This is a genomic window from Megasphaera cerevisiae DSM 20462 (assembly GCF_001045675.1).
GTDB lineage: Bacteria > Bacillota > Negativicutes > Veillonellales > Megasphaeraceae > Megasphaera > Megasphaera cerevisiae.
Genome location: NZ_LEKT01000019.1, coordinates 1 through 54,331, shown reverse-complemented (window position 1 = coordinate 54,331; position 54,331 = coordinate 1). Strand labels below are relative to the sequence as shown.

At 49.0% G+C, this 54,331-nt stretch carries 50 protein-coding genes, 7 tRNA genes and 1 riboswitch; of the genes, 12 read left to right on the top strand and 45 right to left on the bottom strand.

Translation table 11 applies throughout. The annotated features are described in order from the left end of the window. Positions 1-59 precede the first annotated feature (59 nt). From AB840_RS07370 to AB840_RS07355, 4 genes are all read right to left on the bottom strand, one after another. Positions 60-467, bottom strand: a complete 408-nt coding sequence (locus tag AB840_RS07370; RefSeq protein WP_048514189.1) for a MarR family winged helix-turn-helix transcriptional regulator — start codon at positions 465-467, stop codon at positions 60-62. Between the two features lie 233 nt (positions 468-700). Then, positions 701-898 (bottom strand): type II toxin-antitoxin system RelB/DinJ family antitoxin, encoded by a 198-nt coding sequence (locus AB840_RS07365; protein ID WP_048514188.1) that lies wholly within the window; start codon positions 896-898, stop codon positions 701-703. 19 nt (positions 899-917) lie between these two features. Next, the gene (locus tag AB840_RS07360) at positions 918-1,949 is read right to left on the bottom strand and encodes a nicotinate-nucleotide--dimethylbenzimidazole phosphoribosyltransferase (RefSeq protein ID WP_048514187.1); all 1,032 of its coding nucleotides are present in this window, start codon (positions 1,947-1,949) and stop codon (positions 918-920) included. Further along, entirely contained in the window at positions 1,946-2,386 is a 441-nt protein-coding gene (locus AB840_RS07355; RefSeq protein ID WP_048514186.1) for an acyl-CoA thioesterase, read from the bottom strand. The genes AB840_RS07360 and AB840_RS07355 overlap by 4 nt, the downstream gene beginning before the upstream one ends. 131 nt (positions 2,387-2,517) lie before the next feature. Here AB840_RS07355 and AB840_RS07350 point away from each other — a divergent pair, with 131 nt between their 5' ends. Continuing rightward, positions 2,518-3,534, top strand: a complete 1,017-nt coding sequence (locus AB840_RS07350; protein ID WP_048514185.1) for a LacI family DNA-binding transcriptional regulator — start codon at positions 2,518-2,520, stop codon at positions 3,532-3,534. A 78-nt stretch (positions 3,535-3,612) separates the two neighbouring features. Then, a tRNA-Sec gene (locus AB840_RS16715) sits at positions 3,613-3,709 on the top strand. Between the two features lie 62 nt (positions 3,710-3,771). Here the strand turns inward: AB840_RS16715 and selA are convergent. The 16 genes from selA to AB840_RS07260 all read right to left on the bottom strand — a co-directional run bounded on the left by selA (position 3,772) and on the right by AB840_RS07260 (position 21,168). Next, positions 3,772-5,169 (bottom strand): L-seryl-tRNA(Sec) selenium transferase, encoded by a 1,398-nt coding sequence (gene selA, locus AB840_RS07345; protein WP_048514184.1) that lies wholly within the window; start codon positions 5,167-5,169, stop codon positions 3,772-3,774. A 1-nt stretch (position 5,170) separates the two neighbouring features. Further along, positions 5,171-7,102 carry a selenocysteine-specific translation elongation factor gene (selB, locus tag AB840_RS07340; protein ID WP_048514183.1) on the bottom strand — a complete coding sequence of 644 codons (1,932 nt, stop codon included), beginning with the start codon at positions 7,100-7,102 and terminating at the stop codon, positions 5,171-5,173. 4 nt (positions 7,103-7,106) lie between these two features. Further along, positions 7,107-7,373 (bottom strand): DUF3343 domain-containing protein, encoded by a 267-nt coding sequence (locus AB840_RS07335; protein ID WP_048514182.1) that lies wholly within the window; start codon positions 7,371-7,373, stop codon positions 7,107-7,109. Positions 7,374-7,383: 10 nt separating this feature from the next. After that, positions 7,384-7,980, bottom strand: coding sequence for a sulfurtransferase-like selenium metabolism protein YedF (gene yedF / locus AB840_RS07330; protein WP_048514181.1), 597 nt, complete (start codon positions 7,978-7,980; stop codon positions 7,384-7,386). Between the two features lie 15 nt (positions 7,981-7,995). Then, a complete protein-coding gene (selD, locus tag AB840_RS07325; protein WP_048514180.1) occupies positions 7,996-9,009 on the bottom strand; it encodes a selenide, water dikinase SelD in 1,014 nt (337 codons plus the stop codon). 157 nt (positions 9,010-9,166) lie between these two features. Further along, positions 9,167-10,315 (bottom strand): glycine/sarcosine/betaine reductase complex component C subunit alpha, encoded by a 1,149-nt coding sequence (gene grdD, locus AB840_RS07320; protein WP_048514179.1) that lies wholly within the window; start codon positions 10,313-10,315, stop codon positions 9,167-9,169. An 11-nt stretch (positions 10,316-10,326) separates the two neighbouring features. Further along, positions 10,327-11,868, bottom strand: a complete 1,542-nt coding sequence (gene grdC, locus AB840_RS07315) for a glycine/sarcosine/betaine reductase complex component C subunit beta (RefSeq protein ID WP_048514178.1) — start codon at positions 11,866-11,868, stop codon at positions 10,327-10,329. A 155-nt stretch (positions 11,869-12,023) separates the two neighbouring features. After that, positions 12,024-12,497 (bottom strand): glycine/sarcosine/betaine reductase complex selenoprotein A, encoded by a 474-nt coding sequence (gene grdA / locus AB840_RS07310; protein ID WP_078791703.1) that lies wholly within the window; start codon positions 12,495-12,497, stop codon positions 12,024-12,026. Between the two features lie 58 nt (positions 12,498-12,555). Next, complete coding sequence (gene trxA / locus AB840_RS07300) at positions 12,556-12,876, bottom strand: thioredoxin TrxA (RefSeq protein ID WP_048514175.1); 321 nt, start codon at positions 12,874-12,876, stop codon at positions 12,556-12,558. A gap of 14 nt (positions 12,877-12,890) precedes the next feature. After that, positions 12,891-13,850: a thioredoxin-disulfide reductase gene (trxB, locus tag AB840_RS07295; RefSeq protein WP_048514174.1), complete on the bottom strand. Its 960-nt coding sequence runs from the start codon at positions 13,848-13,850 to the stop codon at positions 12,891-12,893. A gap of 17 nt (positions 13,851-13,867) precedes the next feature. Further along, a complete protein-coding gene (gene grdB / locus AB840_RS07285) occupies positions 13,868-15,181 on the bottom strand; it encodes a glycine reductase complex selenoprotein B (protein WP_078791702.1) in 1,314 nt (437 codons plus the stop codon). 19 nt (positions 15,182-15,200) lie between these two features. After that, positions 15,201-16,481, bottom strand: coding sequence for a glycine/sarcosine/betaine reductase component B subunit (locus AB840_RS07280; RefSeq protein WP_200809917.1), 1,281 nt, complete (start codon positions 16,479-16,481; stop codon positions 15,201-15,203). A gap of 68 nt (positions 16,482-16,549) precedes the next feature. After that, entirely contained in the window at positions 16,550-16,933 is a 384-nt protein-coding gene (locus AB840_RS07275) for a GrdX family protein (protein WP_048514171.1), read from the bottom strand. A gap of 163 nt (positions 16,934-17,096) precedes the next feature. Further along, positions 17,097-17,198, bottom strand: a riboswitch (glycine riboswitch). A gap of 92 nt (positions 17,199-17,290) precedes the next feature. Continuing rightward, entirely contained in the window at positions 17,291-18,250 is a 960-nt protein-coding gene (gene trxB, locus AB840_RS07270) for a thioredoxin-disulfide reductase (RefSeq protein WP_048514170.1), read from the bottom strand. 354 nt (positions 18,251-18,604) lie between these two features. Further along, on the bottom strand, positions 18,605-20,914 hold the full coding sequence (locus AB840_RS15780) for an S-layer homology domain-containing protein (protein WP_072061792.1): 2,310 nt from the start codon (positions 20,912-20,914) through the stop codon (positions 18,605-18,607). A 20-nt stretch (positions 20,915-20,934) separates the two neighbouring features. Continuing rightward, positions 20,935-21,168, bottom strand: a complete 234-nt coding sequence (locus AB840_RS07260) for a hypothetical protein (protein WP_048514169.1) — start codon at positions 21,166-21,168, stop codon at positions 20,935-20,937. Between AB840_RS07260 and AB840_RS07255 the strand changes: the two genes are divergently transcribed. After that, positions 21,136-21,648, top strand: coding sequence for a M20 family metallopeptidase (locus AB840_RS07255; protein ID WP_048514168.1), 513 nt, complete (start codon positions 21,136-21,138; stop codon positions 21,646-21,648). The two genes, AB840_RS07260 and AB840_RS07255, sit on opposite strands and share 33 nt — an antisense overlap. A gap of 14 nt (positions 21,649-21,662) precedes the next feature. Here the strand turns inward: AB840_RS07255 and AB840_RS07250 are convergent, their stop codons facing one another. The 6 genes from AB840_RS07250 to yedE form a co-directional block, all read right to left on the bottom strand. Beyond that, positions 21,663-22,814 carry an aminotransferase class V-fold PLP-dependent enzyme gene (locus AB840_RS07250; RefSeq protein ID WP_048514167.1) on the bottom strand — a complete coding sequence of 384 codons (1,152 nt, stop codon included), beginning with the start codon at positions 22,812-22,814 and terminating at the stop codon, positions 21,663-21,665. Positions 22,815-22,894: 80 nt separating this feature from the next. Next, positions 22,895-24,187: an adenylosuccinate lyase gene (gene purB, locus AB840_RS07245; protein WP_048514166.1), complete on the bottom strand. Its 1,293-nt coding sequence runs from the start codon at positions 24,185-24,187 to the stop codon at positions 22,895-22,897. 218 nt (positions 24,188-24,405) lie between these two features. Continuing rightward, entirely contained in the window at positions 24,406-25,440 is a 1,035-nt protein-coding gene (gene selD / locus AB840_RS07240) for a selenide, water dikinase SelD (RefSeq protein ID WP_253184867.1), read from the bottom strand. Positions 25,441-25,469: 29 nt separating this feature from the next. Continuing rightward, entirely contained in the window at positions 25,470-25,715 is a 246-nt protein-coding gene (locus tag AB840_RS07235; RefSeq protein WP_048514164.1) for a DUF3343 domain-containing protein, read from the bottom strand. Between the two features lie 7 nt (positions 25,716-25,722). Beyond that, on the bottom strand, positions 25,723-25,929 hold the full coding sequence (locus AB840_RS07230; protein ID WP_234984867.1) for a sulfurtransferase TusA family protein: 207 nt from the start codon (positions 25,927-25,929) through the stop codon (positions 25,723-25,725). Positions 25,930-25,946: 17 nt separating this feature from the next. Then, the gene (gene yedE, locus AB840_RS07225; protein ID WP_048514163.1) at positions 25,947-27,017 is read right to left on the bottom strand and encodes a YedE family putative selenium transporter; all 1,071 of its coding nucleotides are present in this window, start codon (positions 27,015-27,017) and stop codon (positions 25,947-25,949) included. A 279-nt stretch (positions 27,018-27,296) separates the two neighbouring features. Between yedE and AB840_RS07220 the strand changes: the two genes are divergently transcribed. The 4 genes from AB840_RS07220 (at position 27,297) to AB840_RS07205 (ending at position 30,966) form a co-directional block, all read left to right on the top strand. Beyond that, positions 27,297-28,160, top strand: a complete 864-nt coding sequence (locus AB840_RS07220) for a substrate-binding domain-containing protein (RefSeq protein ID WP_048514162.1) — start codon at positions 27,297-27,299, stop codon at positions 28,158-28,160. Next, entirely contained in the window at positions 28,153-28,923 is a 771-nt protein-coding gene (locus tag AB840_RS07215; protein WP_048514161.1) for a 4Fe-4S binding protein, read from the top strand. Before AB840_RS07220 ends, AB840_RS07215 begins: the two co-directional genes overlap by 8 nt. Further along, positions 28,916-29,752, top strand: a complete 837-nt coding sequence (locus AB840_RS07210) for a radical SAM protein (RefSeq protein WP_048514160.1) — start codon at positions 28,916-28,918, stop codon at positions 29,750-29,752. The genes AB840_RS07215 and AB840_RS07210 overlap by 8 nt, the downstream gene beginning before the upstream one ends. Before the next feature lie 65 nt (positions 29,753-29,817). Then, a complete protein-coding gene (locus AB840_RS07205; protein WP_048514159.1) occupies positions 29,818-30,966 on the top strand; it encodes an aminotransferase class V-fold PLP-dependent enzyme in 1,149 nt (382 codons plus the stop codon). An 81-nt stretch (positions 30,967-31,047) separates the two neighbouring features. On the opposite strand, the gene AB840_RS07200 is transcribed toward AB840_RS07205, so the two are convergent. After that, entirely contained in the window at positions 31,048-32,436 is a 1,389-nt protein-coding gene (locus AB840_RS07200; RefSeq protein ID WP_048514158.1) for an NAD(P)/FAD-dependent oxidoreductase, read from the bottom strand. A 211-nt stretch (positions 32,437-32,647) separates the two neighbouring features. Between AB840_RS07200 and AB840_RS07195 the strand changes: the two genes are divergently transcribed. Next, the gene (locus tag AB840_RS07195) at positions 32,648-33,085 is read left to right on the top strand and encodes a hypothetical protein (RefSeq protein WP_048514157.1); all 438 of its coding nucleotides are present in this window, start codon (positions 32,648-32,650) and stop codon (positions 33,083-33,085) included. Between the two features lie 85 nt (positions 33,086-33,170). Here AB840_RS07195 and pta read toward each other — a convergent pair whose 3' ends face one another. From pta to AB840_RS07130, 13 genes are all read right to left on the bottom strand, one after another. Then, positions 33,171-34,205: a phosphate acetyltransferase gene (gene pta / locus AB840_RS07190; protein ID WP_048514156.1), complete on the bottom strand. Its 1,035-nt coding sequence runs from the start codon at positions 34,203-34,205 to the stop codon at positions 33,171-33,173. Positions 34,206-34,439: 234 nt separating this feature from the next. Further along, positions 34,440-34,515 (bottom strand) — tRNA-Val (locus AB840_RS07185). Between the two features lie 3 nt (positions 34,516-34,518). Beyond that, positions 34,519-34,593 (bottom strand) — tRNA-Glu (locus tag AB840_RS07180). A gap of 16 nt (positions 34,594-34,609) precedes the next feature. Then, positions 34,610-34,685 (bottom strand) — tRNA-Lys (locus AB840_RS07175). Positions 34,686-34,692: 7 nt separating this feature from the next. Continuing rightward, a tRNA-Gln gene (locus AB840_RS07170) sits at positions 34,693-34,766 on the bottom strand. Positions 34,767-34,769: 3 nt separating this feature from the next. After that, positions 34,770-34,845: transfer RNA gene (locus tag AB840_RS07165), tRNA-Asn, on the bottom strand. 25 nt (positions 34,846-34,870) lie between these two features. Next, positions 34,871-34,945 (bottom strand) — tRNA-Gly (locus AB840_RS07160). Between the two features lie 240 nt (positions 34,946-35,185). Beyond that, the gene (locus AB840_RS07155) at positions 35,186-36,154 is read right to left on the bottom strand and encodes a bile acid:sodium symporter family protein (RefSeq protein WP_048514155.1); all 969 of its coding nucleotides are present in this window, start codon (positions 36,152-36,154) and stop codon (positions 35,186-35,188) included. Positions 36,155-36,177: 23 nt separating this feature from the next. Next, positions 36,178-37,830, bottom strand: a complete 1,653-nt coding sequence (gene ilvD, locus AB840_RS07150) for a dihydroxy-acid dehydratase (protein ID WP_048514154.1) — start codon at positions 37,828-37,830, stop codon at positions 36,178-36,180. Positions 37,831-38,014: 184 nt separating this feature from the next. After that, a complete protein-coding gene (locus tag AB840_RS07145; RefSeq protein WP_048514153.1) occupies positions 38,015-38,698 on the bottom strand; it encodes a FadR/GntR family transcriptional regulator in 684 nt (227 codons plus the stop codon). Between the two features lie 44 nt (positions 38,699-38,742). After that, positions 38,743-39,567, bottom strand: a complete 825-nt coding sequence (larC, locus tag AB840_RS07140) for a nickel pincer cofactor biosynthesis protein LarC (protein ID WP_048514152.1) — start codon at positions 39,565-39,567, stop codon at positions 38,743-38,745. Between the two features lie 14 nt (positions 39,568-39,581). Continuing rightward, the gene (locus tag AB840_RS07135; protein WP_048514151.1) at positions 39,582-40,583 is read right to left on the bottom strand and encodes a nicotinate-nucleotide--dimethylbenzimidazole phosphoribosyltransferase; all 1,002 of its coding nucleotides are present in this window, start codon (positions 40,581-40,583) and stop codon (positions 39,582-39,584) included. Positions 40,584-40,751: 168 nt separating this feature from the next. Further along, positions 40,752-41,852, bottom strand: coding sequence for an iron-containing alcohol dehydrogenase family protein (locus AB840_RS07130; RefSeq protein WP_048514150.1), 1,101 nt, complete (start codon positions 41,850-41,852; stop codon positions 40,752-40,754). Between the two features lie 458 nt (positions 41,853-42,310). Here AB840_RS07130 and AB840_RS07125 point away from each other — a divergent pair, with 458 nt between their 5' ends. Together AB840_RS07125 and AB840_RS07120 are read left to right on the top strand one after the other, a co-directional pair. Then, entirely contained in the window at positions 42,311-44,188 is a 1,878-nt protein-coding gene (locus AB840_RS07125) for a carbon starvation CstA family protein (protein WP_048514149.1), read from the top strand. A 427-nt stretch (positions 44,189-44,615) separates the two neighbouring features. Then, positions 44,616-46,493, top strand: a complete 1,878-nt coding sequence (locus AB840_RS07120; RefSeq protein ID WP_048514148.1) for a carbon starvation CstA family protein — start codon at positions 44,616-44,618, stop codon at positions 46,491-46,493. 155 nt (positions 46,494-46,648) lie between these two features. Here AB840_RS07120 and AB840_RS07115 read toward each other — a convergent pair whose 3' ends face one another. Continuing rightward, the gene (locus AB840_RS07115; protein WP_048514147.1) at positions 46,649-46,909 is read right to left on the bottom strand and encodes a hypothetical protein; all 261 of its coding nucleotides are present in this window, start codon (positions 46,907-46,909) and stop codon (positions 46,649-46,651) included. A gap of 197 nt (positions 46,910-47,106) precedes the next feature. Between AB840_RS07115 and AB840_RS07110 the strand changes: the two genes are divergently transcribed. Then, positions 47,107-48,027 (top strand): Fe-S protein, encoded by a 921-nt coding sequence (locus AB840_RS07110; RefSeq protein ID WP_048514146.1) that lies wholly within the window; start codon positions 47,107-47,109, stop codon positions 48,025-48,027. Positions 48,028-48,092: 65 nt separating this feature from the next. Here AB840_RS07110 and AB840_RS07105 read toward each other — a convergent pair whose 3' ends face one another. Genes AB840_RS07105 through AB840_RS16445 form a run of 4 tightly spaced genes read right to left on the bottom strand, consistent with a single transcriptional unit; the run spans position 48,093 to position 52,573 of the window. Continuing rightward, a complete protein-coding gene (locus AB840_RS07105; protein ID WP_048514145.1) occupies positions 48,093-49,502 on the bottom strand; it encodes an FAD-binding oxidoreductase in 1,410 nt (469 codons plus the stop codon). 19 nt (positions 49,503-49,521) lie between these two features. Further along, positions 49,522-49,719 carry a 6-carboxyhexanoate--CoA ligase gene (locus AB840_RS16030; RefSeq protein WP_078791700.1) on the bottom strand — a complete coding sequence of 66 codons (198 nt, stop codon included), beginning with the start codon at positions 49,717-49,719 and terminating at the stop codon, positions 49,522-49,524. Next, positions 49,635-52,382 (bottom strand): beta strand repeat-containing protein, encoded by a 2,748-nt coding sequence (locus AB840_RS07100; RefSeq protein WP_048514144.1) that lies wholly within the window; start codon positions 52,380-52,382, stop codon positions 49,635-49,637. Before AB840_RS07100 ends, AB840_RS16030 begins: the two co-directional genes overlap by 85 nt. Positions 52,383-52,402: 20 nt before the next feature. Beyond that, positions 52,403-52,573 (bottom strand): ESPR domain-containing protein, encoded by a 171-nt coding sequence (locus AB840_RS16445; protein WP_078791699.1) that lies wholly within the window; start codon positions 52,571-52,573, stop codon positions 52,403-52,405. 349 nt (positions 52,574-52,922) lie between these two features. On the opposite strand from AB840_RS16445, the gene AB840_RS07095 reads away from it, so the two are divergent. Further along, positions 52,923-54,206, top strand: coding sequence for an IS110 family RNA-guided transposase (locus AB840_RS07095; protein ID WP_048514143.1), 1,284 nt, complete (start codon positions 52,923-52,925; stop codon positions 54,204-54,206). Positions 54,207-54,331: the final 125 nt, after the last annotated feature.

Below are 54,331 nucleotides of genomic sequence, written 5' to 3'. Positions count from 1 at the left end.
CCCCCATATAGTGTATATACACTATATGGGGCAAAACAAAGTTATTTTCACCTTGCCTGTCACTTCAGTAAACAAGCCAATAATTCATTCCACTGACAAAGTCTCTCTGGTCCTAATGTATCTGCAAATTGTTTCTGTGCCTTAGCCCATTCAACATCGGCCAGCTTCAGCATTTCCTTTCCCGATTCAGTAAGGGTAAGTTGTTTCCCACGACCTTTCGCAATAGTATGTGTCACAAGTCGCAAGTCTTCAAGAATTTTGACATTCCGAGATAAGGTAGTTCGGTCCAGTTGAAGTTTTACAGCCAAATCAGTTACTGTGATGGGAGACGTACGGATAATACTCCGCAGTATGGAATACTGCTGAATTGTAATCCCAACCGGCTTTAAATATGTATCATAAATTGCGATAGTACGACTGGTAAGCCATCTTACATTAAGGCAGTGACATTCCGCCAACGATCCCATTTTTTACGCTCATCTCTTTTCATTTATTGCGCGCATTATATTGCAACTCTATCATGTTTGTCAATTTTTTATTTATCACTTTTATATTTATCAGACACTCTTTACAACATATTCCCTGCGCAAAATTTATATTTATATCATATTTCCCAAAATAGATCAAACACTATATCCCCCAGTCAGAAAAACAAACAGACTATCCTCCGCATAATGGTTCAATAGATCTCCCGCAGTTGTCAAAATGCATCCCACTCAGCAAACCGTTCATTCATCCGTTTCTTTTTTCGTTTCGCTTTTCCCTGTTCTTCTGAGGCGCTAAACGGCATACGGCCTGCTGCAACCGTTCGTTTATAAAATAATGTAACCGCTTCTTCTTCCGTCAAACCCATGCTTTCAAAAATAGCCGCCGCTTGTTTTCGCAGTATTTCATCCATATAGATTCCTCCCAACCAATCATGTTCTTTCGCGATTGTGTTCTGCCGCTTCTGTATTGATGCCGTCCAGCGTCGCCATATGCCATACGGCATACATCATGGAACGCAGGAGGACGACGGCCAGAACCGCCCCGGTTCCTTCTCCTAGCGATAACTCCGCATGCAAAGGGACCTCATATTCATCTATACCACATAAACGCAATGCCGCCGTCATGCCCGGTTCCCGCGACATATGCGACGGCAGCGCATAGTATCGCACCTGGGGTTTCAACTGTACGGCACAAGCCAAGGCCACCGCGGTAATAAATCCGTCAATGTAAAAGGGTATCTGCGCATCACAGCAAGCCATCATAGCGCCGCAAAGAGCCGTTAGATCAAAGCCGCCGACATAGCGCAAGGCGTCTCCCGCATTATGGATCGCTGCACCGTACCGCTGCAGCGCATCTTTGATAACTTCACGCTTATGAAGCAGTAATTTATAATTTCTTTGTGCCGATCCATAGCCGACAAGAAACGCTCGATCCGGCACTGCTATGGCCGACAGCACTGCTGCAGAGGTCGTCGTATTGCCAATACCCATTTCTCCGAAGGATAATAGATTGATGCCCCGTTTCTTTGCCGCCGCAACACGTTCTGCGCCGATAGAAAGAGCTTTTTCATATTGTACCTGTGTCATAGCTGGTTCTATAGAAAAATCTTCTGTCCCTCTGGCAATTTTTCGATTGATACCGACCGCATCCTCGCTGTCAATCCCGACATCAACAACTTCATAAGGAATGCCGTTGCAGCGGCAAAAGCAGGTCACAGCAGACGTGCCGGCCACCATATGCTGACTCTGCATGTACGTAATATCTGACAGCTGTGCCACAACACCAGCCCGCACAATGCCATTATCGGCCGCAAAAATAATGTGACAGGGCTGCAGTTCTTTATGAAACTGCTCCCACGCCAGCAAAATCTGACGGGCCTGGCGTTCCAGCAGGCCCAGACTCCCCGGCGGCTTAGCCAGATTATGGATAAGCCGGTCCACTGCATTCTGATACGCCGTCATCGTGTCATTCCTTTATATGTCATATACATGTCCTGCAGTTTTTTTTCATTGCCGCTCAAAGATGTCAATATCATCCCGTGAGGCCGCGACTGCCCTGTTTGCTCATCAATGCAGACAAAAGAAACAAAACCTTCTGCCGCCTGTCTGCCGCCGCCGGCAATCAGCAGCTGGACATACACACCCACACTGGCCGTCCCTGCATACACAATCAAGCTATCAAGCTGAATCGTATTTTCTTTATGGACGGGCCGGAGAAAGCGTAATCCATCCACACCCAGGCAGACAATATGCGAACTGTGCAAAAAAGATTGTACTGCTAAAAATCCACATTCAATCATATAAGATACCGCCTGACCTGCAAAGAGCGTACCATGAGGATTAAGGTCTTTCCCCAAAACCATATGAGCTGCTGCAATATGCCTGTCTACGCCAATCATATTGATTCCTCCCCTATGCTGCATTTTATTTATTGTAACACACCGCTGGTCTCTTTAGCTATTATATTAGGCAATATAGCTTGAAAATATAAGATATTTATGTCAAAATATAGTGAAGCGGAGGTGACTGTATGTCTACAATTAAAGATATCGCAAAAGAAGCTGGGGTTTCGATTGCGACTGTATCAATTGTTTTAAACAGAAAGGGGCGGGAGCGTAAAATATCGCTGGAAACACAGGCGCGAATTCATCAAATCGCCCAACAGCTGAATTACGTACCCAACCAATCAGCAAAAAAACTGCGCTCAGCGCCAAAAGACAGTTACGCCATCGCTTTTTATTGGGCAACAGACTTTCGTATCAATTATCTGGCCCGTATTACGTTGGGTATTCAAAAAGAAATTATGCAGCAAAATAAACTGGTTCATTTAACGGTAGTCCCCTATGAGGTCGACCAGCTGCAAAAACAGATGGAGACAACACAGAGTGAGTTTTTCAACGGTATTATTATTGCCAATATGTCGGATAAGGATATGGAATATTTGAATTCTTGTTCCATCCCCTGCCCAGTCGTCTTATTTAACAGAGAATCTGATAAATACAGCAGCGTGACAATGGACAACTATGAAATAGGCTGCAATGTTGCCCGCCATTTTCTCAAAAAAGGAATTCATACTGCCGGGGTTCTGACGCATGATACAACGTTTCCTATTATGCGCATGTGGATGAAAGGCTTTCTTGACACCTTCGCCGTAGCCGGCTATCCTATACCGTCCGAAAGCATTCTGCTTTGCAACACGTCTTCATCAAGCGCAATTGACGTTACCAAAAAGCTATATGCTGCCAAACGGCTTCCCCGTGCCATGTTCTGTGAATCTGACGTATTAGCCCATGGCATGCTGTATGCCTGCCATCAATTAGGAATTGCTATTCCAGAAGATGTTGAAATTTTTACGATTGGTATCAATATGGCAGAGTTTAATGATTATGCCATTCCATCTTTATCGCGCATTGATATTCCCATGGGAAAAATCGGTGAGCAATGTCTTCATTTATTGGTATCTTTGATCGAAAACAAAAAAAAGAATCCTGCCGTCGTATATCTGCCAGGGACAAAAATCATCGGGCAGTCTTCACCGGAAGAATAGATTTCTCTTACATAGGATAACAATGCGCTGGACTCACCTTGCTTTTTGCTTATTATCATGATACACTATGTATATCATGGGGGAGTATGGGTTCTGGTGTGCCCTCTGGTCTTCAAAACCAGTATGAGGAGTTAACAGCTTCTTAGGTAGGTTCGATTCCTACACTTTCCCGCCATAAAAAAACAACGAGATTGCCGCAAGTTTGCGGTAGTCTCGTTGTTTTTTTTACAACGTTTACTATAAAAGAGCCTGCACAATCATCCGGCTCAAAAGGGGGATTTCCTGCTCTGCAACGGTCCGTACAGAAAGGCAGACTTTATCTTTTTGTATGCGGGAGATGACGGGAACCTCCGCCCGGCGCAGCTTCCTTTCCAATGCATCGGCTGTTATATTTTCTCTGCTAAGGACAAGAGCATATCCCGGCAAGGTATATTCTGGATAGGCACCGCCGCCGACCATGTCCTGACAGGTTTCGACAGCAGCCTGCAGATCTGGGCAGCCTTCCTGCAACAGCTGCTGGAGGGCTTTCGCTTTTGCCATGCATTCACAACTGGTCTGCGCTAACATTTGCAGTACGGGTATGTTTTTTACGGCCATATTTTCATCAAGATACAACTTCAGAGTCGCTTCCAGCGCAGCCATGATCATTTTATCAACCCGCAGGGCACGCAGAAGCGGGTTCTTCTTCATTTGTTCTATATATTGTTTTTTTCCGGCAATAATCCCTGCCTGCGGACCACCGAGCAGCTTATCGCCACTGAACAACACTATATCTCCGCCTTGCTGCAGCGCTTCCCGTACAGTCGGTTCATAGGGTAATCCGAAACGGCACATATCAACTAATAAGCCGCTACCCAAATCATTGATCAGGGGCAATCCATATCCGTGTGCCAGACTTGCTATATCGTCAGCCCGTACGCTTTCGATAAAGCCAATCATGCGATAGTTGCTGGTATGTACCTTCATAATCGCACCGGTCTGTTCACACACAGCCCGGCGGTAATCTTCCAAATGGGTTTTATTGGTCGTTCCGACCTCACGAATCACGCTGCCACTCAGTTCGATAACATCGGGAATTCGAAAATGTCCGCCGATTTCCACCAGTTCACCGCGGGAAATGACAACCTCCCGGCCTTTGCAGAGTGTCGTCAGTGTCAGCAGGACAGCAGCCGCATTATTATTAACAATAAGTACATCCTCTGCTCCTGTCAATTGACCTACCAAGGATTGCAGATGATTATACCGCGAGCCACGCATCCCCTGCGCAAGATCATATTCCAGATTAGAATAATGACCTGCTATATCAGCAATATGACTGCCGATAGGCGCGCTTAAAACAGCCCTGCCCAGGTTCGTATGCAAAATTGTCCCTGTGGCATTGATAACCTGCCTCAAATGAAAGCGTCTGCTGCTTTTAAAATGATCAATGACCGCAGCCTCCAGATACGCAGTATCAGGCGGTATATGGCACTGACCTGATACTATATCACGACGTACTTGTTCCAGTACGTCCTGCACAGACTGTTTGATAAGGTACCGTGAAAATTCCTTTTCCCATTGTTGCAATGCCGGCCGTTTCAGCAGCAGATCTACTTTAGGCAAACTGGTCAGCAGTTGTCTCTGTTCAGCATTCATTTTATACCTCCTTCTCTATGTCGCTGCCTTGATATATACCAGCTCTGCTATCTAAAGTACGATAGTTTCCGACGCGCTTTGTAATATGCTGTGCATCCATATAATCCAACAGCAGGAGAGAAGCTTTCCGTCCGGCCTGAATTGAGTCCCGGAATCCGGCTAATTCGATAGTACCGCGCTCCTGTACATAACGGCACACCAATCGGACAGCCCGCTCATACCAAATTCTGGAAATAATGTATTCTGATGTCAAAAACAAAACCGTATCATCCTTGATCGCATCTATCACGGCGGCGGCTTGGGCATCCAGCGACAGCAACTCACTGATTTTGACCGGTGTATATCCTGATCGGTCCAGCGTTTCCTCTACTTTCTGACGAGCCTGCTTTTGTGACGGCGTAAAAAAAATATGGAAATGACTGGCCGCAATGGCATGATTTTCCATGCGGCAGATACCATCATCGGCCAGTATACAAAGCAGCCCGGTCAATTCCTTTTCGGGCATCTCCCTACTCAGACGGGCACGAAATTCACCAACCGGCATCCCTTTGCGCAAGGGATATTTTTTATGGTATTCCAGCAGCAGCTGCAGCGACCGGGCCCGCCAATTTCCATATACCCTTTCGTGCATATATCCCAGTGCCGTTTTCCTGATTATACCGCCAGTCACAAGCTGTTCCAAGGCGGCATCAATATCTTGCTCCAGCAGGCGTGTGTATGACGATAATGTCTCTTTAGTCGTAAAAAGAGGTGCCGTGTGACGCAGGAAATCGGCTACCAGTTCGTCTGTATTACCATCCTCCTGAGCCTTCAGGCGTTCCAACACATCGGCCCGGAAGCGCCGGTGCTTTCCGGGATTGGCATCCAAAATTTCCCCGCCGGCAATCGTATGCATCGGAGAAAACGTACGCAGTATAAAACGGTCCCGTGCTTTGACAATAATCTGCTCCTGTTCCATCCGCAGCTGCAGGAAACCTTCTTCTCCCGGCTGGATTTGATCTGTTCCCATCGGCACCGCCCGGACCATTACCTCCCGTGTGCCCACCAGCAAGCGCAGACGATCCCATAACCGGACAGGAACCGGTGAATGGTCCAGACAGCGTATCTTGACATCAAGCATCCACGCCGGCTTCAAGTCACCGGAGGCACACAGCACATCACCCCGTACCAGCTGTTCTTTGGAAACATTTGCAAGATTGAGCGCCGTCCGCTGTCCCGGTTCTGCCACACTCTCATTTTGTTCATGAACTTGAATATTGCGAACACGGACACGAAAGCTGCCGGGATAGGCCCAAAGCTCATTCCCCACGGAAACGCGTCCATCCAATAATGTTCCGGTAACGATAGTTCCGAATCCCTTAATGCTGAAAACACGGTCAATATTGAGACGAGCCGCGTCATTATCAGCAGCATCCAAAATTTTCCCTGCCATGGCCTGTATTTTTTGAATCAATTCGGGAATACCCTGTCCCGTAACCGCATCCGTTTCAACAATATCGGCATGTGCTGCCGCCGTATGCGCCATCTGTTCTCGTATATCTTCGACAGCGAGCTCGCGCAATTCTCTATCCACCGTGTCTATCTTCGTCAGTACAATAAGAAAATTACGGACTCCCAACAGTGTCAATATATCCAGATGTTCCCGTGTCTGCGGCATAACGCCCTCATTGGCATCAATGACCAGCAGCACCATATTGATACCGGGCAAACCGGCCACCATATTTTTAATAAACCGTTCATGTCCCGGCACATCGACGATACCGACCCGGGTATGATTAGGCAAATCCAGATAAGCAAAGCCCAGATTGATTGTCAGGCCCCGCTTCTTTTCCTCCGCAGTCGTATCCGTGTCAATCCCTGTAAGCGCCTTGACCAGCGTCGTCTTGCCATGATCTACGTGTCCGGCTGTGCCGATAACAATATGTCGTGCCACGAAATCACCTCTCCTCTGCCTTCTCGTAGGAAACGGCAAGACCTTGCTTTACGGCATGATAAAAACCTTCTCCGCGCAGCCCGCACGTCCGCAGCAGCTGCTGCAGAGCTGTCTCTTCTGCCGGCTCATACTTGAGAGAAAAACCACAGCTGGCATACAATGTTCCCGGCGTGGGAATAATCCGCACGCGGAGATGACATTTTTTAGCTTCTTCTTCCGCCTTCATCGCATCCCGCGTTGAAAAAAATAACGCAATGCCATATCGTTCCATAGAAGCTCCTTTATGGCCGGACAATGCGGTACGCCGTACGCATGATTTCAATAATACGATACATATTGGTAATTTCACCAACCGCCACCTTATCAGTCAGTCCATAATAGTTGAGACACGCACCGCAGGCATAAATTTCCACCCCGTGAGATGCCAATTTTTTTAAATCTTCCAGCGATTCCGAATCTTCCGTAACGCAAGGTACGCCGCCGTTATAAAAGACAATCTGCTTTGGCAGGACATCCTGTTCCGTCAGCGTATATATAAATGTCTTGAGAAGGCTTCGGCTGAAATTTTCATCTCCTACACCCATTGCCGGCGAATTAATGATGACAACATATTCATCTGCTTCCTTCTCTGGCTTTACCGCAGATACTTCCACAGCATCCGCCGGATCACCGGTCTTAGTAATAACAACGGTATAATGAACTGCGGATTCTTCTGTCATGGCATAAGCATACCCGAGTTGATCTGCCATTTTTTTCAGGTTTTCCGTGGCAATCTTATTATCAACTATTGTTGTTACTGCGTTATGCTGCTGCAAAGCCTTGCGAGTTTCAATCACCGGCAAGGGGCAGGCTTTCCCTAATGCATCTACTGTAAACATATGAATTCCTCCTACTCAATATATAATAATTTCTTTTTCTTCCTTTACTGTAATGCAGCCGATATCGGCAGCACGAATACCCGATCCAGTCAATTCCCGCAGCAGCGTTTCCGCTTGAGACGGCGGCACAGATACCAGCAGACCTCCCGACGTCTGAGGATCAAAAACGATTTCCTCTATGCCAAAATCCGCCAGCCGGAACGCAACTATTTTTTCCAGGAAATTACGGTTGCGCTGCCCGCCGGCTGTCAGCACAAATTTTTTTGCCCCTTCATAAGCTTCTTCAAAATAGGGCAGGCGCCGCGTATCAATATACGCTGAATAGGCACCGTGGAGCATTTCATGCAAATGACCGCACAAACCAAAGCCGGTCACATCCGTACAGCTTGTTACGTCAAATCGCCGGATAATATCCATAGCGTATTTATTAAGCATCTCCATACTCTGCGTCGCCTCGTCAAAACTCTCCCGACTGATTTCTCCAGCACTGTAGCCAATAGTAATAATGCTGACGCCCAAGGGCTTAGTCAGAATCAAATGATCACCTTCACAACAGGTATCATTTCGTAAAATCCGGTCGGGATGAACCGTGCCGTTGACAGCCAGTCCGTATTTCACGGTACGGTCATGAATAGAATGGCCTCCCGACAACATACCCCCGGCCTCCTTGACCTTTTCTGCGCCGCCGCGCAATATTTCATGGAGAATAGAAAAATCATCTTCCTCCGGAAAAGCAACAATATTCAAAGCTGACAATACCGTACCGCCCATGGCATACACATCGCTAAGAGCATTAGCTGCCGCAATCTTTCCAAACAGATAGGGATCCGTCACCATAGCAGGAAAAAAATCCACTGTCTGAATGATCGCCAGATCCTCCGTCAGCTGAATAACCGCCGCATCATCTGCTGAATCAAACCCAACCAGCAATCTTTCGCCGGTACATTTCGGCAAATCCCGCAGCAGCTTTCCTAAATTTCCGGCTCCTATTTTTGCATTGCAGCCGCCGCACACTATCAGTTCCTCCATGTACAGATATCCCTCCTTTATATCATCTGCATGTTTTCAGTACAGCATACATTACTCCTAGTATACCACATCTTATTTGCAGCGTCCCTGTCAAGCAATTGCAGCACCCCCGTTGCTTCCTTGGCAACGAAAAGAACGGTAGCCGGATACCTGTATATCAGGCAAGATATCCTTTTTGTTGCAATATCATCCGGGCTGCCGCCGCATTATTTTCGGCAATCCGGATTACCGGCCCAGTACATCCCATGCCGCTTTCCGCATACATTCCCTGCTTCCATAACAATTTAACGGCTGCTTCCAAATCCATAATTTCTATTCCCACAAGCTGCGCCGTCACAACTTCCTTTGGGGGCGCAGCTGTTTCTCCATCCGATCCTCGGACAACCGTCTTGTATTTTTCAATCACCGCGGCTAGACCTGCTTTCCGAGCCGCCGCAAACTCCCTGGCGCCCACTTGAAAAACCTGTCCGCGAATCAGCTCGGCGGCATATGCGATAGCTTGCGCAATTACCGGCGCCCCGGAAACACGGGACACGATCAGAATAAGCTTATCATAACCTTCACCAATACCAGGTCCGTAGCCAAACCCCATGGCTTCAAATATCCCGCCGGTTGTATAAGAAGCCAGCATCTTGGTAAGAACGTTACCGGTCAGCGAATCTGTCACCAGTACATCCGGCGTTCCCTGCAGAACATCATTTCCCCGCATGACACTACCGCCGTCAGCCCGGCTCGATTCGGCAAACCGGAGGTCATACCCATTGGCCGCCAATTCCCTCAGCGCCCGTTCCGCCTGACGGGCACCGTCTATGTTTAGAATACCCACAGATGGTCGGAAAATACCGCAGGCCTTAGCCGTAATAACACCATAAAGAGCATTGCGGATCATGCTTTCCACACGATCTGTTCCAGCCGTGCCCGTAGCAGCTGCAATAAACATCTGCCGCCCTCGGGCCGGCGTGACCACGCGGGCAATGGTAGAAATGCCAATAGGGAAAGGGAAATGCATCGTAACGGCTCCATCAACTTCATGAGCCTCCAGCATGGCCTCCATCTTTCGATGCCCCTCCTGTGCATCTGCGGCAAACACAGTACGCAGTCCGTCGTGTTCCTGCGTACCGATATAAGATACATCGACCCCCTTCTGCGCGGCCAGCAACGCGCCGGCCAGCACGTTATTTTCACCCAGTTCGCTGCCCATGCCCGTCAGGGCAATTTTAGGCCGTGGCCCAATCGTTCCCATTGCCAGACCATCTGCCATCGCCATAAAAGTTTTAGCTATGAATTCTTCTGTTTTAGTTACCATATGGATACCTCCTATCCCCTGGTTTCGCCAGTCAGCGACTGGGCAAACTCCTTTAAAGCCCGGGCAATGAGGCTGCGCACCTGTTCCTCCGATACGCCGGTTTCCTCTTGACCGCCGCTGTTAGGCTGAATTACAAGGGATACGCCGTCAAATAAATCGGTCATCCGTCCCAGGAACAGGCTTCCTTTGCCGATAAGCATAACTCTTCGAATCAAACCAGCCATTATATCTTCGCAGGCAAATCCTACGGCCGGCACACCGGACGGAATATGCCCCTGCGTTGGTGCCCAGCCAATCAAACCGTGCTTTTCAACAAAATCAGCCAGATCCTTTCGTTCTATATCACCGCGCTTTACCGCCAGCGCCGCAATCATTTTATAATTGGACATAGGAACATCTCCGGCGCCGGCTGGTTTGGTAATATCCGGATTTTGCATTTCAGGAGAATATATATCAATATCCGGTATTTTCAGCCCATTCCGTTCCAGCGGCTCCGCCACCAGTGACGTAATAACAGCCTGCGGTGACGATCCCGTACCAACAGTATGCCGACCAACGAGATCCAGATTGATTTCCGGATGCACGCCGTCGTTGGCGGCAATAATGACGGCAAAGCCTCCCAGGCAGTCTTCCAGTACGGGGCATTCTTTTTTGACATGGTCCTTGCTGTTCATCCCTAACTTTGCCGTGCAGCCGCCGGCCGTAACAGCGACCGTTTTATACGTTCCGGCCTTGACCAGAGACGCTGCCATGATCATCGCATGGACCGGCGCCGCGCAGAAAGCCCGAACATCGGCGCCGGACGCATGGCTGAACCCGGCTATTTCCGCCGCTGCTTTAGCAAAGTTGCCACCGCCGCGTTGATTCATATCACCGCAGGCTTCTTCGGCGCAATCGATCACATATTCAATATCACCAGCATCCACACCGGACTGTTTCACCGCATGCAGCAGTGCCAGGACGCTGGAAGCCTTGCTCATGATATTTTCATGCATGACATGCGCGGAGAGATTGATATCCGTATCATGTGCCGATTTGACGCAGCCAACAAGTTTTCCGTCTACAAACAGCGGCTCTGCTTGTCCGGCCCGGACATATGCGTCTATATCCGTAATATCCGTTCCTGCGGCAACACGGCCGGCAATCTCCGCCGAAATAACCGGATCGGCGGCAAACGCATCCCGGGTTGCGGCTACGAATTCTTTTTCCAACTTGACGACGTCGAAGACATCACTGGCCTGAGCCAGCAGCAGAAATTCATTTTCCGGCATGATTTCGCCAAATGTTCCGTACCGCCCGGCTCCTTCTTTTTTTTCTCTAAAATACGGAAACGGCACCTGACGCAGTTCCTCCGGGTGTGCATTGCCGATATATATCTGATTGGGCCAGTAGGAAAGGGCATCTTCATAAGTGCGAAGATGCTCCGGAAGAGACTTTAAATACGCAGAATCAGGATGCGCTGCCCGTTCTGCCGTCTGTGTCGTTCCATTCTGTATAATCATATCCGGTACATGCACCAGCACGTATCCGGTTCCTTTGATGACACTGTTCATATGTTAATCCTCCTGTCAATAGAAATACGAGGTCTGACTATCCAACTACAGCGGTGTATAACATGAACAGGGCAGTACACGGCATTTCATCACTGCTGACGATCTGCCCCATACTGCCCTGCCTGGCCATTCCCGGCCGTCAGGCGCGAACGATCCTACAGATACTTGCAGTACTGGTCACGAATCGAAGACATTTCCTCAATAATATCATCGACATCCAATACCATTTCCATCATGCTGATCTGTTCGTCATATACGGCCGGATCCACTACCTCTTTAATTTCCGGTTCGCAAATATGATACACTGTAAGTCCCAACTGGACTCCTGTCAACGGACCTGCGAAAGTCGGGTCTCCTGCTGTGACGGTTTCGGCTGCAAGCCCTGCCGCTTCACCTTCAGCAGCCCCCACCAATACGACTACGTTTTCCGGGCCATACTGATCGGCAAAATCCTTTACCCGCTTCTGATTTTCCAAGTCCATTGCCCCAGCGCTCGTTCAGACAAAGCATTCGGTTGATGCAAATACTACATCCGCACCTGCTGTCTTCGCGCATTCCGCTATGGCAGGGCCCGGAATACCGTCGCGGTCGCCGATAATGACGACTTTTTTACCCTCAAGAATGCTCATAACGCGATTCCTCCTTATGTTTTTTTGCTCTATGTATAGATAATTCTATCGTAAAGCCTTATTTATAATAGTCCTGAATCATCTTTTCAATGTGTTCTGGTGTCGCATCCTCCTTAACACACTCCGCTATTTTTTGGCCATTTTGATAAATCGCCATGACGGGCAGTCCCAGTACCTTCTGACCTATAGCCAGACGACGGGCTTTGGATGTATTGATAGCGCAAAACTTGATTTTATCACCATACGTTTCGGCATACCCGTGTATGACAGGCAAAAGCGCCTGGCACGGTACGCAGCCGTCACCATAAAAATCCACAAACACAGTGCCTGCTGACTGCAATACTTCTGTTTCAAATGTTTTTTTATCAACTTCCATCATAAGGCTGACCCTCCTCAACCGTAATAGACTTCATGATTCTTTTCCGTCAAATATTTATCAACCTGCATAGCGGCAATAGCTCCATCGGCAGCTGCCGTCACAACCTGGCGCAGAGATTTCTTGCGCATATCACCGACGGCAAAAACCCCTTCCATATTGGTTTTCATATCTTCATCGGTCAGAATATAGCCGTTTTCCATATCGATCTGCCCTTCAAAGAGCTGTGTTGTAGGCACCAGACCGATAAAACCGAATATACCAAACAAACCGTCTTCTGCACTGGCCTCGATCTTCCTCGTTTCACCGGTTTTCGTATTGCGGACAAGCATCCATTGCACGACATCCTCACCGCCGATCTCATCGACGACGGAATCCCAGAAAAAGTGAATTTTTTTATTGGCAAAAGCCTTTTCCTGCAAGGAACCGACAGCACGCAAAGCATCCCGCCGGTGGATAATCGTAACATTTTTGGCAAACTTTGTCAGGTATAGCGCTTCCTGCACGGCACTGTCCCCGCCGCCTACCACGTAGACGTCCAAATCCTCAAAAAATCCGGCGTCACAGGTAGCGCAGTATGAAACGCCGCGGCCCTGATATATTTTTTCTCCCTGGCAGCCAATAGGCCGGTGCGCAGCCCCCGTTGCCAAGATGACCGTCCTGGCTTTATACGTCTGTCTGAGACCGGTGACTTCCTTGATATCACCGCCAAGACGCACCTCTTTGATCGTATCGGCCGCCCGTTCGACGCCAAACGTTTCGGCCTGCGCCGTCATCCGGGCAATCAGTGCCGCTCCCGATTCACCTTCCAACATCTGACCGGGATAATTTTCGATCATATCCGTAATCGCGATCTGTCCGCCATCCTGCGCTTTTTCAATAAGCAGCGTAGAAAGACGGCTTCGTCCCGCGTATATGCCAGCTGCCAAGCCTGCTGGCCCGGCTCCTACTATAACAACATCATATATATCTTTCATAACAGCCTCCCCTTCTTTTACTCATCAGCAAAGACGGTTTGGCCGTCTATCGGTGTTTGTAATGCTCGTAATGCCCGTTCTACCAGCTGCCGGCGCAGCTTTTTTTCCTCCGCAGATGATAGTGCCGGATTTCCCAGCGGATAGGGAATTGCGATCGTCGGAACAATTCTATTCGCGCCGACAGTCACAGAAATAGGTGTAATCGTGCACATATGAACGACAGGCACCCCTATCCGTTCAATTTCTTTTACCATCGTTGCACCGCAACGAGTACATGTGCCTCACGTAGAGGTCAATATGACCGCATCCACGCCGGCGTTCTTCAATTTTCTGCCGATTTCAGCGGCAAATTGCTTTGCGGAAGCGACAGCCGTACCATTTCCTGTCGTCGTATAAAAGGTATGATACAACGAGCCGATTTTTCCTTCTGCTTCAAGATCCCGAAGCACATCCACAGGAAGCACGCGATCGGCATCTTCATTCACATAGGTGGGGTCATAGCCGCCATGAGCTGTTTCATACGTATCGGCTGTCAGATCCCGGACACCGGCAAGATTATACTCCCCATACCGGGACGCACTGGAAGCCTCTATATGATCGGGATTTCCTTTGGGAACGATGCCGCCTGACGTGACCAGCGCTATTTTGGCCTTCGTTATATCCTGAACAGCCGGACTAGGATCTACCCGGTCAAAAACAGGCATCGGATACTCCGTTGTAAAAGCCTTGCCGGCCAGTTTTTTCACCAGCATAGCAACAGCCCGTTTGGAGCCTCGTTCCTTTTCAAAAAAATTGACCCGGACGCCGTTTGGCATATACCCATCCTCGCAGGAGGCCCCGATTGATTCCTGTCGGGCCAGCTTGAGCGCCAGCGGCATCATGGTCTGGACAGCCTTGCGCATACCTGCCGCATTATTCTTGGTCGGCGTAATATATACCTTGGTTTTGAACATATCTGCGCCGGGATTTTCTTCATACATTCCTGTAAGAACAGGAATCCCGAGACGCTGCCGGACCGTATCACAGATCATGCCGCAGGCTACTCCGTACCGGCCGGCATTAAACGCTGGACCGGCAATAAATATATCCGGCTGCTGCGTCGCTATCATCTGCACAATCTGATTCTGAGCATCTTCCGGATGTTCGTTAAAATAGGTATCCCCGCAAATAACCGTAGCCGTAATCTCCGCAGCATCGCCAAAGGCCTGCTGAAACGCCAGACCGGGGCCAACGGCCCCTTCTCTGATTTCCGGCAGGTAATCGGCTGTTTCTTCACCGCCGATGCCGGCAAAAAACTGGTTGATATAATGTACTGCTTTGAGTTTTGTCATCCTTCCTCTGCCTCCTTTCCTAACGAGCACTGAGTGTGTTAAACCCCAATTCGTTCGTAGCTCCCGTAAATACCTGAAGTTCTACCTCGATGATACCCTCTTCACGAATGCTGTTCTCGTTGCCGCCGGCAATTTTAGTCACATAGTCTAACGTGCCGATGACCTTGTCCAGCTTGGGAAGAAGGACGACCTGATTGGCGTTACCACCGGTAACAACAGCCGTCGCTGCCGGGTCCGAATCGGCAAGGGATTGGGATTTTCCGTCCCGCCCAGCATATTCATCCGTAATAATAACCGTCTTAATCCCTTCCGCCTCAATTTTTTTACAATTCATAATAAGATCTGTATCGGGATTGCCAAAGCCCTCCTGGGATATGATCACGCCGTCCAGATCCAGCATTTTGCACAGCTTAGCCGTCCAGTCAGAAGATCGCTGCTTATCTGCCAGATATACATTTTCATTTGTAATAATGACGCCGGTAAAATTCAGCGTCTTGCCGTGCGCTTCATACAAATCCGCCACCACCGGGTTATTCAAATGATGATAGGTCGTATTTTTGTCGCAGGCTGACACACAATTCCCGGAAATCACGGCACCATCCATGAGCTCTGTCGGATACAGCAATGTCGGAACAATTCGTTTGACGTCAACGCCATAGACATAGGTATCATGAAGCAATCCCTGGCTTTGCAGCATCTGTACATAGGCTACGCGCGGCAAATTCGGAAACGCGGCCTTGCCTTCCATAAGCGGCAGCGTTTCAAATACCTTGATTTCATCCGGTACAGCATCCTTTGCCAGACTGCCAATATACGCAGCAGCACGAAGACCGGCCATGCGTACCGCTTTTTCATAGACATGCCGCTCTGCTGATTCCACAGGTTCGCAGACCATGCACACATTGATCAATCGGGAAAAAGGCGTATATTGGGCTCCCGGCCCGGTCATATCAATAATACCCTCCTGAAACCCGACGATTCGGCCCGCCGTAACAACAGCCATCCCTTTCAGTGCATAGGTAGTACCGCTCCCTGCGGTTTCCACATTTGAAATAACACCGGGAAATATGCCGCCCTTTCCTGCCACTTTAGTACGCGGCTCGATCACATCCTTGACCGGCGTAATGCGGACACTTTCACCAGGCCTGGCAATATCCACGACGACGCTCTTAATGCTTTCATCCTCCAGAACCAGGCGCTCAAGAGCCGCCCTGTCAATCGTCAGGACACCGCTGTCCAGCTTGGACCCTGTACCGAATACAACATCTCGGATATTGAAATATCCCATTTCCAACTTCACGGTTCATACCTCCTTACTTGGTATTCATACAAATACATCTATACTTCCACAATAATACGACGCTGTCTCTATCCCAAGGATCGGGCTGACTCAACAGCACTCGCAATGAGTGTATAGTCAATATATTGAAAATCATCCAGTACGCAGGCAGGCCAGCGCCGGCCCGCATCGGAAAAAGAGTTGCATACCGCAAGGCACTGCTCAATCAGCAGCTCGGACTCCATGTCCACGACGCCAGCAGCCTGGCTGGAAATCATAATGGATTTATATGGCATTTCACCAGGCTTGACACTTCCCGACAACGGGTGTGAAAGTATCCGGCAGCCTTGCTGCACATAGTGACGGACCTGTAGCAGCACTTCCTGATATGATACCTTCTGATATTCCACAAGGCATGTTTTTGCATATACCCTATATACTTTGGGATTATTGGTAATGACTCTAAAATTCATCAGTGAGCTCCTCTCCCGCAAGCGGTGCTCTATCCTCCTTGTACAAACATCCGCAGGCCTGCAGTGTAAAAAAAGAACGGCAAAACATCCATATTCATAGACGTTTTGTCGTTCTCTGTCAGTAATCGGAGGGGATTACATATAACATTCACTTTCAGAGTGCAGATTCTCCGTGATCCTTTTGCCTGAAAGTTTCAAATAAAAGCGGACAGCCCTTATTCTTGCCTCTTCGGCGGCCATATAGACACTCTCGCACAGAAAATTAAACTGCATACTATTTCTATATGCTTTTGTAATTATATTATATCATTTTCCGGCAAAATGTAAAGTATAGCTTAGAAAAATACTTATCCACTCTTAACCGGAATAGACTTCGTGATTCTTTTCCGTCAAATATGCATCAACCTGCATAGCGGCAATTGCCCCATCGGCAGCTGCCGTCACAACCTGGCGCAGGGATTTCTTGCGCATGTCACCGGTGGCCCAAACCCCTGCCACATTCGTTTTCATATCTTCATCAGTCAGTATATAGCCGTTTTCCATCTTTATCTGCCCCTCAAACAGCTGTGTTACAGGTACCAGACCCACAAAACCGAAGACACCGAATAAGCCGTCTGCTTTACTGGCTTCAACCTTCCTCGTTTCACCGGTTTTCGTATTGCGGACAAGCATCCATTGCACGACATCCTCGCCGCCGATCTCATCGACAACCGAATCCCAGAAAAAATGAATTTTTTTATTGGCAAAGGCTCTTTCCTGCAAGGAACCGACAGCACGCAGGGCATCCCGCCGGTGGATAATCGTAACATTTCTGGCAAACTTTGTCAGGTATAGCGCTTCCTGCACGGCACTGTCCCCGCCACCGACCACGTAGACATCCAAATCCTCAAAAAATCCGGCGTCACAGGTAGCGCAGTATGAAACGCCGCGGCCCCGGTATGCTACTTCACCTTTACAACCAATGGGCCGGTGCACGGCCCCCGTTGCCAGAATGACCGCCTTTGCTTTATAGGTTTGTCGGAGACCGGTGACCTCCTTGATATCACCGCCAAGACGCACCTCTTTGATCGTATCGGCAGCCCGTTCAACACCAAATATTTCTGCCTGCGCCGTCATTCGGGCAATCAGTGTCGCTCCCGATTCGCCTTCCGGCATCTGACCGGGATAATTTTCGATTACATCTGTCATCGAAATCTGCCCGCCGTCCTGCGCTTTTTCAATAAGCAGCGCAGCAAGACGACTTCGTCCCGCGTATATGCCGGCCGCCAAGCCTGCCGGACCGGCTCCTATAATAATTACATCATATATATCCTTCATAATTTCTCCTTTTTACACATTACCGATAGTGTTTAATTAGGCGGGATTTTTTTGACAAAGGGCCCTGACATACCATTACGCAAGCTGACTCACCCTCTGTGTTAAATGCGTCTTTTCCCTTCTTTCTAAAACATACCCATCCACACGGGAAAAGTTCTCCTGCGTGTGCAATAATTTTATTATACCAAATCTATCCCTTTCTTTTTAGTTTTTTCAGCAGATTAACCGTTTTTACAAGCAGGTTATCCAAATCAAATTTTTTAGTATATGCCAATCTGTGGCCCCATCAAAAACAGGGCACAGGCCTTTATACAAATAGCCTGTTCCCCGTTGATAGATGAATATCATATATATTTATTTCTGCGGCTGATTCACCCGTACCCGTTGGATCGTCGCGTTGCCGTCTCTATCCTTGGCAATCGTATCGACGCGGATCAGATCCAGTTCCGGTCTGAATTCCTGCACGAGCCGCTGCACGTCGCCGCTGACAGACACGCCCGTTTGCAGGGCCCGGTACACAAGAGAGGCAAATTCATACCGCGTCATGGTTCGGCCGCCGCCAAAGGTGCCGTCCGGATACCCTTCGACAATTCCCTGCGCTGCCAGCTGATGAATGGCTTCATACGCCCAGTGATTTTTCGGCACATCGGGGAATACCCTTGCCAGATCACTTTGATTCTGATTCCGGCTGCCGATAAGCTGGTTGACCAGAGCCGTCAATTGAGCTACATTTCCCCGCAGTTCGACAATTTCCCTGGCCATGGCGACACGTGAGGTACTTACGTTATTGCTGACGCTGCCAAGTTTGATACTGACACCGGCATTGACCATATTTTCACCGCCGCCAAAGCTGCCACCCACACTGAACATGGTGTCTTCGTTGGGGCGATAGTAGGTCCCCACAGATACCGCATTGGCACCGCGGTAATTGCCGTAGCCTGCGGCGAAATCCCACTTCGCATCGGGATCAAAATCCAGAGGATGAAGCGCTGCCAGAGCCGCTGCACCGGCACCAACACGGTCGATGCGGCTGTCCAGTTCGTTGACGCTGCTGCCCAAAATCTGGATATTATTGGCATTTTCTTCTACGTGCTGATTGGTCGCATAGAGCTGGCTGCCATTGACAGCATCCTTCGAGTCCTCTGATATTTTACCGTCTGCCACGTTGTGGATCGCCGTGCCGCTGCTGCCGCCGGCCAAGGTGATACTGCCCGTATTGACGGTACCATCCTTATTTATATCATACTGGACGGTGCCTTCCATGGCCTGTTGGAGCTGCGATTCCGTTGCGGCATTGGTCGAACCCTTACAGCCGCCCTCCGCAGCATCTTTATTGGCATCGTTCCGATTCCAGGTCGTATTGCTGAGACCAGAGACCGTACCTTTAGAGCCGTCAATGCTGATATTTTCCTTCCCTTCACTTCCTATGACAGTCACGCTGCCGGGCTTCGTCTTATCATCATGGCCGGTGCCTCCGCCAATGGTGACGTTGTCTTTCAGGTTGATGTCAAAGCCTGGGGACGGTTTGGGATCTGTTCCCGTAGAGCCGCTGCCGCCATCTTCATTCTTGTCGATATCCATATTACCGTCATCATTTTTTATGCTGATGTTATCAATCTTTTTGTCCAGGAAATCAAAAGCGTCATATAGCTGCCCTTCTGTTGCTGCCATGTTGGAACCTTGATACTGCTGATACGCGCCTTCAGCAATATGGAATGAGGTGTTGCTGAGACCTCTCAAATAACTGCCTTCCTCACCTCTGACGGTTTGTATCCCCAGAATAGCACCGCCAAAGACGGCATTTCCCGCCATTCCATCAATAATAATTTGTTTTCCTTCTGTATCACCCAAGGTAATTTTATCATTGAGCTTTACATCATATTCGACTTGGCCGTTTATTGTAGTCTGTTTCAGCCGCAGGTTCCCATCTGTATACGCGCCTTCCGGAGCGGCGGTACCACCGTTGGCCGTCATGGTCGTATGCTTACCTGCCAAGGCCTGCACATCCTTCAACTGGCTCATATTGACCGCATCCTGATCGGCTTCCCCATTGGCTACATTATGAATCTGCGTATACTGCAGCGTATCTCCACTTGCGTCGCCTAAGGTAATAGAGCCTTTATTGATTGTCCCATCCCCATTTCTGTCATATTTCACAGCAATATCATCGACGGCCTTCAGCTGATCTTCTGTCGCTGCCTGACCGGATACGTAATTTGCGTTGTCCCATATCGTATTGTTCAAGTTGTTGACCGTGCCCGCCGCGCCGTTTACCATGACCTTACCAGCCTGGATCATACCGGTCGTCCCATTCAGAGAAATTTTCTTATTGTCTTCACTCCCTAACGTGATCACATCGTTCAGTTTTACATCATATGCAATCTGTCCGTTTGTTGTGGTCTGTTCCAGCTGCAGATTCCTGTCTGTATAACTATTTTCCTGCGCCGCTGTGCCTCCATTGACGGTCATCGTCGTATGCTTGCCTGCCAAGGTTTGCACCTCGTTCAACTGGCTCACATTGACCGCATCCGTATCTGCCGTCCCCGCCGCCACGTTGATGATCTTATGGCTGCCATTATTCAATCCATCAGCGGTAAGCGACACCGTCGCATTACTACCCGTACCGATCGTGACGCCGCTGGCATTCACAACCGTATTCCCCATCGTTACGCTGCCGTCTGCCGTCAAATCCAGATCTTTGGCCAGCTTGACATCAGTGAATTGGTATTGGTATCCGCAATGACGCCGATATTATTATCAGAAAGGTTTTCCTTCGCACCGCCGCTGATTTGTAAGGCCTGATCGGAGCTGCGCTGAATAACGCTCTCATCACCAACCGTCGCCTGGGTGGTATCGGCAATAGTGGAGTTGTCGCTGCCAATGAGTTGCGGGCATATACGTTTACTTTTACACCGCACCCGCTGCTTTCTGCGCCTACCATGAATATTTCCATGATACAGGGCGGCGTCAAAACCAACGTTGTTCCTGATAAGTGCCAGCTGACAGCGGATCTGCACACTCTGCCCGGGATGAACTCTCAGGAGTTGATCCACGATATCCAGCGATTGATACAAAAAGCTGCCGCAGCACATCCTGACCTGAAAGCATCCATCAGCATCTTGAGCGATCGTCCGCCTGTAGAAACAGCGGCAGACGATTCCTTCGTCACCCTTTGTCAGGCAGCCGCCCGGGATGTGTGGGGACGGACGATACAACCAGATGGCTTCAGCGGCTACACGGATGCCGCCGCTTTTCTGACTGCCGGCCTGCCTATTGTCATTTCCGGTCCCGGCGAGCTGAAAATGGCTCACCAGCCAAACGAGTACGCCTGCATCGACAAAATCAATGCCGCCGTGCCATTTTACGCCGCTATCGCTGAAAAATATCTGATCGAGTAGTATTCCCCCTGATATCAGCGATCCGGCTGTGCCGCTATCAGCTGCAACGCCCGGACCGCTGCCAGCACGTCCTCTTCTGTCGTAAAGTTGGAAAAAGAGAATCGTACGACACCGCGCTGCGCCGTCTGGAGTTGTTCGTGCATTCGCGGCGCGCAGTGGAACCCGGAACGGGTTGCCATTTCAAATTGCTCCCACAGCATATCACTGACGATGGCCGAATCAGCCCCCCGGATATTCAGCGCATATACGCCGACATGTGGACCGGAAAAGTCGCCATACAGGAGGATGCCCGGGATTTCTCGAACAGCGCCGACGAATAGCTCTCCCAGCTTTTTTTGCTTATCTGCCACAGCGTCCACCCCGTGTTCCAGCCGCAGTTTCACGGCGGTGGCCAATCCAATAATACCGGCTACATTAGCCGTACCGGCTTCAAATATACCGGGTATGCCGCCAGGCTGTTCATAGTCAAAGGAATGCACACCATCACCGCCAGTAATATACGGAACCACCACCGCATCTTTTTTAATACAGATACCGCCGGTACCGCCTGGCCCATACAGAGATTTATGCCCCGTAAAGCACGCCGCCGTGATGACGCCGCCGGACAGGTCGACAGGATACGCGCCGGCTGATTGAGATACGTCCAGCACCAGAAGCAGTTCGTGAGCTTGGCAAAAGGCTTTGATGCGGTCTATATCCAAAACGTTGCCCGTTACGTTGGAGGCATGATTGCATACGACCATAGCCGTCTGCGGACGGATTTTTTGTTCCAGCTCATCATACCGCAGCGCGCCCGTCACCGGTTCGCTGCTGATAAAGTCCAGCTGGACACCTTCTTTTTCCAGCTGATACAGCGGGCGCAGGACGGCATTATGCTCCCACGTCGTTGTAATGACGTGATCTCCCGGCCGCAGCATGCCTTTTAGTACCATATTCAAGGCGATCGTCGAATTATGAGTAAAGGCAATTTCATACTCTTCGCCGGCATGAAACAGTTCTTTCACGCAATCCTTAGCCGCCAGCACCTGCCGGTACGCTTCCAGCGAATACGCATGAGCCCCGCGGGACGGATTGCCCAGCCTGCCGCAGCACAGGGCCTGGTATACTGCCTGTGCTACTTCCGCCGGCTTTTGCACGGTCGTTGCTGCGTTATCAAAATAATACATAGTGATCTCTCCTTTGTTTTTACGGTATCATGGATATACAAAAAAGGCAACTCATAAGAGTTGCCTTTTTTCATATTCAATCAAATTCCAAAACGAGCAAAAATTGTATCGACATGGCTAAGCATTTTTTTGACATCAAAGCAGGCTTCAATATCACCCGGAGTCATGTACTTTGCAATATCTTCGTCTTTTTTGAGATTTTCCAGAAAATCTTCCCCCTCCAGCCACCGCTTCATGGCATTGCGCTGTACCCAGCGGTAGGCCTGTTCACGGACAGCGCCTTTTTCCACCAAGGTATTGAGAAGAATCGGGCTGTAGATCAAGCCGCCTGTAAGATTGAGATCAATCATCATCTTGTCCGGATATACGATGAGACGGTCAACAACGCGGGAAAAGGTCTGCAGCATATAATCCAACGCGATGGTACTGTCTGGCAGAATCACTCGTTCGACAGACGAATGGGAAATATCTCGTTCGTGCCAGAGCGCTACATCTTCCAATGCCGCTTGTGCATTGCCGCGAATCACGCGGGCCAGCCCGCACATGCGTTCACACGTAATAGGATTGCGCTTATGCGGCATAATGGAAGACCCTTTCTGCTTCGGGCTGAAATATTCTTCCGCTTCCCGCACTTCCGTACGCTGCAGATGACGGATTTCTGTTGCAAATTTATCAATAGAGCTGGCAATCACTGCCAGCGTCGTTACAAATTCAGCATGGCGATCACGCTGCAGCGTCTGTGAGGAAATAGGCGATGCGGCAATACCCAAATGTTCGCATACATATTGTTCCACAAAGGGATCAATATCGGCATAGGTTCCGACAGCACCGGAAATTTTTCCGACGGCAATGGTGTCTCTGGCCCGTTTCATCCGTTCAATATTCCGTTCTGTTTCTGCCAGCCAGTTGCAGAGCTTCAGGCCAAACGTCATGGCTTCAGCGTGAATGCCATGCGTGCGACCAATGCAAGGGGTATATTTGAATTCCACGGCACGGCGGCGCAATATATCACGAAAAGCTTCCAAATCACTGAGCAGAATATCAGAGGACTGTTTGAGCATATATCCCAAAGCCGTATCCTTGACATCTGTCGAGGTCAATCCCAAATGAACGTATTTTCCGGATTCGCCGATATTTTCAGAAAGAGTAGATACAAAGGCAGCAATATCATGATGTGTTTCCGCTTCGATTTCATGGATACGTTCGACAGAAAACGCAGCTTTTTCGCGAATATCTTTGGCTGCTTCCTTCGGAACATTTCCCAATTCAGCCTGCGCTTCGCTGGCCAGGATTTCGACTTGTTTCATCGTATCCCATTCATTATACTCCGCCCAAATTTTACCCATTGCTTCTTTCGTGTAGCGTTCGATCACGTTGAATCTCTCCTTTTTAATACATGCGTATGGTCAATATAAAAAAAACTCACCGTCATTATTATACACTATCTCCTGCTGTGAAGGTAGTATAAAGTTGCCGGGAAATGCGCATACCTGTTTAAAACAGAAAAAACCGCAGGAAATGTCAGCATATCCTGCGGTTCAGCGTATGGCCTTCTGCACTTTTGTTGTATCCCACAGCCATGCGCACCAGATCATTCCACGATAAGTGCTTTTTCTTCGCGCCGTGTCACATATCCAATTATTTCCGCACAGGAAATCACCTGCTGCAGCTCTGCCGCCAGCTGCGGTGCCACATCTTCTGACACGGCTATCAAAAGACCGCCGGACGTCTGCGGATCATATAGGATATCCATCAGCCCCTGCCTGGTCCCCTCCCGAATGACGACATCGTCTTGGGTGTATGCTCGGTTACGGTATGCACCAGCCGGGACAAATCCCATCTCTGCCATATCACAGGCTTCTGCATGATACGGAATATGTTCAGACTCCAAATGAAGCGTAAGACCGCTTCCCCGCGCCATTTCCAGCGCATGGCCCAGCAGACCGAAGCCAGTCACATCGGTGCAGCCGTGCACATCATAACGCACCATCATATCCCGTGCCGTCTTATTGAGCTGCGCCATTTCGCTATATAACGTGCGCAGCAATGCCTCATCCACCAAATCTCCCCGGGCAGCCGTCATCAGTATACCGACCCCCAGCGGCTTGGTCAAAAGAAGAACGTCACCCTCCTTAGCCGATGAATTGCGAAGCAGCTTGCGTGGATGAACAAATCCCGTTACGGATAAACCATATTTAGGCTCCTTGTCTTCAATCGTATGTCCCCCCGTAATAAGCACCCCCGCTTCATACGCCTTATCATAGCCTCCCTGTAAAATGGCCCGGACAACCTCCTGACCCATTTGTGAATTAATGCACATAACATTCATCGCCAATTTAGCTTCGCCGCCCATAGCATACACATCACTCAGGGCATTTGCCGCAGCAATTTGTCCAAATAAAAAGGGATCATCGACGATGGGAGGGAAAAAATCGACAGTCTGAACCAGCGCCAGCTCCTCATTGAGTACATAAACCGAAGCATCATCGCTTGTATCATAGCCAACAATAAGCCGTTCATCATATCGTGTTGGAATACCTTCCAACAATTGTGCCAGCTCACCGGCACCAATTTTTGCGCCTCACCCGGAGCAAGAGGCCATGTTTGTCAACCTGATCTGTTTCATCATTGTACTTCCACTCCTTACCATATCCGTTATTCCTGCGTTGTGTAAATACACATATATCCGGTATCCGTTTCCCTTACGATCTGCTCTACTTCGCCGCTGTCATCCTGAGTAAAGGTAAAATCCGCAGGCCCTTCAAAGCGTACACAGGTGCCGCACGACGAGCTGAGACGGCGCGGTACCGGCATGAGGCACGGTGCCATAATTCCGTCAGATGCTTCCTTTTTAAAGCGGATTGCGCCAAAATGAGAATAAAAGGTAGCAATATAATACATACCATTCCTACTTTCGAAAAATACGGAGGGCATAGTCGTCGCCCTTTTGTTTAGCTTCAACTTCGTAGCCGTTATGCTTGGCAAACCGGGTCACATTTTCCAGCGACGCCCGGTTGTCTACCATCATTTCATATTCTGTTTCCGGAGATTCCATGGCTTTTTTTAACATAATAACCGGCTCCGGGCACGAGTATCCTCTGGCATCTAACATCATAAGAGATCCTCCCTTTCTCAAGCCTTCTGCGAACGGAATGTGTTGACAGCAGCAATAATAAGTACGACAATAATACCGACCATGACGCCGACCTTGCCATTGTCCGACGGGCCGGCGCCGGAGGCTGCCAGGGCAAAATTATGCGCAAAGGCTGCGCCGCAGGCAAGCCCCAATACGGTAATAACGGAATCTGTATTGCCTTCACCGGCCATAATCAGCTGCCGCAGCGGGCATCCGCCCAAAAGGACGCAGCCCAGTCCTGCCAGCCACATGCCAAGAAAATTCCACAAGCCGTCTGTATGAGCGACGGGCTGACCTGCAAAGCCGGGATGAAAATTGCCGGCAGCAACATTGACGAGAAGGGCCGCCACAAAAATAGCCGCAAAACCCATGAGAAGCTTCGTTTCATGAAATAGTATAAAGTCGCGGATACCGCCAACCATGCACAGGCGTGTATACTGGGCCAGAGCCCCGACAAGAAGGCCTGCGCCGAGAGACACAAAAACAGCAGCATGCTGAGCGCCGGGACCGCCGCCGGCTTTAGTAAAGAAAATGAAGGCCGGTGCCGCCAGGAGCAGGACCAATAGTACGATCTGAATAGCCGGCATAACAGCGCCTTCCAATTTCGTCAGCGCATAGGTTCGCTTCAGAGAATAACCCCGCCGCAGAAAAATAACGCCGATACCGATACCTGCGGCAAAGCCTGCTAAACCAAACAGGGCATTCCAATCCCCGCCTGCCAGACGCAGAATCATGCGGAAAGGGCAGCCCAGGAACATGAGGCAGCCGATCATGACAAAAAATCCCAGCACAAACCGCGTCAGCGGCGAGGATCCACCTTTTGCAGCATGTTCGTGCCGGATCAGAGATAATATAAAGGAACCTAATAAGAGACCGATAATTTCTGGACGAATATACTGAACAGCGCCTGCCCGATGCAGCCCCAGACCACCTACAGTATCACGAATAAAGCAGGCAATACAAAACCCCATGTTAGCAGGATTGCCAGCTAACACCAACAACGCGGCCAACATCCCGATTCCCAGGCCGGCGATAATAATAGCCCGCTTTTCACTTGCAAAATTCATTTTGCTTCCTCCTTTCATAACAAAAGCATATATGTTGTATGCGTTCGTCAACACACTTGTATTATATCGTATACGTTTACAAAAGGGAATCATTCGAACCGCCCCAAACACCTTGAATTTTTTGAAATCACATGAAAACATGTTGACTAGTTTTGACATCATCTTGATAGGACCTGGAATTGCCTTGACGGCAGCTTTTATTTAATGATATATTGACCATAAATCATGCGATAAAAAATCATGGAATACAGTAAAACAAACAGCAAAAAGGAGCCGTATATGAACGAAAAAAAAGAACCGCTGACCAGGAGAAAATTTATCAAAATTGCAGCCGCATCGGCACTCGGAGCCACCTTACTGCCCAAATTCACCCTCGCCGGTTCTTCCCCATTTCATTCGGATTCGCTGCAGGTATGGTCCTGCGGTGGCCTGGCGGAAGCGTTTATGGAGGCCAATGCCCTCTTTGAGCAGCAAACGGATATCCAAATCAATTATACAGGAGCCTTTGCCGGCGCCCTGGGTAAGTCCTTGCTTGGCGGTGCCACGACAGAGATATTCGCCGGACGGGTGCTGAAATTGGCAAAATCCCTGCGTGAAGCCGGAAAAATGATGTATTTCCGGCCTCTGTGCTTTACAGAGTACGTCATTGTCACACCACCGGATAATCCGGCAGGAATTCGTTCGCTGCAGGATCTGGCAGTACCCGGCGTACGAGTCATTCTGCCGCTGGGCGCATCTCCCCCCGGCGGTGATGCCGTCGCAGGGATTTTAAAGAAAGCCCGTATCGACCAGGCCGTACGGCGCAATATGATTGAAAAAGAAAGCTGCGTTATCAAGATGATGCCAAAGATCGCCAGGGGAAAGGGTGATGCCTCTATCGTGGAACGACGGCTGACTTGTATGCCAAAATTTGCCCAAAAGGTACAGGTCATCCCTATCAACGAAGCTTTTTTCCCGCCCGGACCGCTGACCTTTACGATTGGCGTGATGAAATATGCCGCCGACCGGAACATGGCCGATCAGTATATCGATTTTATTTGTTCCGCCGAAGGGCAGTCTATTTTTCAAAAACACGGTTTTATTCCGGCTATATCTGCAAAAGGAAAAACATTGATCGAAAAACTGGGGGTAAAAGATGACTGACTGGACCTCATTATCAAAAACATATACGATTCTGCCAAAAATCCGCAGAATCGTCCAAATCATCATGTTAGGAGTATTGGGGAAATGGGCCTTTTACGGGATTTTCCGCTGTCCCTATCTCATTCCGTTCGTCAATTGCGCCAACTGTCCGGTCATTACTTGCTGGGGTCGAATACCGGCGTATTCCATGGGAATATGGACACTTCTCCCTTTGTCGGCATTTTTATTTGGACGGACTTTTTGCGGCTGGCTCTGCCCTACAGGCTATATCAATCAGCTGCTGGGAACATTAGCCCGCTTCAAGCTGCCGCTGCGCGGTTGGCATCTTCGTTTGGGGCAAGCTGGAATGATACTGTCACTAACCGCTGCCCTTATTATTTATATCGGCTTTGATAATCCCCGCGTAATGGTTCCTATCCGCATCGGCGATTTTTGGAATTCAATCTATCTTTCTGTTGAACACGCTTCATGGATTTGGCTGTTTCGCACAGGCATTGTTCTCAGCCTCATAGGAGCCAGCGTCTGTATTGCCAATCTATGGTGCCGTTTTATCTGCCCCATGGGTGGCCTTTTGGAAACAATCAAGCGCGTATCACTCTTCGGATTTACAAAAACTAAAAGCTGTAACGATTGTGATGCCTGCCTGAGAAAATGTGAAATGAGCACCCGGCCTGACGAAGCCAACTGCACAAATTGCGGGGCCTGCCTGTCCGTATGCCCGCAAAAAGCCATTCGTTTCGGGAGGCGGCAGCGCCATGACTGAAACTACTATTGAAAAGCGTTTTTACACCCATCCCTGTTTTCACCAGGAAGCCTGCGGCTCCTGGGGCCGGATCCATCTGCCGGTAGCGCCAAACTGCAACATTCAGTGCAATTTCTGCAATCGCCTCTACGATTGTGCCAACGCAAACCGGCCCGGTGTAACCCGGCATATATATACTCCGCAGGAAGCCGTGTCTATGCTGCAGCGGCTCTTATACCAGCGTTCCGACATTTCCGTAGCCGGAATCGCCGGGCCGGGAGATCCGCTCTGTGAACCGGATCGGACATTAGAAACGCTGCGTGCCATCCATGCGCAGTATCCCCGGCTTTTACTCTGCGTCAGCACCAACGGCTTGAATCTTCCTGCCTGTGCTGACGCCCTTGCTGACGCTGGCGTCACGCACGTGACCGTTACAGTCAATGCCATCCAGCCGCAAATCGGCCGCCACATATATGCATTTGTCAAAACTGACAGCCAACTATACAAGGGAACAAAAGCTGCTCAACTACTATGTGCCCGTCAAAACGAAGGCATTATAAAACTGAAACGGCGCGGCATTATCGTCAAAATCAATACTGTCGTCATTCCCGGCGTAAATGACAAGCATATATCTGATATTGCCCGCCAAGCCGCTATCTGGCAGGCAGATATTCTGAATTGTCTGGCTCTTATTCCTGTCCACGATACCGTTTTCGCGCATATCCCCGCTCCCACGGCGTCGCAAATGACCGGCATCCGAAAAGAAGCCGCCCGGTATTTGCCGCAAATGACTCATTGCTGCCGCTGCCGGGCCGATGCCGTAGGCCGGCTTCATTCCACCGGCACGTGACACCGTCCTTGGAAACAGCAGTGGCCTTATATATGTAAAAACGATATACTAAAAGGAGACCTGACATGAAAAAAATTTATCTGGATAATGCCTGCACAACATTCCCCAAGCCAGCCAGCGTACCGGCTGCCATAAATGATTTCATCTGCAACCATGGCGTCAATATCAACCGGGGGTCCTATTCCCCGGCGTATGACATGGAAGAGCTTGTCTATAATACGCGTCTTTGGCTGTGCCAATTATTTCATTTCCCGGACTGTAAAAACGTCATCTTTACACAAAACGTGACCATGAGCCTCAACATGGTTATCAAAGGACTGCTGAAACCAGGCGACCATGTTCTTGTTTCCTCCATGGAACACAATGCCGTCATGCGGCCCCTCGTCCAGTTGCAGCAGGCAGGCCTTACCTTTGACAGAATTCCCTGTACAAAGAATGGTTCTCTGATTCCAGGAGAAGCGGAAAAATTGCTGTGCCCCACCACCAAAGCGATCATTATGACTCACGCCTCTAATGTCTGCGGCACTATCATGCCCCTTGCGGAGATCGGCGCCTTTTGCCGCCGATACGGCCTGATATTTATTGTTGACGCGGCTCAAACGGCCGGGGTACTGCCTATTGATATGGAAGCTATGTCCATTGACGCGCTGTGCTTCACCGGCCACAAGGGGCTCCTCGGCCCGCAGGGTACCGGTGGGTTTATCGTAACAGATGAAATGGCCGCTCAAATGAAGCCTCTGCTCTGCGGCGGTACGGGCAGCATATCCCATACAGAGGAAATGCCCGACTTCCTGCCGGATAAATTTGAATCGGGAACAATGAATCTGCCCGGTATTGCTGGGCTTCATGCCGCTCTCGCCTATATTCATGAAGCAGGAATGGATGTAATCCGTCAAAAAGAAACGGCGCTGACCGAACAATTTCTCCGTGGGCTCGCCAGCATTTCAAACCTCCGTATTATCGGCAAACATGAAACAGCGGGGCGTACAGCAGTCGTCTCCGTTTCGGCCTGTGCGCTGGATAATTCTACCGTCGCCGTCCGTCTTGAAGAAGAGTACGGCATTTTGACCCGCGTCGGACTCCATTGCGCACCGTCGGCACACAAAACGCTGGGCACCTTCCCGGCCGGTACCATCCGCTTTTCCTTCGGTCACTGGAACACAGCAGAAGAAATTGACACGGCCCTGGAAGCACTGCACCAAATTTGCCATTAAAAAAGCCGATCCATGTATACCTCCCGCCGCAGACATGCAGACTGGAAAGAGCTATATATGGATCGGCATTCTTTTTTCTGTTTATTTTTCTTCTCTGGAAAGGATTTCCTGCCCCACAGTGACACCGGCAGCAGAGGCCTGAACTAGCCCCCGGGTAATACCGGCGCCATCTCCGATGGCAAAGAAATTTGGAATCTTGGTTTCCAGCTTACGGCTCAGATCCAGCCGATTGGAGTAAAACTTAACTTCTACACCATACAGCAGCGTATGGCGGGAATTAGCTCCCGGCGCCACCTTGTCCAGTGCCTCCAGCATTTCTTTGATATCCTGCATATGCCGATACGGCAAAACTAAAGAGAGATCTCCCGGCGTCGCATCCGGCATGGTCGGTCGGACCAGACCGCGCTGAATCCGTTCTGGAGTAGAACGGCGTCCATCAAGAAAATCCCCGAGACGCTGAACAATGACACCACCGCCCAATATATTGGCCAGATTGGCAATATATTTTCCATATTTAATCGGCTCATGAAAGGGTTCCGTAAATTTTTTGGAGACAAGAATGGCAAAATTTGTATTTTCACTGCGTTTATGAGCATAGCTATGTCCGTTGACAGTCAAAAGGCCGTCATTATTTTCCTCTACGACAAAGCCATAGGGATTCATACAAAACGTACGGATACGGTCATCAAAAGATTTACTGAAATAAATCAGCTTTGATTCATAAACGACCTCGGTAATCGTTTCCAGTATTTCCGCCGGCATTTCCACTCGAACGCCAATATCGACGGCATTGGATGTAAGCTTGAGCCCCAGCTGGTTGACCTCCCGGACAAACCATTCCGACCCCTCACGGCCCGGCGCGCTTACCAAATAGCGGCAGGAATAAAACTGATCATGGATGATGACGCCGCGCACAAGCTCTTGCTCAACGACAATATGCTCTACTGCCGTATCCGCCATAAAATCTACCTTATTATCCAGAAAATCCCGCATGTTTGTCAATATCTGGGCATTAACATCCGTACCGAGATGACGGATACGGGCCGGAATAAACCGCAAATCGGCAGCTGCGGCCTTACGCTGAAGCTGCCGGATACGATCCCGGTTTTCATCACCATATACCTTGCGGCCGGCGCCGCCAAACTGGCAATATACTCCATCCACGTAAGTAATTTTTTCCATCAGCTCAGCCTTCGGCATATAGTCATCCAAATTACCGCCGAATTCTGTCGTCAAGGTCAATTTCCCATCACTGAACGCGCCGGCACCACCCCAGCCGCATACGACATTGCGTACTTTATCCTTTGCCAGCGCATGCTTATTGCTGCTGGTCGCAATTCGGTCCCGAATATCCTGCCCTCTTTCGACCATGAGTATTTTCAATCCTTTATCAGCTAATTCCAATGCCGTAAAAATACCGGCCGGTCCGGCCCCGATAATAATAACATCATATGTTTTTACTGCTTTCATATCATACACTCCTCTCGAAAGGGCATAAAAATAACCCTCATGGGAATATCCACGGGGGTAACTATTCTCTCTATTCAGAGTATCCTCATTTAGATTACCACGATCTTATGTTATTGTCAAATAAATCCGCAATGTGGCTCGCCTTCTCCTTTAAGTGTGTTATAATAATTTTGCCATTGCCATCCGCATATAATCAGAAGGGAGCAGTATCATGACACGAAATCACACAACACGCAATGCCGCCATGCCCGAAGACAGGGCAGACCTACGCCGCCAGACTTATATTTTTTTATGGACTTTTACACTTACGATCCTCCTGCTTATTTCCTTATATCTGCAGCTTAGCTGGCCTGTCACCGGAGGCGCGGCCTTGCTGCTGACCGCCTCAACTATGGCTCTGTTTATAAAATACAAAGATTTTTACGCCCTGCGTGACCGCGGGCAGCGTACTTGGTGTGTTACGATCTCCATGTACTGCAGCCTGATTCTCACGCTTTCATGCGCTTATTATTTTTCCCTGGACGAACCGCTGACACTGGAATACGCATTAGTATTTTTATTTGGCTATATGTTTTTCGTCTATATGGTCTATCGTACACTCAGTACGACCATGGTTGTCGGCAATACGCGGCGGCGGATCAAACGATAATTGTTGCCAAACGAAAAAACACTCCGATATCTTGCGTCGGAGTGTTTTTCATATAGATGACAACACGGTGCGTCACCGTATCACTTTATTTTAAAGCGCTTTCTTTCCGAAGAATATCGGCAGTAATAGCGTCTGAGCAGCATACGGCTACGACATCGGCCACATCCTCAGAGGAGCATCCACGGGAAAGGTCAAGAATAGGTTTGGCCAGCCCCTGCACCAACGGTCCAAGAGCCGTTGCATTAGCAAAACGCTGTACCATCTTGTATCCGATATTGGCAGCGTCCAGATTCGGGAAAATCAGGACATTGGCATGTCCGGCAACCTTGGAGCCAGGAGCCTTATTTTCACCGACTTCCGGTACTAATGCCGCATCAGCCTGCATTTCGCCGTCAAAGTCAAAATCAACGTTCCGTTCTTTCAGGATTTCTACAGCCTTACGTACGTTTTCAACAGATTCGCCGGAGCCGCTGCCCTTGGTCGAGTAGGAAAGGAATGCCACCTTTGGGTTGAGCATCTGTACCGTTCTCTGCGCACGTTCCACGCAGATGCAGGCAATATCCGCCAGTTGATCTGCTGTTGGATTCGGAATAACACCGCAGTCTCCGAGAACCAGAATACCGTTGTCGCCGTACTGCGGTGTATTGGTCAGCAGGATAAATGCGCTGGATACGGTTTTATTACCAGGGCGGGGTCCAATGACCTGCAGGCCGGCCCGAATAACGTCAGCAGAAGTCGTTGCTGCACCTGAAACCACACCATCGGCTTCACCTAATGCAACCAGACCTGCACCAAAAAAAGTGTAGTTATTTATCATGATTTCACGTGCTTTTTCTACAGTCATGCCTTTTTTCTTACGGCGTTCCGTAAAATATTCGCACAATTCATCCAACCGATAGTAGGATTCAGGATTGACCACTTCTACGCCGGTCAAGTCAATCTGGAACTTAGCCGCATCGTTTTTGATCTGATCCAATTTTCCCACAAGAACAATTTTGGCAAAACCATCAGCCAAAACACGTTCAGCAGCCTTCAGTACACGACGGCTGTTTGTTTCCGGAAGTACGATCTTCTTCTGTGCCTTCGTAACACGAGCTTTCAAATCTTCAGTAAATCTCATTATGGGGATCACTCCTTAATAAAGTATTAAAAGTCTGACATTCTCAATCCAACATCCCTATTATAATACAAATCATCGTTAAATTAAATATATTATTCATTATATTTATAGATATCATAAATAAAAACAATTCATGTTTAGCAAATTTCGTAAACGGAACTTATTACATTTTACGTTTTCTTTGGAATATCTAAATGCAAAAAAGCACACACAGTTGTGTATGCTTTTCTGAATTGGTGGGCGCTAACAGGATCGAACTGCTGACATCTTGCTTGTAAGGCAAGCGCTCTCCCAGCTGAGCTAAGCGCCCATGTGGTGACCCCTGCGGGATTTGAACCCACGTTCACGCCGTGAAAGGGCGGTGTCTTAACCACTTGACCAAGGGGCCATATGTAAGAAAACAATGGTGATCCACCCGAGATTCGAACTCGGGACACCCTGATTAAAAGTCAGGTGCTCTGCCAACTGAGCTAGTGGATCATAAAATTGGCAGGGGTAGCTGGATTCGAACCAACGATGACGGAGTCAGAGTCCGTTGCCTTACCGCTTGGCGATACCCCTGTATGGCTCCTCAAGTAGGACTCGAACCTACGACAAATCGGTTAACAGCCGATTGCTCTACCAACTGAGCTATTGAGGAACATTGTGTTTCCATAAAGGAAATATGGAGCGGAAAACGAGGCTCGAACTCGCGACCCCCACCTTGGCAAGGTGGTGCTCTACCACTGAGCTACTTCCGCATGACGACAAGTAAAATTATAACACGCTACTTTAATGTCTGTCAATACTTTTCTAGAATCATCAGACGTTTTTTTTACGTCCTCTGCAGTTCCACTGAAAACACTGCTCGCTTGTCAAACTGCTTTATAATAATAGCAATTTTCCCAGATTGTGTCAAGATAATTTTACAAAAACAGTAAGAAGGAATAAAAGGCACCGACCGAAGGGCAGCACCTTTCCCTCATATCCAAAGCTGTCAGCTACGTATTACTTTTTGGAGAATAATCACTTTCCGATTTTGCCGCATCGCGAGAAGACCAGAAGCCTGCCAGCAATGAACCGGAAAAATTATGCCAGACACTGAATATGGCTCCCGGAATGGCAGCCATAGGATCCAGATGGGCAATCGCCAGGGCCACCGCCAATCCGGAATTTTCCATCCCTATCTCAAACGCTACGGCTTTACTTTTATAATGAGACATACGTCCCAACGTACGAGAAGCGCCGTAGCCCACTCCCAAGCCGATCCCGTTGTGCAGAATCACCGCCAGAAAAGCGATGCCGGCTACCGTACTCAGCTTTTGTGCATTGAGCGCAACTACAATGGTAATAATCGCAATAATAGCTATCACCGAAACAACCGGAATGATTCCCGAAATAGAATCAACAGTCTTTGCCGCGGCAGCTCGAATAAGAATCCCCAAAATGACAGGCACAATAACGACTTTCAGTATGTCCAGCAGCAACACCGCCGCATCAATAGGAATCAGCGTCCCTGCCAGCATCATAAACAGCACCGGCGTCAATATCGGTGCCAGCAGCGTGTTAATACTGGAAATAGTCACCGATAAGGCCGTATCACCTTTGGAAATAAATGTCATGACGTTGGAGGCGGTTCCGCTGGGACAGCACCCCACTAATATCAAACCAGCGGCCAGCAGCGGCGGCAGTCCCAGCACTTTCCCGACTAAAAAAGCAACCCCCGGCATTACACAGTACCGAAGCACAATGCCAAATATTACATCCTTGGGCCGGATAAGAACCAATTTAAAATCATTCAGACGCATGGTTAGCCCCATGCCCAGCATAATCAGCCCCAACAAATACGTAATCCAGCCTTCCAGTCTAGTAAACGGCACCGGAACAAAAAATGCCAACGCCGCGAATACGATAACCCATACCGGGAAATACTTGGTAATAAAATCGCATATTTGTCTTAAAACAGCCATGGTACATTCCTCCCCCCGTAAACTTATTCCAGTACGGCACCGGTATGCGCCGATGTAACCATTTTGGCATATCGGGATAAGTATCCCGTCTTGACTTTAGGTTCCGGCTGTCTCCACCGGGCCTTGCGCACAGCCAACGCCGCGTCACTGATGCATAACTCCAGCCTGCGGTTGGGAATATCAATAGAAATGACGTCACCATCTTCAACAAGAGCAATCGGACCGCCTTCCATCGCTTCCGGGGAAATATGTCCGATACAAGCCCCGCGGCTGGCTCCGCTGAAACGTCCGTCAGTCAGCAGTGCTACCTTCAACCCCATCCCGGTAATAACCGCCGTCGGATTCAGCATTTCTCGCATGCCCGGTCCACCCTTAGGGCCTTCGTAGCGGATAACGACAACATGGCCTTCCCGAATGTCTCCACCCATAATAGCCGCAATAGCCGCTTCCTCCGAATCATAACATTTTGCAGTCCCTTTATATACCAACAATTCGGCAGCGACGGCGCTTTCTTTGATGACCGATCCAAGCGGCGCCAAATTTCCTGTCAGTATCGCGATGCCTCCTTTCTTCATATACGCATCGTCAATGCTGTGAATCACCTCGCGATTTTCGACAACGGCATCCCGGATACGATCCGCCACCGTTCCCGTAACAGTGACTGCCTCCGTATGGATGAGACCCAGCTTGGTCAGTTCTTTCATAACGGCACATATGCCGCCAGCTTCGTCAAGATCCTGCATATGATAAGAACCGCCGGGACTCATTTTGGTAATATACGCAGCTCTACGGCTTATTTCATCAAATTTTTCAAGGGGCAGATTGATTCCCGCTTCATGGGCAATAGCCGGTAAATGAAGCACTGTATTGGTCGAGCCGCCAATAGCCATATCTACAGCGATTGCGTTTTCAAAAGCTTCCAGCGTCATAATATCACGAGGCTTGCTATCCTTTGCAACAAGCTCCATAATAACCTTACCCGCTTCTTTGGCAAGAATGCGGCGCCTACCGAAATAGGCTGCCGGGATCGTGCCGTTGCCAGGAAGACCAAGCCCAAGGACCTCTGTCATGCAATTCATTGTGTTAGCCGTAAACAATCCGGCACAGGAACCGCATCCCGGACAAGCCTTCATTTCCATTTCTGCCATATCAGCCTTTGTAATCTGTCCTGATTCCAGCTTTCCGGCAGCTTCAAACATCGTACTGACACTGATATCATGTCCTTTATAACGCCCAGCCAGCATCGGCCCGCCGCTGACAACCACCGTCGGAATATTGACACGCCCCGCGGCCATAAGCATCCCGGGAACAATTTTATCACAATTTGGAATCATGACGAGTCCGTCAAACGCGTGTCCATTCGCCATTGCCTCAATCGAATCGCAGATAAGTTCCCGACTGGCTAAGGGATATTTCATTCCATCATGTCCCATGGCAATCCCATCACAAATACCGATGGCAGGGAATTCAACAGGAGTCCCGCCAGCTGCGGCGACACCTAATTTGACAGCTTGAGCAATATCGCGCAAATGAATATGACCAGGAATAATTTCATTGAATGCATTAACGATTCCAATCAACGGTTTCTGCAAATCTTCGTCAGAATATCCCATAGCATGAAACAGCGCACGGTGGGCTGTACGGGTACTACCTTTTTTTACGATGTCACTTCTCATTTCAGTTCCTCCTTTTTTTACTCATACTGCAGCCATAACCGCAAATATTGTTGAACAACCTTGACTCCGTTCAGCAAGTTATGTAAATTATACCGGTATAATTTGTAGAATGTCAATGTGTTGTCCAACAACATGAGCAAAAAATATAAGGCATTGTTAAAATCATCCCAACAATGCCTTATCGTTATTTTAAATGCAGTGAGTGAATGGCATGACGAATATGTATCCGCATGGCATCCCGGGCACCCTCGGCATCCCGCTGTTCTAAAAAATCAGTAATCATATAGTGATCGTACAACGTCTCCTTAACCACCTGATCATACACCGTCGATAACAAAACCCCTTTTAATATTGCCTCATGCAGATTGGGCAGCAGCTTTGTCATACATGTATTGTGGGTCGCCCGGGCAATAGCGGCATGAAACGCATGCTCCTCCGCCGTACGATCCTCATGGGTCCTGATTTGCTTTTCAATACGTTTTCCTAATTTAGCAATTTGCCTGATATCCCCATCTGTGCCTCGCAGTGCTGCCAGATAGGCCGCCTCCGGTTCAAGAATCAGCCGAAGTTCATATAAATCCTTCAAGCTGACCTTGGCATATTCCAACGGATCTAATTCTGTTTCGAAATATCTTCCGGATGCTGACGCAGCAGCGGTTATAAAGGTTCCCTTACCGCGCTGTATCTCTAAAAAGCCGTAGGCATTCAGTATCCGTATCGCTTCCCGCAGTGTATTTCTGCTGACATTCAGTTCTCTTGCGAACGCATTTTCATTGGGCAATTTATCGCCTTCAGTAAATCGTTTAGCTGTAATCATTGCCATAATGTCATCGGCAATACTCTGTGCAAGCATCTTCTTATGCGCCATAGAAGTCTATCTCCCTATCCCTTCTCAATAGCTGCATCACCGTGCTATCGCAGCTGCCATTTATCGGCTGTTCCCAGAAACCCTCTGACGACATTGGGAATTGCCAAATTTTTGGTACCGGCGCCATAGGCGGTCTTTTCATGGACAAAAGACTGGGGATGCGGTCCGATATAGGACGCCAATGTTTTCACTAATGCTGCACCGGTTGGGGTAACAAGCTCCCCCTTTACATCCGTCGAATAATACGGAATCCCGCACAGCAATTCCGCCGTCGCCGGAGCCGGGACAGGCATTACGCCATGCGCACAACGGACAAAGCCACTGCCAACATGAAGCGGTGACGAACCGATCTGCTCGATACCCAAGTAGTCCAACCCCCATACGGTACCCACAATATCCAAAATACAGTCAACGGCACCGACCTCGTGAAAATGAATCTCTTCAACCGGCACACCATGAACTTTAGCCTCGGCCTGAGCCAGCTCCTGAAAAACGGCAAGACTTTTTTCCTTTACTCCCGCCGGCATCGGAGAGTTGTTGATAATTTCCATAATTTCCGGCAAACCGCGGTGTGCATGGTGATGATGATGTCCAGTCATATCCACCATCTCATTCTGATGCTGCTGCAGGTCATCATGATCATGATGACCCTGTTCTACATGCGCATGCTCTGAGTCCAGCTGCACATTGTAATATACAGCTTGAATTCCCAGTTTGGATACCGGCTCAAATACAAACGAATATCCGTCCAATCCCAGCGAATTCATCGCTGTTTTAAAAGCTTCAAAAGGCACGCCGGCTTGCAGCAGCATGCCTACAAACATATTGCCGCTGATGCCGGAAAAACAATCCAGATACACTGTTTTCATACTATTCCTCCTCGTTATTGTATATTTTCATTCATCAATTCCACGGCTGCATCCAAGAATGATACTCCCAGCACAGAACCCATTCCCTGATCCATATTGCTGCCCGTTTCTATAAAAGGCTTCAGCCCCAATTTCTTCATCTGCATGTAATGCACCGGTTCCGTATACCGGGCCGAAGGGAAAATATAGTTATCCACATGACGGCAAAGAGCACGGGCAATCAGTACAGCCGTACCAGTCACAGCATTATCAAAGACAATCAACATACGACGCTGGGCAGCCGACAAAATAAACCCCACCATAGCTGCAATGTCTGGCGCACCGGCCCGGCACAATAAATCCAGCGGCTGTTTTCTATCCAATTTCGAATGATCAATCAGCTTCGTGAGCTTTTCGATCTGTCCGCCGGCTTTTACTGATTCAGGCAGCTCCTCCATTTTATCCCGAAAAAATGCGGCCGTAATAATAAATGCCGTCAACAGCCCCCGCTCGCCAAGATTTCCCAGACCGACAGCCGTATAGCCTTCATCTGCCAAATTCTGTCCGATCTGGAGGCCGCTGAATAAGGCATCCATCATCTGATTCTCCGTCATAGCTATGCCTCGGCCCCAAAAATGGCTGCCGTGCATAACCTTCAAATCCTGTACTCCCTCTGATTCTGGAATATCCGTTTCCAGACCCATATCCAACAAAAGTACGCCGGCGCCTACCCGATGGGCCACCTTATTGACAGGGCCTTTACCAGCAGCAATTTCCGCTGCTGCCGCTTGGCTGGTTTTCCCCTTGGTTTTATTTTCGCCGCCGTCTACGGCATGATCTGCTGCAAAAATAACGACTGCTTTTTTCAGCTTTTCTGGATGCAGCGTTCCCTGAATCCCGGCAATCCGTTCTGCCAAATCAGCCAGATGCGCATCCGGCGCTTTTTCCAGGCTGCCCAGCCGCTGATGGCATTCCGCAACCTTAACCACATCCAGAGTCCCTATATATGAAATAACCTTCTCCAATACCTGATCCATAATCCCGCTCCTTTTGCTAGTTGTATACTGCCTATATTATACCATATAATTTCCGCTGCCGGTCACTTCCTCAATACGCCCAGTCATCAAAAAAGCTGCCGGGACGCGTGTCTCTGCAGCTTCTTATAACGTATAGGATAGCGAATCCGTCTGTTGGACGAACAGCGGTCACAGGCCGCGGCCAAACGTGTCGGTCTCCAAAATCGCTTTTTTAAATGCGTCCTGAGTCAGCGGTTCCGGCACGCAATGCCATTCCGTAATAGACGGCGCTTTCTCAACAATAGCGTCCACTTCCTGTTCCTGGATATCCAAATCAGCCAATTTCACAGGATACGCCGCATTTTTATACAGTGCGGCAATGCGGTCACGCAGTGCAAACTGCCTGTCGTAGGTCAGCAGCACAAGAACTCCGAAAGAAACGATTTCCCCATGGAGATGCCCTTCCACTACCTGCGGCAGCACCGTAGACGAATTATAAAACAGATGCGCCAGGGAAGAATTGTAATAATATTCCCCATTATCCCCAGTCGTGCAATTGGATACAAGCCCTGTGCTGATAATAATATCCAGCACGACTTGCTGCAATTCAAAAGTAATATTTTTTTGCTTAAAATCAGCCAACGCTTTTTCACCATGTTCCAGCAACGGTTCCGTACAAACCTTTCCCAAGGCCCGTCCCAGCAGGACTGTATGAAAAATTTCGGCTTTCCGGCTGGCCAATTCCGATTCGCATTCCTTGCTCATAGCATCGCCGATACCAGCCCAAAACAGTTCAAAGGGAGAGTCTGCGATTATTGTCATATCAATAAAAGTATGCACCGGCGGCTGGGGCAGATAATAATAGCCGGCAAAAGATTTATCTTCTTTATACATGACAGCAATTGCCGTGGAAGGCGCACAATTGGATGCTACCGTCGGGAACGCAAAAAATGCCTTCCCGGCCTTATCGGCAACGACTTTACAGGTATCAATGGCCCGTCCGCCGCCTACGCCAAAAATGAGATCTGCCTGCTGCACGGCCGGATTAGCCAGCAGTGCCTCCACATTTTCATAAGTGGAATCGCCGCCGTACCACACGGTATCGAGTATTTCCAGATCTGTACTCCGCAGTTCCCCCATAAGCCGGTCCTCAGCCTTGGCCAACGCCGTTTTTCCGCCGATGATTATTACTTTTTTACCAAAATGCCTGGTAACTCTACCGATCTCCGCATAAGGTGCCGTTCCGATCGTAAATGCCGGCAGTACCAATGTATAATCAAACTTTGACATAAAAATCCCTCCAAACCCAAAGACACTCACATTATTTTCAGCCTATTCTTAGTTATTCATCAAAAAGAATTTGTTTTGATGTTTATTATATCACTATCTCTTTGGTGTGACTACCAAAATGATAATGCGATGGCATGGTCGAACATGAGTAAATGATATATATCAATTTGGCATCATACTTTTTTCTCATGGCATACCCTATGATGTATGATATAAAATCATATATTCACCATATAGTATCGTTTGGTCATATATGATTAAACGTTTTATTTAAATGAACATTTTGTAATGACTTTGCAAGTCATAGTTGACAAGGATTATCTTGAATTTCTCAGTATACTGCTATATAGTGTATGAGGATATAGGATACACCTATTAAAAAAAAGGCATTATTCTTAACTATTTCAGAGCATTTTCTAATAGGGTATACTAATTCAGATAAAAGGAGGTTTTATTGTATGAACGGTTTGTATTTAGTTATTATTTCTGCTTTAGTATTCGTGCTGGCATACCGTTTTTATGGTGCATTTATTGCGGCCAAGGTATTAACGATCAACCAGTACAAGGTAACTCCGGCGTTTCGCTTTGAAGACGGTCACGACTACGTTCCCACGAACAAGTATGTCGTTTTCGGCCATCATTTCGCAGCCATTGCCGGTGCTGGCCCGCTTGTCGGCCCGGTTATTGCGGCACAGTTCGGGTATCTGCCCGGTGCCTTGTGGATTTTGATCGGCGGGGTATTAGCCGGGGCTGTCCACGACATGGTCATTTTATTCTGTTCCATGCGGTATGACGGCAAGTCCATTGCCGAAATCGCCAAAGCGCAGATCGGTGACAAAGTAGGCTTAGCAACTTCCTTTGCCGTACTGTTCTTAAATATCCTTTGCATGGCCGGCATGGCGGTTGTTATTGCCAATGCGCTTCATGACAGCCCCTGGGGAGCTTTTACGATAGGAATGACAATCCCTATCGCTATTTTCATCGGCATTTATATGCAATTCCTTCGTCCCGGAAAAATCAAAGAAGGCACTATCATCGGTGTCGCTCTGACATTACTGGCTGTCGTTCTCGGACCTGTCGTTGCCGCATCTCCGACGCTGGCCCCTATTTTCACCATCAGCGCCACCGGCATTTCTATCGCACTTATCATTTATGGTTTTATTGCTGCGGCGCTTCCCGTATGGCTGCTTCTTGCTCCGCGTGATTACCTTTCCACGTACATGAAAATCGGCACCATCGGCGCCCTGGCTCTTGGCATTATTATTGTAGGCCCCATGATCCAGATGCCGGCTATGACGCAATTTTGCGCAGGCGGCGGCCCGGTTATTACCGGCCCGGTTATTCCGTACATTTTTATTACGATCGCCTGCGGCGCGATTTCCGGTTTCCACTGCATGATCAGTACCGGCACCACACCAAAAATGCTTATGAACGAACGTTCCATCCTGCCGGTCGGTTATGGCGCGATGCTGACAGAATCCTTCGTTGCTATGATGGCATTGATCGCAGCATGTTCACTCGTCCCTAACGACTATTTTGCAATCAACTCTTCCGCTGCTCATTTTCAAGCCTTAGGCATGCAGGTCGTCGATCTGCCGCAATTAAGCCAAATGGTCGGTGAAAATGTTGCCCATCGTCCCGGCGGTGCCGTTTCTTTGGCCGTCGGTATGGCTTTCATCTTCTCCAACATTCCGGGGCTTGATCACCTCATGAATTATTGGTATCATTTCTGCATCATGTTTGAAGCCTTGTTTATTATGACGATTATTGATGCCGGTACTCGTGTCGGCCGGTATATGCTGCAGGAACTGATCGGCCGTGTATGGCCCAAGTTCGGCGATCCCCATTGGACACCAGGCGCCATTATCGCCTCCGCTCTGATCTGCGCAGCATGGGGTTACATCGTCCTGCAGGGCAATTTGTCTACCATCTGGCCTATATTCGGGGTCTCTAACCAGCTGCTGGCTATTATTTCTCTGGCTATTTCCTCTGTCGTTATCTGCAGCATGGGGAAGGCTCGCTATGTATGGGTTACCGTTCTTCCCTGGGCATTCCTGACAGTCGTTATTTTCTGGGCAGACTTCCTCAATATGTTTACTATTTATCTGCCGCAGGGAGAATGGCTCATGTTCATCGTCTCTGCTATCATGGCGATCTTAGTTATCATCGTCTGCATCGGCGCAATCAAAAGATGTCTCGCATTATCCAAAACAGTTCCTCCCAGCTATTCTACTACGGAAAGTGTAGAAGCAGAAGAATTGAAGCATTTGGAAGAACTTGTAAAAACAGATCCGAAAGCACAACGTTTCAAAGAATTAACTATCTCCAGTCATTAAAAACTATATACGTATAAAGAAAAGCGGTCGCATTCCTGAGAATGCGACCGCTTTTCTTTATACGTAATTTTCATACTAGCCAACAGATCATTTATACATTTTCGGTATTTCGATATTACAGTAAAAATAAAAAAAATCTGTATGCAACATTATCTATGCTTTTATCTCATATTATATATAAAACAAAATGATTTATTTAGTCCTAAAACCATTCTTTTTATCATATTATGCATATAAGTTTTTATTAAATGAACAAATAATCATAAATTTTATGTCATACTCATTATATATAACTTGAATTTTTAAGTACATTGATATATAGTATAGATGTCAACACAGGGTATACCTGTCGGAAAACCCATTTCTTTATTCTCAACTATCTCAAAACGATAGGTATGGCTATATTCTCAAGAAGGAGGTTTTTTGTATGAATGGTTTGTATTTAGTTATTATTTCCGCATTAGTATTCGTACTGGCATACCGTTTCTATGGCGCGTTCATCGCCGCCAAGGTGCTAACGGTTAATCAGTACAAGGTAACTCCGGCATTTCGCTTCGAAGATGGCCACGACTACGTTCCCACGAACAAATATGTTGTTTTCGGCCACCATTTCGCAGCTATCGCGGGTGCTGGCCCGCTTGTCGGCCCGGTTATTGCGGCACAGTTCGGGTACCTGCCCGGTGCTTTATGGATTTTAATCGGCGGGGTATTGGCTGGTGCCGTCCACGACATGGTCATTTTATTCTGTTCCATGCGGTATGACGGCAAGTCCATTGCCGAAATCGCCAAGGCGCAGATCGGTGACAAAGTAGGCTTGGCTACATCCTTTGCGGTGCTGTTTCTGAATATCCTGGCTATGGCCGGTATGGCTGTCGTTATCGTCAATGCCCTCCACGACAGTCCCTGGGGTACATTCACTATCGGTATGACAATTCCTATCGCCATTTTCATCGGGATTTACATGCAGTACCTTCGCCCCGGAAAAATCAGAGAAGGCACGGTTATCGGCGTCGTCCTGACGCTTCTGGCAGTCATCCTCGGCCCGACGGTCTCCGCCTCGCCGGTACTGGCCCCTATTTTTACAATTAATGCGACAGGTATTTCTATTGCTCTTATTATTTATGGCTTTATCGCTGCAGCGCTCCCCGTATGGCTGCTCCTTGCACCGCGCGATTATCTGTCCACGTACATGAAAATCGGTACCATCGGCGCCTTGGCTCTCGGCATTATCATTGTAGGGCCTACCGTCCAAATGCCTGCCGTTACGCAGTTCGTATCCGGCGGCGGACCGGTTATCACGGGTCCGGTTCTTCCGTATATCTTTATTACTATCGCCTGCGGCGCTATTTCCGGATTCCATTGCATGATCAGTACCGGTACGACACCGAAGATGCTTATGAACGAACGTTCCATTCTCCCTGTAGGATACGGCGCTATGCTGACAGAATCCTTTGTCGGCATGATGGCATTGATCGCTGCCTGCTCTCTCGTTCCTAATGATTATTTTGCAATCAACTCCACCGCAGCCCATTTCCAGGCTTTGGGAATTCAGGTCGTCGATCTGCCGCAGCTGAACCAGATGGTCGGAGAAAATGTAGCCCATCGTCCCGGCGGCGCTGTTTCTCTGGCAGTCGGCATGGCCTTCATTTTCTCCAATATTCCAGGGCTCGATCACCTCATGAATTACTGGTACCATTTTTGCATCATGTTTGAAGCGTTATTCATCATGACAATCATTGATGCCGGCACTCGTGTAGGCCGGTATATGCTGCAGGAACTGATCGGCCGTGTATGGCCCAAGTTCGGCGATCCCCATTGGACACCAGGCGCCATTATCGCATCAGCTCTGATCTGCGGCGCATGGGGTTACATCGTCCTGCAGGGCAACTTGTCTACGATCTGGCCTATATTTGGGGTATCTAACCAGCTGCTGGCTATCATTACCCTGGCAATTTCCTCAGTCGTTATCTGCAGTATTGGCAAGGCCCGTTACCTTTGGGTTACTGTCATTCCCTGGGTCTTCCTGACTATCGTTATCTTCTGGGCAGACTACTTGAATATGTTTGAAATCTATCTGCCCAAGGGCGAATGGCTTCTCTTCGTTGTATCAGCTGTCATGGCTATTTTGGTCATTATCGTCAGTATCGGCGCTATCAAAAAGTGCCTCTATCTATCAAAGACGGTACCGCCCAGCTACGATACAACGGAAACCGTAGAAGCAGAAGAATTGAAACACCTGCAGGAACTTATCAAGACCGATCCGCAGGCCAAACGCTTCCACGACCTGACCATTGCGCATCATTAAAATAAGAATAATCAGTAGGAGGGAGTGCCTAGCTTCCCGTCTTCTCACACCACCGTGCATACTGTTCGGTACACGGCGGGTTCAATAGGTTACGTACACTGACTGGTATGTTGTGGCTATATCATAGAAGCCCCAGCGTACCAGTCTTTCTTTTGTTACCGCCATGTGTAATGACCTCGCTTGGAATATTCTCCAATAATCCCTGCGGTTGCAGGCCGCCTCCGCGGCGTGTCAGCTTTTTCCCAAAAGTATAATGTCATCTGCGCAGCGGACGCATGGAACATCTCTTCTGGCAAACATTTGTCGCGGTAGCTGTTGGCTAGTAAGAGGAACAGGCTGCCGCCCTGCGGCAACCCTTCCTCTATCTTTACGACAACACCGTTTTCCATAATGCCGCTTTTCAGATACCGTTTCACCCTCTGTATGACCCTCTCATCCGTAATTCATTCAAAAAGCTTCAAATTTAGACTTGACTTTTAATAGTTAGCATCCTATATACGGCATACACTCCGCTTTGATTGTATCTCATTCAGTATTTTTCGCACGTCGGGTATAGCCCCCGCAATCTGCGCAGTGTGGTATAATAAAAAAATACGCAAAGGAGATGCATATCATGTCATCAAAAACACCCTGCCGCGACTGTCCCCGGCAGTGCGGAGTCGTCCGCAGCCTTACCTATACGCCGTATCGCACAATGCCTGGATACTGTCACAGCCCCTTGCAGCCTGTCGCTGCCAGAGCGGCTCTCCACGAGTGGGAGGAGCCTTGCATCAGCGGCAAGCACGGTTCCGGCACCGTATTTTTTACAGGGTGTAATCTGCGCTGCTGCTTCTGCCAAAACAGCGTAATCAGCAGCGGTCACACCGGTATCCCCATTAGCCCAGCCCGTCTGCGTGAAATCTACTGTGAGCTGATCTGCCGCGGCGCACACAATATAAACCTGGTTACCCCGACGCCTTATATACAAGCTATACTGGAAAGCCTGCAGGAGCCGCTGCCAGTTCCCGTCATCTACAACTGCGGCGGATACGAAACGACAGAGACAATCGACAGACTGGCCGGCCATATTCAAATCTACCTGCCCGATCTTAAATACATGGATGCTGATCTGGCTCAAAAATACAGCGGCGCTGCCGATTATCCGGACATTGCCGCCCAGGCCATTCTGCGTATGTACGACCAAGTCGGCCCGTATGAGCTGGATGACGATAATATGCTGCAAAAGGGCGTCGTTATTCGCCATCTCATCCTTCCTGACTGTATCGAAAACACCAAACGCGTCATTGATTGGGCAGCAGACCATTTCACGGAGGGACAGGTATTATTCAGCCTCATGCGTCAATACGTCCCCTGCGGCAGCGCAGCCGACTATCCGGAAATCAATCGTACCCTGACGGATGCGGAATATGACAAAGCCGAGCAATACCTTTTCGACAGCGGCATCGAAGACGGCTTTGTCCAGGAAAAGGCCAGCGCCAGTACAGATTTTATTCCCAGTTTCCATGGCGAAGGCATACTGAAAGCATCTCAATAGCCACGAAAGAACGCTGTCCATCCGGCACACCTCCCGGACGAACAGCATTCTTTTGCGTTGCCCTTCTATTCCATATCAAATAACTTTCCCGGATTCAAAATACCGTTGGGATCAAAGGCCTTTTTGACAGCCTTCATGAGCTGTAACGCCACCGGATCCGTATACCGGGCCAGCCATTTTTTTCGTTTCTGGCCAATGCCATGCTCGCCGGAAATCCTGCCGCCCAGCGAATACACAATACGATATGCCGTATCTTCAAAAGCCTCGACCTTCTCCTGGCTTTCTTCCTCTGTAAAGCCGCGGCGCAAGACGTCAAGATGCAGATTGCCGTCGCCGGCGTGGCTGACGCCGCGGAAAGAAATATGCTGCGTCCTTCCAACCGCCTGCAGCTGATCCAGCAATTCTTTCAGCTGATCCGGAGGCACGACAAAATCCTCCATGGCGGCAACAGGGCACTCGGCGGCCGATGCCTCCGTAAAAACCTTGCGAACCTTCCACACCTTTGCCGCATCGGCGGCAAATACCTCCATGGCGCCGCACTGACGGCACACCTCATCTACGGCTATGCAGCCGTCATCCAGATCCGCCTCGCTTTTGCCATCCAGCTGTATGATCATGTAGTTCCCATTCTGATCAGCATAGGGCTGCTTTTCATCCAGATACTGCCCGACAACACGGATGACCTCATGATCCATAAACTCCAGGCACGTTACTTCGATACCCTCCTTCGGCAGCGCCGTAACCAGTGACAACGCCGTATCGACTGACGGAAATACCGCCAAAATATGGGCCGTATGCTGCGGCAGCGGCACCAGCCGGAGCGTCAGCTTCGTAATAATTCCCAAGGTTCCCTCCGAGCCGATAATGATCTTTTCCAGAGGATATCCTGTCGATACCTTTTTCAAACGACTGCCAAAGGTCGTGATTTCACCGGTTGGCGTCACAACCTCGATACTGTAAATCTGATCGCGCGTCGTCCCATACCTGACAGCCCGATTGCCGCCGGCATTCGTCGCCGCGTTGCCGCCGATACAGCAGCTGTCGCCGCTGCAAGGATCTCCGGCATACAGCAGACCTTGCTTTTCGGCCTCCTCCTGAAGCACCGCCGTCACCACGCCGGGCTCGACGACCATATATAAGCGCTCCGCATCGATTTCTACTATCCGGTTCATCCGTTCCGTACTGAGGATAATCCCACCAAATTCATTGACTACCGCGCCAAATTCCAATCCCGTCCCGGCACCGCGCGGCACGACAGGAATACGTTCCCTATTGGCCAGCCGCATAATCGCCGCGGTCTGCGCTGCATCAGCCGGCAGTACCACAGCCTCCGGCATATGGATATATTCCTTTCCCACTCCTTCATCGCATTCATACGGGATGCATTTATCACGATCCGTATACACATATTTCTCTCCCACAATCGCCTGCAGCGCTGTCAATACAGCGGGAGTCACCTGATGATATTTATTCAACGTTCTGTCCTCCTAAGCTCTATTCAGATACCTTTATTTTACAACATCTGACCGGGCTCGTAAAATCAATATTCCTGACAGCCTCAGGATCGTCAGATATACAAATCTCTGCCATACTATGCGGAGCATGCGCTACTTTACTGGCCAGAACAAGCGCCTCTTGAAAATGATTTTTGCTGCCTCCCCGCGGTTCAGACAAGGAACGCTCTGCATCCATCTACCGCTGGCAGCTGTAAGTTTACCGGTCGTTCCGTCTACCATGAAGTTTGCACCAGCTGCAGAAATTCCTTGCGTGACTTCCAATTCGTCTTTCAGAGTCGTCTTGCCGCTCACGGCTAACGTGCCTGCCGTTGCTACATTTCCCGTCGTTTCCGCTATCGTGAAGGTTCCACCAGCTGCGAAAATCCCTTTGGTGACTTCCAGTTCGTCGTTCAGAGTCGTCTTGCCGGTTACGCCTAACGTGCCTGCCGTTGCCACATTCCCTGTCGCTTTATCTACACTGAACTTCCCATCTGCTGCCGAGATGCCGCCTTCTTTCAATGTCAAGGTTTCTTTATTCAGCGTGACTTTGTCACCCAGTGTGACCGCAGCGTCATCGCTCGCTGCTTTCAGACCAGCTTTATCCAGCGTAACCTGCGTGCTGAGGGTAACTGTTGCATCATTGCTCTTTACGGCCAGGCCCTTGGCATCCAGCGCAGCATCTTTGACAGCTCCCTCTCCAATCAGGAACGCTCTATTTGCACGGACGCTGCCATTGACTGCATCCACCTTGACAGTACCGTTTGGTGCCGTATTGGATGTTCCAAACGTCGTAGTGCCGTTCGTTCCGTCTACAGTGAAGTTTCCACCAGCTGCGGAAATACCTTTCGTGACTTCCAGTTCATCGTTCAGTGCCGTCTTGCCGCTCACGGTGAGATCCTGATCGACAGTACTGCTTCCCTTGACATGAGAATTACCGCCTACAATTTGCTGCCCATCGACATAGCTGTCTCCCACAATATGAGAATAGCCATTGACTCGCTGATTACCACCAATCTGGCTGTCTCCGGCAACTTTTTCTTTGCCATATATATTCAGATTGCCGTACATATCTGTATCATGCAGCGTAGATGTTCCCCCCACGGCGAGACTGCCAGCAGTTCGTACATTACCAGTAGTTCCATCGACATGGAATTTATCGCCCGCCGCCGACAGGCCGCCCTCTGCAATAACACCTTTATCCGTATGAATATTGTCGCCCACGTTGAGCTTGCCGTCTACATCGACGGCTTTCAGATGGGTCTTTCCTGCTACTGTCAGATCGTTATTCAGCATGGTATTTCCCGTGATGGTCGTACCTTGTCCATCTACGGTTACAGTATTAGCACCATGAGCAATAAATACGTTCTGATCATTGACGGAAAGCTTGCTGTCTCCCTGGGTCACTTCCATGCCGCCATTGGGCTTCCAATAATTCTTATCCGATAGTTTGATGCCGTCTTTCGACAGTTCTACAGTCTGCCCGATGACCGCCGTATCAGCCGTCAGCTTACCGTTTACATCCGTATCTTTCAAATAGGATTTTCCGCCTACAGCCAAATCCTTATCCAAGGTAACATTCCCTGTTCCATGGAGCGTTCCCTGCACAAGCGTATTTTTTAACGATGTAGTACCGCCTACAGTCAGATTACTACCTATCGCCGCAGTACCGTCAATCGTACTGTTACCTTTGATGTGAGAGTTTTTAGCGACGTCCTGATCGCCGCCTATGGCACTATTGCCATCAACAATTTCATTGCCCTTTACCGCAAGGTTCTTATGTACTGTCGTTCCCTGCAGATCCGTATTGCCTTGGACCTCCAGATTTTGCTTGACTACAGCGCTGCCAGTAACATCTAATTGACCGCCGACGTTCCTATTTTTCAGGTTCGATGTGCCATTGATCGTCAGATCGCGATCCACGGTGACATTGCCGGTTACGCTCAGCGTACCGTCTGCCGTCGTATCTTTCAGGTTGGACTGGCCGGTGACCGTCAGATCTTTATCTACATTGGCATCGCCGGTTACACCAAGGGTGCCATCTACGATTGTATTTTTCAGATTGCTTGGGCCCTGGACCGTAAGACCTGCCCCCACAGTAGTACTGCCTGTAACATCGAGGTCTCCGTCTACATCTGTATCCTTCAAATTGCTTTGGCCATGGACTGTCAGGTTTTTATCTACGGTTGCACTGCCCGTCACGCCAAGAGTGCCATCTACGGTTGTATTTTTCAAATTAGATTGACCTTGAACGGTAAGGTCTTTGCCGACAGATACCGCTCCTTCTACCATACTATTTTTCCCTACATAGGAATTACCATCAACATATTGATTTCTGCCAATATGGCTGTCTCCGGCTACTGTTTCAGAGCCGTTAACCTTGAGATTACCGACAGTCGCTTTGCCGCCTACTGTCAGATCTTCTTCAATCTCACCCGTTTTAGCATGGAGTGTCCCTGTTGTAACACTGTCCGCATCAATCGTCGTCGTATGGGTACCGTCAGATATTGTCGTTTTTCCATTGTTATCGACATGAAGTCCCGTAGTATCATTGGTTCCGCCAACCCAGAGACCGTCTTTTGTCAGTGAATTATATGTTCCTTGTCCATTGGACACATAAAATCCATTTTCATTTACTGCCGATTGCTGTTCGGTGACCGGTTCGTCTATTTTCGCAGCCAGTGTCTCTGTCTTTTCCGTGCTTACGGTATTGGCCGCCGGTTGGCTTGTTTTTGGCAACTCTGCTAGCGCCGCAGGAGATTGTTTACCGCTTTTCAGTGCTATTTCCTGTAAAGCAAAAAGTGTCGCCGGATCTGTCGCAATCTGATTCTGTTGTTCGTTCTGCACCGTATCTGCCGGCACTGTCGTATCATCTGCAAGGACTAAAGCCCCCCCCCCCCCATGGACATAGCTAACATCACAGCTGCTGCAACGGCTGCTGTTTTGGTTTTACTGCCCGTATTGCTTGCTTTGGTATTAGCTTTCGCAAATTCCGAAGTCACTACATAACAATGCTTCACCTTACTGTAAATAACTTTGTAAATACGATTCATAATGATAGCTCCTCGTATAATATATTTGTAAGCAAGATTTCCGCCTCGCTTACGGTGTAAAATAATTTTTCATGGGAACATCCTGATGCTACAATTACTAATAGAGATTGGTGGCCAGGGAACGTCTTTTTCTCCTTGCGGCCTGTCTTACGGTGACTGCTCAAAAAGCTTGACGCCTGCCTTAGTTGTCACATACTGCTTACACAGATATTGCGTCCCCGGGCGAGAATGGATCCAGCAACGTTGATTCTCACGGGTGAATGCTCATTCGCGAGGATGCAGTCAGCCATTAAGATCAGGATAATCCCTGTTCACCCTTCTATCCTTAGCCGGAAAGGTGGTGTTTTGTTTGAAGAAGGCAGATCTTCTTTCTACTCTTTTTGTTGGGGTTGACATTGGCTCCCGCAGCCATGTTGTAGTACTCCTGGATTTTGAATCTCAGAAACCATTACAACGCTTCAAAGTAGCCAATAATCAGCCCGGCGCCGTGGAACTGGCCCAACGATTGGCGATCGCTCTCCCATCCCGTTCGGACCTTTCCAGATTAATTATCGCGTTGGAATCGACTTCCTTTTATGGAATCCACATTGCCAACTACTTATCCTCCTGTGACGTCCTGGCTCCGTTCCACACCTTCGTGTATTGTTTGAATCCGAAGGTCATCCGGAACTATAAAAAGTCCTTCATCGACCTGGGTAAGAACGATGCCATGGATGCCTTTGTCATCGCCGATTTCGCTCGTGCCAACCGGATTACAACTCAGCCCTGGCGCGGCAGTCAGTTCTTAGCTTTACAGCGCCTGACACGCCATCGGCTGCATTTAGCGAAAGCCATGACCCGTGAAAAGGCCTACATGCTTTCCAACATCTTCCTCAAGTTCAGCGAATTCTCTATGCTGGACCCGGATGAACAACCCTTTTCCCATAGCTTTGGGGCTACGGCCTCTTCGGTTCTTACCGACTTTCTCTCTACCGAAGAGATCATTGACATGCCGATGGAAGACCTCATCCACTACCTCTGTGAAAAGGGACATAATCGATTTCCAGTTCCCGAGGACACGGCCAGCTTGTTAAAGCAAGCGGCCCGGAATTCGTACCGGTTAGACAAATGCTTGTATGAGCCACTGACCGTTTCCATTGCCTCATCCTTCACCGTCATTGCTACTTATAAGGCAGAAATCAGGGCGGTAAATAAGGCTATTGAGAAAACACTCCGGGGCCTGGACCCCAATGCCTACCAATGCTTATTGTCTATCCCAGGGATAGGTCCCGTCATGGCGGCTGGCATCCTTTCGGAAATCGGCTATATTGGTGCATTTCACTCCCAAGAGGCATTAGCGAAATATGCCGGCCTCGTATGGCGTGAAAACCAATCATCCCGATTCACCGGGGAAGATACTCCCTTATCCAAGGCGGGAAATGCCTACCTGAGGTATTACCTTTTGGAAGCTACCAGCCATGTAAAGAACCATTGCAGCGAATTCGCTGCGTTTTACCAGAAGAAGTATGCTGAAGTGAAAACACATCAGCACAAACGGGCACTCGCGCTCACCGCTCGTAAGTTAGTCAGACTGATATTTGGATTGCTGGCCAAGCATCAGCTCTACTCTTCCAACAGAGTAGACCAAGCTTAATACGAAGCGAACATACTTTCTCTTTTTTTGAGATTGAGGGAAAGGTTTGTTAAGTGTACCCTTTTTTCTGGATTTCTTCTTCAAATCTTTCTTTTAAGGTCTTGACATATTACCAGATAGCTTTT

Bases quoted from the DNA above. Each gene is read 5' to 3' on its own strand.
- AB840_RS07355 (WP_048514186.1), bottom strand. From the start codon at position 2,386: ATGATTGGCGTAGACAGGCATATTGCAGCAGCTCATATGGTTTTGGGG.
- AB840_RS07360 (WP_048514187.1), bottom strand. From the start codon at position 1,949: ATGACGGCGTATCAGAATGCAGTGGACCGGCTTATCCATAATCTGGCT.
- AB840_RS07220 (WP_048514162.1), top strand. From the start codon at position 27,297: ATGAACGAAAAAAAAGAACCGCTGACCAGGAGAAAATTTATCAAAATT.
- AB840_RS07250 (WP_048514167.1), bottom strand. From the start codon at position 22,814: ATGTATTATTTTGATAACGCAGCAACGACCGTGCAAAAGCCGGCGGAA.
- pta (WP_048514156.1), bottom strand. From the start codon at position 34,205: ATGAGATTTACTGAAGATTTGAAAGCTCGTGTTACGAAGGCACAGAAG.
- AB840_RS07365 (WP_048514188.1), bottom strand. From the start codon at position 898: ATGGATGAAATACTGCGAAAACAAGCGGCGGCTATTTTTGAAAGCATG.
- AB840_RS07205 (WP_048514159.1), top strand. From the start codon at position 29,818: ATGAAAAAAATTTATCTGGATAATGCCTGCACAACATTCCCCAAGCCA.
- AB840_RS07210 (WP_048514160.1), top strand. From the start codon at position 28,916: ATGACTGAAACTACTATTGAAAAGCGTTTTTACACCCATCCCTGTTTT.
- grdD (WP_048514179.1), bottom strand. From the start codon at position 10,315: ATGGTAACTAAAACAGAAGAATTCATAGCTAAAACTTTTATGGCGATG.
- AB840_RS07120 (WP_048514148.1), top strand. From the start codon at position 44,616: ATGAATGGTTTGTATTTAGTTATTATTTCCGCATTAGTATTCGTACTG.
- AB840_RS07195 (WP_048514157.1), top strand. From the start codon at position 32,648: ATGACACGAAATCACACAACACGCAATGCCGCCATGCCCGAAGACAGG.
- AB840_RS07110 (WP_048514146.1), top strand. From the start codon at position 47,107: ATGTCATCAAAAACACCCTGCCGCGACTGTCCCCGGCAGTGCGGAGTC.
- AB840_RS07350 (WP_048514185.1), top strand. From the start codon at position 2,518: ATGTCTACAATTAAAGATATCGCAAAAGAAGCTGGGGTTTCGATTGCG.
- larC (WP_048514152.1), bottom strand. From the start codon at position 39,567: ATGAAAACAGTGTATCTGGATTGTTTTTCCGGCATCAGCGGCAATATG.
- AB840_RS07230 (WP_234984867.1), bottom strand. From the start codon at position 25,929: ATGATGTTAGATGCCAGAGGATACTCGTGCCCGGAGCCGGTTATTATG.
- trxB (WP_048514170.1), bottom strand. From the start codon at position 18,250: ATGAAGGATATATATGATGTAATTATTATAGGAGCCGGTCCGGCAGGC.
- AB840_RS07155 (WP_048514155.1), bottom strand. From the start codon at position 36,154: ATGGCTGTTTTAAGACAAATATGCGATTTTATTACCAAGTATTTCCCG.
- yedF (WP_048514181.1), bottom strand. From the start codon at position 7,980: ATGTTTACAGTAGATGCATTAGGGAAAGCCTGCCCCTTGCCGGTGATT.
- trxB (WP_048514174.1), bottom strand. From the start codon at position 13,850: ATGAAAGATATATATGATGTTGTTATAGTAGGAGCCGGGCCAGCAGGC.
- AB840_RS07130 (WP_048514150.1), bottom strand. From the start codon at position 41,852: ATGTCAAAGTTTGATTATACATTGGTACTGCCGGCATTTACGATCGGA.
- AB840_RS07145 (WP_048514153.1), bottom strand. From the start codon at position 38,698: ATGGCGCATAAGAAGATGCTTGCACAGAGTATTGCCGATGACATTATG.
- grdC (WP_048514178.1), bottom strand. From the start codon at position 11,868: ATGAACAGTGTCATCAAAGGAACCGGATACGTGCTGGTGCATGTACCG.
- AB840_RS07215 (WP_048514161.1), top strand. From the start codon at position 28,153: ATGACTGACTGGACCTCATTATCAAAAACATATACGATTCTGCCAAAA.
- selA (WP_048514184.1), bottom strand. From the start codon at position 5,169: ATGAATGCTGAACAGAGACAACTGCTGACCAGTTTGCCTAAAGTAGAT.
- AB840_RS15780 (WP_072061792.1), bottom strand. From the start codon at position 20,914: ATGGGGAATACGGTTGTGAATGCCAGCGGCGTCACGATCGGTACGGGT.
- AB840_RS07235 (WP_048514164.1), bottom strand. From the start codon at position 25,715: ATGTATTATATTGCTACCTTTTATTCTCATTTTGGCGCAATCCGCTTT.
- trxA (WP_048514175.1), bottom strand. From the start codon at position 12,876: ATGATGGAAGTTGATAAAAAAACATTTGAAACAGAAGTATTGCAGTCA.
- AB840_RS07370 (WP_048514189.1), bottom strand. From the start codon at position 467: ATGGGATCGTTGGCGGAATGTCACTGCCTTAATGTAAGATGGCTTACC.
- ilvD (WP_048514154.1), bottom strand. From the start codon at position 37,830: ATGAGAAGTGACATCGTAAAAAAAGGTAGTACCCGTACAGCCCACCGT.
- AB840_RS07275 (WP_048514171.1), bottom strand. From the start codon at position 16,933: ATGAATTTTAGAGTCATTACCAATAATCCCAAAGTATATAGGGTATAT.
- AB840_RS07135 (WP_048514151.1), bottom strand. From the start codon at position 40,583: ATGGATCAGGTATTGGAGAAGGTTATTTCATATATAGGGACTCTGGAT.
- AB840_RS07200 (WP_048514158.1), bottom strand. From the start codon at position 32,436: ATGAAAGCAGTAAAAACATATGATGTTATTATTATCGGGGCCGGACCG.
- AB840_RS16030 (WP_078791700.1), bottom strand. From the start codon at position 49,719: ATGGATGCAGAGCGTTCCTTGTCTGAACCGCGGGGAGGCAGCAAAAAT.
- selD (WP_048514180.1), bottom strand. From the start codon at position 9,009: ATGGAGGAACTGATAGTGTGCGGCGGCTGCAATGCAAAAATAGGAGCC.
- AB840_RS07335 (WP_048514182.1), bottom strand. From the start codon at position 7,373: ATGGAACGATATGGCATTGCGTTATTTTTTTCAACGCGGGATGCGATG.
- AB840_RS07125 (WP_048514149.1), top strand. From the start codon at position 42,311: ATGAACGGTTTGTATTTAGTTATTATTTCTGCTTTAGTATTCGTGCTG.
- yedE (WP_048514163.1), bottom strand. From the start codon at position 27,017: ATGAATTTTGCAAGTGAAAAGCGGGCTATTATTATCGCCGGCCTGGGA.
- AB840_RS16445 (WP_078791699.1), bottom strand. From the start codon at position 52,573: ATGAATCGTATTTACAAAGTTATTTACAGTAAGGTGAAGCATTGTTAT.